This window comes from Acidobacteriota bacterium, from assembly GCA_016196065.1.
GTDB lineage: Bacteria > Acidobacteriota > Terriglobia > Terriglobales > Acidobacteriaceae > Acidiflorens.
This window is the reverse complement of the sequence record JACPYL010000018.1, coordinates 57672-115342: the sequence shown is the minus strand read 5'-3', so window position 1 is coordinate 115342 and position 57671 is coordinate 57672. Positions and strand designations below refer to the sequence as shown.

The 57671-nt window shown below is 57.5% G+C and carries 41 protein-coding genes (2 of these 41 cut by a window edge); 23 read left to right on the top strand and 18 right to left on the bottom strand.

Annotation, left to right across the window (positions count from 1 at the left end):
• Positions 1–740: the 5' end (the start) of a DUF4331 domain-containing protein gene (locus tag HY010_17115; protein ID MBI3477454.1), read on the bottom strand. Its footprint begins 754 nt before the window's first position; only the first 740 of its 1494 coding nucleotides appear in the window; its start codon is at positions 738–740; its stop codon lies off the left edge, out of view.
• A 262-nt stretch (positions 741–1002) separates the two neighbouring features.
• Here HY010_17115 and HY010_17110 point away from each other — a divergent pair, with 262 nt between their 5' ends.
• The 3 genes from HY010_17110 to HY010_17100 are packed head-to-tail and all read left to right on the top strand — an operon-like array spanning position 1003 to position 4982.
• Positions 1003–1935 carry an ABC transporter ATP-binding protein gene (locus HY010_17110; GenBank protein MBI3477453.1) on the top strand — a complete coding sequence of 311 codons (933 nt, stop codon included), beginning with the start codon at positions 1003–1005 and terminating at the stop codon, positions 1933–1935.
• The gene (locus tag HY010_17105) at positions 1932–3227 is read left to right on the top strand and encodes an ABC-2 transporter permease (GenBank protein ID MBI3477452.1); all 1296 of its coding nucleotides are present in this window, start codon (positions 1932–1934) and stop codon (positions 3225–3227) included. The genes HY010_17110 and HY010_17105 overlap by 4 nt, the downstream gene beginning before the upstream one ends.
• 45 nt (positions 3228–3272) lie before the next feature.
• Positions 3273–4982 carry a trehalase gene (locus HY010_17100; GenBank protein MBI3477451.1) on the top strand — a complete coding sequence of 570 codons (1710 nt, stop codon included), beginning with the start codon at positions 3273–3275 and terminating at the stop codon, positions 4980–4982.
• A 23-nt stretch (positions 4983–5005) separates the two neighbouring features.
• On the opposite strand, the gene HY010_17095 is transcribed toward HY010_17100, so the two are convergent.
• From HY010_17095 to HY010_17080, 4 genes are all read right to left on the bottom strand, one after another.
• Positions 5006–5914 carry a carbohydrate kinase gene (locus HY010_17095; GenBank protein MBI3477450.1) on the bottom strand — a complete coding sequence of 303 codons (909 nt, stop codon included), beginning with the start codon at positions 5912–5914 and terminating at the stop codon, positions 5006–5008.
• A gap of 98 nt (positions 5915–6012) precedes the next feature.
• Complete coding sequence (locus tag HY010_17090; GenBank protein ID MBI3477449.1) at positions 6013–7068, bottom strand: tetratricopeptide repeat protein; 1056 nt, start codon at positions 7066–7068, stop codon at positions 6013–6015.
• Positions 7069–7156: 88 nt separating this feature from the next.
• Positions 7157–10372: a TonB-dependent receptor gene (locus tag HY010_17085; protein ID MBI3477448.1), complete on the bottom strand. Its 3216-nt coding sequence runs from the start codon at positions 10370–10372 to the stop codon at positions 7157–7159.
• Positions 10373–10741, bottom strand: a complete 369-nt coding sequence (locus HY010_17080) for a carboxypeptidase regulatory-like domain-containing protein (protein ID MBI3477447.1) — start codon at positions 10739–10741, stop codon at positions 10373–10375.
• 494 nt (positions 10742–11235) lie between these two features.
• On the opposite strand from HY010_17080, the gene HY010_17075 reads away from it, so the two are divergent.
• Positions 11236–12495, top strand: a complete 1260-nt coding sequence (locus HY010_17075; protein MBI3477446.1) for a helix-turn-helix domain-containing protein — start codon at positions 11236–11238, stop codon at positions 12493–12495.
• Positions 12496–12559: 64 nt separating this feature from the next.
• Here HY010_17075 and HY010_17070 read toward each other — a convergent pair whose 3' ends face one another.
• Positions 12560–14323, bottom strand: a complete 1764-nt coding sequence (locus HY010_17070; GenBank protein MBI3477445.1) for a tetratricopeptide repeat protein — start codon at positions 14321–14323, stop codon at positions 12560–12562.
• A 130-nt stretch (positions 14324–14453) separates the two neighbouring features.
• On the opposite strand from HY010_17070, the gene HY010_17065 reads away from it, so the two are divergent.
• From HY010_17065 to HY010_17055, 3 genes are all read left to right on the top strand, one after another.
• Positions 14454–16709, top strand: coding sequence for a VCBS repeat-containing protein (locus HY010_17065; protein MBI3477444.1), 2256 nt, complete (start codon positions 14454–14456; stop codon positions 16707–16709).
• A 169-nt stretch (positions 16710–16878) separates the two neighbouring features.
• Positions 16879–19806: a protein kinase gene (locus tag HY010_17060; GenBank protein ID MBI3477443.1), complete on the top strand. Its 2928-nt coding sequence runs from the start codon at positions 16879–16881 to the stop codon at positions 19804–19806.
• Positions 19807–19860: 54 nt separating this feature from the next.
• A complete protein-coding gene (locus tag HY010_17055; protein MBI3477442.1) occupies positions 19861–21621 on the top strand; it encodes a CRTAC1 family protein in 1761 nt (586 codons plus the stop codon).
• Here HY010_17055 and HY010_17050 read toward each other — a convergent pair.
• Positions 21569–22213 carry a hypothetical protein gene (locus HY010_17050; GenBank protein MBI3477441.1) on the bottom strand — a complete coding sequence of 215 codons (645 nt, stop codon included), beginning with the start codon at positions 22211–22213 and terminating at the stop codon, positions 21569–21571. The two genes, HY010_17055 and HY010_17050, sit on opposite strands and share 53 nt — an antisense overlap.
• Before the next feature lie 195 nt (positions 22214–22408).
• Between HY010_17050 and HY010_17045 the strand changes: the two genes are divergently transcribed.
• The gene (locus tag HY010_17045) at positions 22409–24622 is read left to right on the top strand and encodes a PD40 domain-containing protein (protein ID MBI3477440.1); all 2214 of its coding nucleotides are present in this window, start codon (positions 22409–22411) and stop codon (positions 24620–24622) included.
• Between the two features lie 88 nt (positions 24623–24710).
• Here HY010_17045 and HY010_17040 read toward each other — a convergent pair whose 3' ends face one another.
• Entirely contained in the window at positions 24711–26528 is a 1818-nt protein-coding gene (locus HY010_17040; protein ID MBI3477439.1) for a CRTAC1 family protein, read from the bottom strand.
• Between the two features lie 115 nt (positions 26529–26643).
• On the opposite strand from HY010_17040, the gene HY010_17035 reads away from it, so the two are divergent.
• The 3 genes from HY010_17035 to HY010_17025 are packed head-to-tail and all read left to right on the top strand — an operon-like array spanning position 26644 to position 32307.
• Entirely contained in the window at positions 26644–29232 is a 2589-nt protein-coding gene (locus HY010_17035; protein ID MBI3477438.1) for a hypothetical protein, read from the top strand.
• A gap of 46 nt (positions 29233–29278) precedes the next feature.
• Entirely contained in the window at positions 29279–30964 is a 1686-nt protein-coding gene (locus tag HY010_17030) for an alpha-glucosidase (GenBank protein ID MBI3477437.1), read from the top strand.
• Positions 30965–30981: 17 nt separating this feature from the next.
• Positions 30982–32307: a sugar porter family MFS transporter gene (locus HY010_17025; GenBank protein MBI3477436.1), complete on the top strand. Its 1326-nt coding sequence runs from the start codon at positions 30982–30984 to the stop codon at positions 32305–32307.
• Between the two features lie 58 nt (positions 32308–32365).
• Here the strand turns inward: HY010_17025 and HY010_17020 are convergent, their stop codons facing one another.
• Positions 32366–33352 carry a family 43 glycosylhydrolase gene (locus HY010_17020; GenBank protein MBI3477435.1) on the bottom strand — a complete coding sequence of 329 codons (987 nt, stop codon included), beginning with the start codon at positions 33350–33352 and terminating at the stop codon, positions 32366–32368.
• Between the two features lie 136 nt (positions 33353–33488).
• Between HY010_17020 and HY010_17015 the strand changes: the two genes are divergently transcribed.
• Both HY010_17015 and HY010_17010 read left to right on the top strand, forming a co-directional pair.
• Positions 33489–34256 carry an SGNH/GDSL hydrolase family protein gene (locus tag HY010_17015; protein MBI3477434.1) on the top strand — a complete coding sequence of 256 codons (768 nt, stop codon included), beginning with the start codon at positions 33489–33491 and terminating at the stop codon, positions 34254–34256.
• Between the two features lie 222 nt (positions 34257–34478).
• Entirely contained in the window at positions 34479–36143 is a 1665-nt protein-coding gene (locus HY010_17010) for a sodium/solute symporter (GenBank protein ID MBI3477433.1), read from the top strand.
• Positions 36144–36267: 124 nt separating this feature from the next.
• Here the strand turns inward: HY010_17010 and HY010_17005 are convergent, their stop codons facing one another.
• The 7 genes from HY010_17005 to HY010_16975 all read right to left on the bottom strand — a co-directional run bounded on the left by HY010_17005 (position 36268) and on the right by HY010_16975 (position 44911).
• Positions 36268–36843: a dihydrofolate reductase family protein gene (locus tag HY010_17005; GenBank protein ID MBI3477432.1), complete on the bottom strand. Its 576-nt coding sequence runs from the start codon at positions 36841–36843 to the stop codon at positions 36268–36270.
• 298 nt (positions 36844–37141) lie between these two features.
• Positions 37142–37639 carry a hypothetical protein gene (locus tag HY010_17000; protein ID MBI3477431.1) on the bottom strand — a complete coding sequence of 166 codons (498 nt, stop codon included), beginning with the start codon at positions 37637–37639 and terminating at the stop codon, positions 37142–37144.
• A gap of 281 nt (positions 37640–37920) precedes the next feature.
• On the bottom strand, positions 37921–38445 hold the full coding sequence (locus HY010_16995; protein MBI3477430.1) for a hypothetical protein: 525 nt from the start codon (positions 38443–38445) through the stop codon (positions 37921–37923).
• Positions 38446–38618: 173 nt separating this feature from the next.
• The gene (locus HY010_16990; protein ID MBI3477429.1) at positions 38619–41036 is read right to left on the bottom strand and encodes a serine/threonine protein kinase; all 2418 of its coding nucleotides are present in this window, start codon (positions 41034–41036) and stop codon (positions 38619–38621) included.
• A 7-nt stretch (positions 41037–41043) separates the two neighbouring features.
• A complete protein-coding gene (locus tag HY010_16985; protein MBI3477428.1) occupies positions 41044–41610 on the bottom strand; it encodes a sigma-70 family RNA polymerase sigma factor in 567 nt (188 codons plus the stop codon).
• A 141-nt stretch (positions 41611–41751) separates the two neighbouring features.
• Positions 41752–43722, bottom strand: a complete 1971-nt coding sequence (locus HY010_16980; GenBank protein MBI3477427.1) for an Eco57I restriction-modification methylase domain-containing protein — start codon at positions 43720–43722, stop codon at positions 41752–41754.
• 190 nt (positions 43723–43912) lie between these two features.
• Positions 43913–44911 (bottom strand): hypothetical protein, encoded by a 999-nt coding sequence (locus HY010_16975; GenBank protein ID MBI3477426.1) that lies wholly within the window; start codon positions 44909–44911, stop codon positions 43913–43915.
• A 326-nt stretch (positions 44912–45237) separates the two neighbouring features.
• Between HY010_16975 and HY010_16970 the strand changes: the two genes are divergently transcribed.
• Positions 45238–45555 (top strand): hypothetical protein, encoded by a 318-nt coding sequence (locus HY010_16970; protein ID MBI3477425.1) that lies wholly within the window; start codon positions 45238–45240, stop codon positions 45553–45555.
• Positions 45556–45682: 127 nt separating this feature from the next.
• Here the strand turns inward: HY010_16970 and HY010_16965 are convergent, their stop codons facing one another.
• Entirely contained in the window at positions 45683–46921 is a 1239-nt protein-coding gene (locus HY010_16965) for a SpoIIE family protein phosphatase (protein MBI3477424.1), read from the bottom strand.
• Between the two features lie 272 nt (positions 46922–47193).
• On the opposite strand from HY010_16965, the gene HY010_16960 reads away from it, so the two are divergent.
• The 9 genes from HY010_16960 to HY010_16920 all read left to right on the top strand — a co-directional run bounded on the left by HY010_16960 (position 47194) and on the right by HY010_16920 (position 57589).
• The gene (locus tag HY010_16960; protein ID MBI3477423.1) at positions 47194–47580 is read left to right on the top strand and encodes a BlaI/MecI/CopY family transcriptional regulator; all 387 of its coding nucleotides are present in this window, start codon (positions 47194–47196) and stop codon (positions 47578–47580) included.
• The gene (locus HY010_16955; protein ID MBI3477422.1) at positions 47577–49421 is read left to right on the top strand and encodes a M48 family metalloprotease; all 1845 of its coding nucleotides are present in this window, start codon (positions 47577–47579) and stop codon (positions 49419–49421) included. Before HY010_16960 ends, HY010_16955 begins: the two co-directional genes overlap by 4 nt.
• Before the next feature lie 36 nt (positions 49422–49457).
• The gene (locus tag HY010_16950) at positions 49458–50408 is read left to right on the top strand and encodes a hypothetical protein (GenBank protein MBI3477421.1); all 951 of its coding nucleotides are present in this window, start codon (positions 49458–49460) and stop codon (positions 50406–50408) included.
• 170 nt (positions 50409–50578) lie between these two features.
• Positions 50579–52084 (top strand): aldehyde dehydrogenase family protein, encoded by a 1506-nt coding sequence (locus HY010_16945; protein MBI3477420.1) that lies wholly within the window; start codon positions 50579–50581, stop codon positions 52082–52084.
• A 134-nt stretch (positions 52085–52218) separates the two neighbouring features.
• Entirely contained in the window at positions 52219–52977 is a 759-nt protein-coding gene (locus tag HY010_16940; GenBank protein ID MBI3477419.1) for a hypothetical protein, read from the top strand.
• Between the two features lie 259 nt (positions 52978–53236).
• The gene (locus tag HY010_16935) at positions 53237–54169 is read left to right on the top strand and encodes a TIM barrel protein (GenBank protein ID MBI3477418.1); all 933 of its coding nucleotides are present in this window, start codon (positions 53237–53239) and stop codon (positions 54167–54169) included.
• A 36-nt stretch (positions 54170–54205) separates the two neighbouring features.
• Positions 54206–55243, top strand: coding sequence for a Gfo/Idh/MocA family oxidoreductase (locus tag HY010_16930; protein ID MBI3477417.1), 1038 nt, complete (start codon positions 54206–54208; stop codon positions 55241–55243).
• A gap of 122 nt (positions 55244–55365) precedes the next feature.
• Positions 55366–56418, top strand: a complete 1053-nt coding sequence (locus tag HY010_16925) for a transaldolase family protein (GenBank protein ID MBI3477416.1) — start codon at positions 55366–55368, stop codon at positions 56416–56418.
• Positions 56419–56479: 61 nt separating this feature from the next.
• Entirely contained in the window at positions 56480–57589 is a 1110-nt protein-coding gene (locus HY010_16920; protein MBI3477415.1) for a LacI family DNA-binding transcriptional regulator, read from the top strand.
• Between the two features lie 8 nt (positions 57590–57597).
• Here the strand turns inward: HY010_16920 and iolD are convergent, their stop codons facing one another.
• Positions 57598–57671, bottom strand: the 3' portion of a protein-coding gene (gene iolD, locus HY010_16915; GenBank protein MBI3477414.1) for a 3D-(3,5/4)-trihydroxycyclohexane-1,2-dione acylhydrolase (decyclizing). 1780 nt of this gene lie beyond the right edge of the window; the window shows 74 of its 1854 coding nt (coding positions 1781–1854); its start codon lies beyond the right edge, outside the window; the stop codon is at positions 57598–57600.

The window sequence follows — 57671 nt, the reverse complement described above, 5'->3', positions numbered from 1 at the left end:
TTGACGTTGAAGCCCGCAACCGCGTCGGGCGCATAGTTGTGCGTGTCATCGCCATCAACCTTCTTGCTCAGGATTCCGCCCACTCCCATACGGAAGTTCAGCGAGTCGAAAGCCGCGCCGAGATCGATATAGAAGGGATCGTCAACTGTGCCCGCGAATGTGCGCACGCCATTGCCGAGGTCATAAATTCCCTGATTGAAAAGGTCCTGATACTTCGGCATGGTGAGTGGTCCGACATTGGACGGAACTGCAAACAGCGTGTGGCCTCCCGTCAGATCGGTGGACACGCCGTTCTTCACCATCGTCACGGTGTAATTCTGGCGCAGGCTCAAGCCTTCCGAACCGGGGCCGTCCAGTGCCGTGATTTGCGGAATGCCTCCGATACCGCCTACGAATCCCGTGAATACGCCGGGCTGGCGGATCTCGGTGTTAAAGCGGAACTGAAAAGTGATGTCTTCTTCCCCGTCGAAGTTGTTGTCCACCTTGAATTCGTAGCGAACGTTGGGGTCGAACGGGAAGTAGTTGGGGCCGTTGGCCGGATCCAGCAGGCCATCGACGTTAAGGATCATCGTAACGCGATCCGGATGGTCGTAACTGACGAATGCGTACCAGTCAGTGACGTCTGCGCCGTGGTCAAGCGCGGAAATCGGCGCCTCGCGGTGGCTGGATGCAAACATGCTGGTTGGAACCAGCATGATCGCTACCAACGCAAGGGCTACCAGGGTCTTGAGATGCTTCATGGAAGTTTCCTCTAGGAATCAAGATTGGTGAACGTCGCCCATCGGACCGTCACGCGGTATTGCGCCGCAACATACGACCAGGCGTCGCTAACTGTCACAGGTACGCTCGCCTTCGAGATTCGGATTGGACTATCACGAAAATTTGTCGTTCTGAGATGAGTCCAAAGAAATTTCCGCGCGAAAGCAATCCATTCCCCTTGCGCTGGACGTACTTCACCAACACCCGCTCATCCGCCGATCTTCCGGTGTAAACTCCTAGGGCATGTTGGAAGTAAAAGCTCTCAAGAAAACTTACGGAAAGATCGTTGCCGTGGACGGCGTCAGTTTTCGTGCCGAAGCAGCGGAGACGATCGGCCTGCTCGGACCGAATGGCGCTGGCAAGACTACGACTGTTTCCATGATTGCGGGCCTCTTTCCGCCCGACTCCGGCGAAGTTCTGATTGATGGCAACCCTCTGCGCGGCGACACCGACCCCGTCAAGCGAAAGATCGGGCTGGTTCCGCAGAATATTGCGCTCTATGACGAGTTGTCCGCGCTCGACAACCTCAATTTTCTCGGTGCGTTGTACGATCTGCGCGGCGCGATGCTAAAACGTGGTATTGCGGACGCTCTTGAACTGGTAGGTCTGGCTGATCGAGCGAAAGACAAAGTCGGAACCTTCAGCGGAGGAATGAAGCGCCGTATCAATCTGGCTGCTGCACTTTTACACGATCCGCAGATTTTGCTGCTCGATGAACCGACGGTTGGGGTGGATCCGCAGAGCCGCAATGCTATCTTCGACAACCTCGAAACTCTCAAGAAGCGCGGCAAAACCCTGCTCTATACCACCCACTACATGGAGGAGGCCGAGCGCCTCTGCGATCGCATTATCATCATTGACCACGGGAAAGTGATCGCCAACGACACGCTGCATGGCCTTCATCGGATGTTGCCAGTGACAAACATACTCGCCGTCGAGTTGGAGAACGTGGACGGATTTAAGGTTGATGTCCTGCGCGCGTTACCCGAGGTCGAATCTGCCGAACTGCGCGATGGAGTTCTAAAAGTGGGGCTGCACGATCTTTCCTCCGGTGCGCCCGCCACGTTGCGTTGGCTCGCTGACAACGGGCACCGCTACCAGCACGTGATCAGTGAGCGGCCGGATCTTGAAACGGTATTCCTCACCCTCACTGGAAGGAGCCTGCGCGACTCATGATTCCATTTCTGGCTCTCGTTCGCAAAGACTTGCGATTGTTCTTCAACGATCGTCGCGCCGTAATTGTCGGGCTGCTCGTGCCGATCGTCTGTGGTTCGTTCTTTGGCTACCTGTTTGGAGGCCAAAGTAAAACCGAGACGGCTCGAACGCTGGTTCTGGTCGTTGATCAGGATAGTAGTGCGATCTCAAAGGGTGTGGTTGCTCAACTGTCTGCCGAAAAACACCTGGACGTGAAGCCGTCCGCCTACGACGAAGCTCGCGAGCGAGTACGCAAAGGAGACGCCAGGGCCGCGATCGTCATCCCGCCAGATTTTGGCGCCAAGGCTGGAACCGCATTGTTCGCAGGCGGCGAAAAGCCTGCGGTCTCTGTTCTCTTCGACCCTTCCCATGCGGTCGAGCTTGAGATGGTGAAGGGAATTTTGAGTGGCGCGGTGATGCAGGCAGTGAGCAAAGAAATGTTTTCCGGGCAAAGTGGCCGCGAGATGATGAAGAATTCGGTCGCTCAACTCGAGAAGAATGACAGCATGCCGCCAGCAGAAAAGAGGACGTTGACCGACATGCTGGGCAGTGTCGAAAAGTGGAGCGAGTTGCAAGGACAGGGGTCCGCCTCCACTTCTGGCCCGAGTGGCGGGTTGACGATGCCGTTTCAGACCCGCGAAGAAGCCATGACGTCCGGCATCGGAGTGGAGTACAACGGCTACGCGCATTCGTTTGGCGGAATGGGAATTCAGTTCATCCTCTTTATGGGCCTGGACGTCGGCATCCGATTGCTTCTGTTGCGCCAAAGCGGGCTGTGGCAGCGGCTTCGCGCCGCTCCATTGTCGCGCAGTGTTCTGCTCGGCAGTCGTGCTGTGAGCGCCGCATTGATTGCGGGCTTCATCCTGCTTACACTCTTCGCTTTTGCCAGGATCGTGTTTGGCGTTCACATTCAAGGCAGTCTTCTCGGATTCGCGGGAGTGTGTGCCGCTTTCTCGCTCATGACGGCCGCATTTGGTCTCATGGTGGCCGCGTTGGGTAAGACCGTCGAGGCCACTCGCGGCTACTCCGTGATGGCGACCTTGCTGATGGTGATGCTAGGCGGCGCATGGGTGCCAACCTTTGTGTTTCCGCAATGGTTGCAGAAAGCGACCGTGGTCATTCCGACTCGCTGGGCGATGGATGGCATCGATGGAATGACTTGGCGCGGTCTGGGCATCTCCGCCGCGTTCGGGCCGATTGCCGTTCTGCTTCTGTTCACGGCGCTGTTCGGAATCCTCGCCGTTGTTTCCTTCCGCTGGGAAACCGAAAACTGAACCAAACCGTGTGGGCAGGTTTATGATGTTGACTGTAAATCTGCCATGAAAAATCGATTCTTCTTGTGCCGAATTCGCCTTCTTTTTCTACTCGTCCTTTCCATCGCAGCATCAGCTCAGGAAGCCAAGTCCCCCGCCCTCGGCATTGCGCCGGTTCGTCAATACATCGCGGCCAATTGGGACAATCTCACGCGCTCCATGACCGACTGCGCATTTGTGGGCGATCCCAAGATGAAGGTGCATCCCGTGCTCTATCTCCCGGCGGGCATGGCGGTGCCCTCCGCGGTCGAGAAGTTGCATGCCGACTGCAACGTTGAGATTCAGCACCTCGCCAAGCCAATTCAGCAACTAGGCGAGATCGATACGAAGGCGATTCAGCCTCACGGCCTGCTTTATCTGCCCAATAAGTACGTCGTGCCTGGCGGACGATTCAACGAGATGTACGGCTGGGACAGCTACTTCATCGTGGTGGGTTTGCTGCGCGATGGGCGCATCGATCTCGCTCGCGGGATGGTGGAAAATTTCTTTTTTGAAATCGAAAACTACGGCTCAATCCTGAACGCCAATCGAACTTACTATCTCACGCGTTCTCAGCCCCCCTTTCTGAGTTCAATGGTGCTGGCCGTGTATGAAGCGGAAAAGCAGGCAGGTAAGAACGATACCGAGTGGCTCAAGCGCGCCTACCCGTTTCTGTTGCGAGACTACTCGATGTGGACGCGTAATCCGCACTTGGCTGGAACGACCGATCTGGCGCGCTATTACGATTTTGGCGACGGTCCGCCCGCCGAGGGCCTGCAGGACGAAGGCGGTTACTATCGCGATGTCGTGAGTTACTTCATGCTTCATCCCGATCAGGCTGACCACTATCTTGTCGAGCAAAAGCACGGGCAACCTGCCGAGGGAGAAGGGCAAAAATACTCCGTCAAAGCTTGCGACGTCCCGCTGACGATGGCCCGCCCGGAATGTGGAGCAGAACACATCGTTCGACTGAGCGCAGACTACTACAAGGGCGACCGCTCGATGCGCGAATCGGCGTTTGATATTTCCTTCCGCTTCGGCGCCTATGGCTCCGCCACGCATCATTACGCCCCGGTTTGCCTCAATAGCCTGCTCTACAAGACGGAAAAAGATATCGATCAGATCAGCGTCTTGATCGGCAAATTGCCCGATGCCAAGGTCTGGAGAACGCGAGCGGAGACGCGCCGCAGCCGCATGCAGCAGTATTTGTGGGACGCCGAACGCGGCTTCTTTTTTGACTACGATTTTGCAGGTGGAAAGAAATCGACGTACCGTTATCTCACCACCTATTATCCGTTGTGGGCGGGCCTCGCAACTCCCGAGCAAGCTGCTGCGGTCGCCAAGAATCTGTCGGCCTTCGAATTCCCCGGCGGGCTCGCGATGAGTCCCGAAAATACCGGCATGCAGTGGGACTATCCCTACGGGTGGGCGCCCGTTCAGTTGCTCGCGATCCAGGGATTGCGCCGCTACGGCTTCAACGCCGAGGCGGATCGTCTCTCCTATAAATTTCTCTCCACTGTAGTTGAGAACTTTCAGCGCGATGGGACGATCCGCGAAAAATATAATGTCGCAACTCGTTCCTCCGAAGCTCAGGTAGCGGCGGGATATCAAGCCAACGTTATCGGCTTCGGCTGGACCAACGCAGCGTTCCTCGAACTCCTGCATGCCCTGCCGAAAGCTGAGGTAGAAAAATTGGAGAAGGAAGCGTCCACTCCGAAGGGGGCGAGTCAGCAGTAGACGTTCTGAAGAGAGAACCAGGACTATCCGATCTGGGCCATCTCTTCGCGTATGCCGCCCTCTCCCGGTGTCGGCATGGCGCCCGTCTGGCTGGCGACCCACGCTCCAACCCGGTTCGCAGTTTCGTTCATCTCGGAAAGGGAAGCGCCGCGCATATATTCGTAGACCAACCCGGCGGTGAACGCGTCTCCAGCGCCAATGGCGTCCCCCATCTGAATCCGGTAGCCCGGATGCTCATGCAACGATTCCTGATTGATCAGCAAGCTGCCGTGGCAACCACGAGTGACGCAGACTACTTTCAGATGGTGTAGGTCCATCAGCGCATCCGCGGAAGTAATCTCATCGCGATGGTCGAGTCCGAACAGGTGCATGATTCGCGGCAGTTCCTCATGATTCAGCTTCACGATTTCTGCCATCTTCATCGAATCGGTTAGTACCTCCTCCGAAAAAAAATCCTGCCGCAGGTTGACGTCGAATATTCGAACCGCTTCTTCCCGCACGTGTGTTAGAAAGTGGCGAATCGTGGCGCGTGTGTTTGGGCCGCGTTGTGCCAGCGATCCAAAGCAGATCGCATCGGCCCGCGCTGCGAGTTCTTGCCATGCAGTCGTCCACTCCAGAAAATCCCAGGCAACGCCTTCTGCAATTTCGAACTTCGGTTGTCCTGCATGATCGACTCTGACTTGAACGGTTCCGGTTGGATGCACATGGTCAATCTGCAGGAAGTCCGTTGTCACGCCGAGGTTCGCCAGACGCTGCCTGGCTTCGCTGCCGAGCGCGTCATCTCCGATCCGGCTGGCAACAATCCCCTGATTGCCAAGCAGCGTCGAGATATAAGCAAAATTCGACGGCGCGCCGCCCAGCTGCTTTCCAGTGGGCAGCACGTCCCAGAGAATCTCACCCAGCCCGACGACTTGTTTGCGTTGGTTCGTCATCACGCAGCCACTCTCTTATTCCGATCTTTCATCCCGCTTCCAATCTGTCATCCCGAGCGCAGCGAGGGATCTGCAGTTCGCCCGTAGCGCCGCAATTCTCAATGTGCATCCTGTTTCGTCTGTAATTCCTGGGCAAACTTCAATTCCGTTTCTGCTTCGTCCTTCTTCCCCATGTCGCGATAGGTCTGTCCAAGCAGGTGATGTGTGATCGGATTATTCGGGTCCATGGTTGCCGCCCGCCGGAGCGCCCGCACCGCAAGTTCGTATTCACCTTTTTTCTCGAGAACTTTTCCCAACAGGATGTAAGGGCCCGTCGAAGTCGCATCCAGCCAGATCGAGCGCTGGAGCAGGCGTTCCGCGTCCTCGTATTTCTGCACTCGCGAATAGGCGTCAGCCAGTTTGTAATAGGTAGTCGGATTCGCTGGACTCAGGCTCAGTTCCTTTTGAAATTGTTCGATCGCTTCCGGCACGCGCGACTTGTAAAGATACAACTCTCCCAGCAACTGGTGCGCTCCCGGCAACTTTGGATCGAGCGTCGTCGCCTTCAGCGCGTACTCCTCCGCTACCGGATCGAATTCCTGCCGCAGCAGCATGCGTGCGGTAAACAGATATCCAGCCGCCGAGTCCGAAGGCACATCGAACATGCGCGCAAACGCAACGCGAGCTTTGGGGTAGTCCTTGGTCTGGATATAGCAGACGCCGAGAATGTAAGACGCGTCCACATTCGCGCGCGGCATCCAGGACTGCACCTTCTCCAGATAAGGAATTGCGTCAGCAGGACGCCCAGAGAGGTAGGAAGACAGACCCAGCAGTTGCATCGCCTCTTTGTCGGACGGATCCTCGCTCAGTGCCTTCTTCAGATATGTGGCGGCTTGAAGGTAGTCGGCCTTCTTGTAGTACGCCATGCCGATCTCGCGCGAGAGTCCCTTTGGTCGCGGTTGCGCCGATTCGAGCGCCAGGAGTTGTGAGATCGCTTCGTCGTACTGGCCGCGCCGGAGAAGTTCGTCAGCGGCCTGAAATCCCGATGGAGTACTCGCTTCCGAAGGAGGAGCGGCTGCAGGGAGGGCATCCTGGCCGCAAGCAGCAGCACTCAGGCTGAGGCTCAGCAGTAGTGTCGCGACGGTTTCCAGCAATTGGGGCATGGCTGCGGCCATGTGGAACATCAAAGCAGAAAAAGAATTATCGCGCTAGAAAAAGAGGGAGCCAGTTTGGCTCCCTCTCCGTTCCCTAGTGAAGCCTGGGTTAGAAGCTTATTTTTAGACCGACTTGCATCTGGCGCATGAAAGTGCCTTCCTGCAAGCTCGTAATGTATCCATTGTTGCCCACGCTCCCGGTGCCCGAGTCGATGCAATCGACGCAGCCGTTGGGGTAGCCGAGGACTGGGTGATTAAACACGTTGAAGAACTCGAACCGGAGTTGGGCTTTCACCGTCTCCGTGAACGAGAAGCTCTTGAACACCGACATGTCGGCCATGAACTCGCCAGGGCCAGTGAAGCTGTTGCGCTGAACGTTGCCGAACGTTCCCGAGTCTGGACGGAGGAACCCGCCAGCCGAGATGCCGTTCGCGTAAAGTGCCGGACAGAATGCGGGGCCGACACCGCAGAGCTCCTCACCAACTGGATTCGCGACTCCCGGGATTGCGTCGAAGTACTTCACTCGCCGATTGGCAGCATCGAAACTCCCTGCCCCCACGTGGACCGAGCCAGCCCTGCTGGGACGGCATGGGCCGGTATCTTGGTCGGCGCCGCAGTCCTGATAGCTCGGTGTCCAGGGCAGTCCACTGCCGATCGTCCAGGTGGAATTCCACTGCCATCCGCCAAGGAACATATCCGCAATTTTGCTGGAGTTGCCGCCAAACTTCTTGCCTTTGCCGAACGGCAGTTCATACAGCACGGTGGCAATGAATACGCTGTCGCGGTTGTAGTCGTCCCGGCCAAACACCACGTTTGGATCGGGTGCGTAGTTGTCGTTGTAGTTGTAGGCTCTGGAGTAAGTGTAGTGCGCCAGAACCTGCAACCCATTGGATATCCGCTTGTCGACTTTGATCTGGAGCGCGCGGTAGAAGTTGTTGGAGTCGTTCCCGGCGTAGCTCAGATCGCCCGAGCAGCACTGAAGCGGGGCGTCCGTGTTGGGATCGATGAAGTTAGCGTAGGTGAACTTGTTGTAGAACGGCCGACGCTGCGCCTGGGGAATGGTACCGAACCCGACAATGCTCGGCTGATTCACGTTGTAGCTCGGACCGTTGCCTACGAAGACGTGTGTTCCTTTGTTGGCGACGTACGCGACTTCCAAGCTAGTGGTGCGGTTCAACTGGCGCTGGACGGTGACGTTCCAGGCGTCAATCGTAGGCAGACGGACGTGATCGGGACGCACATGGGGTGTGACATCGTTATTCGGGCCACGCAGCGGAAGCAGGCCATCGCTCGGAACATCGGGGAATTGATTCGGAGAGGGGCCGGTCGTGAAGTTAAATGCCTCCGTGTAGCCGCCATCCGTGCTGTTGAGGTTTTGATTGGCGAGCACAGGCAGGTTCTGAGTGACAGTGTGCCCGAATAGAGACCCGAACACGCCAATGTCGAAGCTGCGCCCGTAACCCATGCGGATCACGGTCTTGGGGTTCCACTGATAGGCCACGCCAATGCGGGGCGCAAATGCCTTGCTTGCGTTACCGGTGTTGCCGTTCGAGGAGATCCCGCCGAAGCCAGCGACTCGAATCACACCTTCGGGAAGAACTGCGAAGCCGCCTGCACCCTTGCCGCTGACATGCTCCGGCGTGTACCACTCGTAGCGCAACCCATAGTTCAAGGTCAATTTGGGAGTTGCGCGCCATGTGTCTTGCGCATAAATGAAGTACCGGTTCTGAGACTCAATTGCTGTCAGTTCCGCTGGGGACCCAACGTAGCGGTTGAAGTTTTGCACAGATCCGAACAGGAACGATGCGAGATCCAATCCTCCGGTCGCGCCCGTATGGTTGACATCGACGCCTCCGTCCGATGTGAATGCCTTGGTGAAGTGCATCAGGCCAGTGCGATTGGCATCGGAGGGTACACGCAGGTTGGTAGCGTGGCGCAGGTCGACGCCAAATTTCATCTGGTGGTTGCCGCTGACCTTCGTCCAGTTATTTACGAACTGGTACTGCCGTTCGCGTTCGGTCAAAGGACAGTTGCAGCGTCCAATGTCCAGACCTTCGCCGAAGAGCGAGAGAGTGCGGTTGCCGGAATTGTCGTCGAGGAAGAATCCGGGCAATCCGCCCGTGGTTGGGTCGGAAGTGTTGAGGCCGGGCAGACCGAGCGCGTCGGCTGCCGCTACGCTGCCGTCGAACTTGGTGGAGTGCGGATTGTACTGGAACCAGCCGAACCGGAAGTCGGTCAGCAGTGTCGGGCTTACCGCGTAATCAAAACCAGTAGCCAGACTGCGGTTCTTGATCTCCGATTGGCCAGCCAGATTCAGATAGCCCAAGCCAGGGCCGCCGATCTGGTTGCCGAACACGGGGACGCCGCCGAGTTTGAAGTTGGCGAGACTGAACCGGCCAAACACCTGCAGCTTCGAGGTGGCTACGTAATCCCAGCGTGTGTTGAACGCGTTGTCGTTGAAGGATCCCGATCCGCCCTTCGTGAAGTTGTTTTGCTGATTGTGCGCGCCATTGCCTTCTGTATTCGGGGCGGGGAAGAGCGCCAGAATGCCCTCCGCAATGTGATTGCCGAGAGGATCGTAATCTGCTTTGGGAATGACGCTGTTTGGGTACAGTGTGCGGTTGAAAACAGCCGAGGCTGGATTATAGATCGCGGCGCCGTAGTCGCTGAGGTCGCAAACATCGCTGGTCGGGTTAAAGCACGTATCCCTCACCAACTGGGTTGGAACACTCCCCGTAAAGCTGGTGCCGGCAATGCGGCGTGTGCCCTGGTAATCACCAAAGAAGAACAACTTATCTTTAATAACAGCACCGCCAATGGAACCGCCGAACTGGTTCCAAATAGTCTTGGGCAGATCTCTCGTTCCTTGAAATGGATCGACGGCGCGGCCGGCGTTATCTCGATGGAACCAGAAAGCGCTGCCGTGATACTGGTTGCTGCCAGACTTGGTTTGGGTAGCGACGATGCCGGCGACCGCTTTGCCGAACTCGGCGTCGTAATTCTGCAACGTGATCTTGGCTTCCGTGACCGACTCGAGCGTCGGGTTCACGATGATGATGCCGAGAATCGGGTCCTGGTTGTCGGTGCCGTCAAGTTCGAATGCCGTGCCGCTGAAGTGCTGGCCGTTGACGAAAATCTGCTGGCCGCCTTGCGGGTTTTCCGTCGCGGCGTGGCTCCATCCGGTCAAGCGCTGTGTGCCGGGAGAGAGCAGCTCGAAGCTGGTGAAGTTGCGGTTTAGAATCGGAAGCTCAGTGACCGCCTTCTCGTTGAAGGTGGTAGCCACATCGGCTCGGTCCGTTTTGAGCTGGGGCGCTTCGCCGGTCACTTACACGGTTTCCGACGCGCCGCCGACCTGGAACTGCAAGGGGACGCTCGAACCGGCATCAGCCGATACGACCACGTCCTTCTGTTCGGTAATTTTGAAGCCTGCTGATTCGGCGCGGACGGTGTAGACGTCCGGGACCAAGTGGGTGACGGAGTAGTTGCCGTCCGCGTTCGTCGTGGTGGTGTCCGACGTGCCTTTGCGCTGGTTGATGACGGTCACCTTCGCATTAGCGACCGCCGCGCCCTGCGGATCTGTCACAGTACCTAGAATGTTTCCATATACTGCCTGCGCTTGCACCGCCGGTGTCAACGCGACGCCGATCACTAGCAACAAGGCTGTTGCAAAACACAATATCTGCTTTGTCTTCATCGATTTTCTCCCCACACACCCACACTGTGGAACGAACAATTCGGCTCGTTCTTCACCGTGCCCGATCCGCTAAGTTCGGGCAATTCGTCTAATCAAAAAACAGTATTGACATTCGTTGCACGTTGTCTGTTGCAGTCCGTCTTCCGAAGTCCGTTTACGTCTAGATCAATGAATCGCAAGGGCCGAGAAACGTGATCCCAGATTGCTCTATGGCATTTAGTAGTAATTAGCAGCGCCTGCTACAAGGAAACGGAGACTCCAAAAACCCGCGCCCAGCAGGTCCCACAGGTCGCTCGTGCGCACGGGAACAGCAGTCTTTGCCAATGGACCTTCGCCCGTATTTTTCAGGATCGATGGAGACAAAGAAACCCCTGCGCGGTGGTGAGGTTGACCCTTCGATGCAACATTTATAAGTTTCACTCGGTCTGATACGGTTACCGAGGACAACTGTAACGCTTGCAGTCAGCTACGGGGATTGTTACTCTCTATGTTAAATGGCTGTAACGGGTGCTCAGAAGGCAGAACGGACCCTTTACCTCTCGCACATCGCGAAGATTGAGAACAGCCATACCCTACACAATTCTGAATCCCTTCGAAAATTATTACGTTACCTCGCCGAACACGCACTCGATCATCCCGGGACGCCGCTCAAGGAATATCAGATCGCCACGGAAGTTTTTGGGCGTCCAGCCGCATTTGATCCGCAAGTCGATTCGACCATCCGAGTACAGGCCGGGCGACTGCGCCTGAAGTTGGCCGAGTACTACGCATCCGAAGGGCTCGAGGACACAGTTCTGGTGGAGATGCCGAAGGGGACGTACCTGGTCTCCTTCCATACGCGCGCCGGGGACTCGTCGAAAATCCATTTGCAGACCGCCCACGATGCAGTCGTCGAAGAAGAGGGTGCCCGCCGTTCGCGACGCTGGTCGATGGCAGTCGTTTGTTTGTCGGTCCTCTTGTTGGCGTCGCTCGCAACGATCGGGTGGCTGCTCAGCACTCGCAAAAAAACGGCCGACGTGATCACCGAGTCGGTGCCAGCCGAGTTTGCGACGTTTTGGAAACCGTTCATGTTGGCTCCCGAAGAACCGTGGGTAATTTTCAGCAACGGAGCTTTTGTGGGCCGCCCCGAGACGGGCATGCGCTATTTCAATGCCGCGCGCGATGCGGGCGCTCCCGTCATCCTCGATCACTACACGGGCGTGGGAGAAGTGTTGTCGGTACATGCCCTGGACCGCGTGTTTGAACAGTTGCATCGGCAGATCCGTGTGAAACGAGGCAGCCTGTTTTCACTGGACGACGCCAAGAACAACGATCTGATCTTCGTCGGCTCACCGGCCGAGAACCTGACGCTGCGAGACATTCCGGGCACACGGGAATTTGTTTTCCAGCGCGTTGATTCCGGCGCTCGCAAAGGCGACCTCGCCATCGCTAACCTGCATCCCCAGGCGGGAGAGCCACGCTTTTTGCTGGGAAGTCCCGCAGAGGCACCGCTGAACGAGGACTATGCTGTCATTGCCTTGACGAAGGGGTTGGATCCAACCCGATCGGTGCTGATTCTGGCCGGCACCACGACCATGGGCACGCAGGCCGCCGTGGAATTCGCCTGCGATCGGAATTCGGTGCGGGAGCTGCTGAAATGGCTGGGTGTTACCGAAACGAGCGGCCTTAAACCTTTCGAGGCGGTCTTACGCGTGAAGGTGACTCGCGGCGTGCCGGTCGAGACCAGTATTGTCGCCGTTCGTATTACCCGATAGTTCCTGATCTCGTTCCTCATCGCAAAATCAGAAATCATTGTGCGGCCTTGTTTCAAACTGCCGTTTATGGTGACGGCGGCTGCAGATGAGGGTCCAGTTCTGCGGCCTTCCGAAATTCAGCGTTCGCCTCTTCCGTCTTTCCCTGCGCCTTAAGAGCCATCGCCAGGTAATAGTGAGCGGGCGCGTAGGTGGCGGATTGGACGATGGCGGAGCGGAATTGAGAAACTGCAGCCTCGAAATCGCCCGCGTTCAGAAAGCGGCGCCCGGAATTGGTGGAGAAGGTGGCGGCTTGTAATGCATTGGCGCTCTTCGCCATTTCCGCGCCGAGTTTGCTTTCGGCAGCGGCTCCGGCGCTGTCGCCAAGCTGGCGCAGCACTCCCGCCAGGGTGGTATGCGCTCCCGCGAAGTCTGGCTGCAACCGAATCGCCTCCCGCAATGTGCTCGCGGCTTCAGACAGGTTCCCCTGTTGTTTCAGAACCGTGCCCATCGTGTAATACGCTTCCGCATAATCCGGACGAATCCCCGTTGCGGCCCGCAACTCCGCGATCGCCTGCGAAAATTCTCCTTGCTGCCAGAGTGTTACGCCGAGGGTGTAGTGAATGTCGGCTTGCTTTGGATCGAGTTGCGCTGCTTTCTGAAACTCCTCAACCGCGGCGGCCAGCGAATCTTTGAGTTTCAGCGCCAGTCCGAGGTTGTAGTGAAGAGTTGCATCGTCAGGTGTGCCCTGAAGCGCAGTTCGAAATTCCGCGATGGCGGCGTCAAAATCCGCACGATGTAGATACGCAATTCCCAAGTTGCCACGATACCCGGCGTCGTCCGGCTGTATGCGCAATGCCGCCTTGAATTCCTCAACTGCGCTGGGCGCGTCCCCAATCTGGATCAAGGCGAGTCCCAGATTGTTGTGGGCGTCTGCACTCGCGGGTTGGGACGCGACGACTTGGCGAAAAACGGCTACGGCGCCGGCTGCATCTCCTGTCCGTTGGAGAGCCAACCCGAGTTGAGATTGTGCATCCGCAAAACCGGGCTGGAGTTTCACCGCGGCCTGCAATTCGCGGAGTGCGCCTTGGGAGTCTCCTTTTTCGCCCAGGACACGCGCCAGGTAGTAATGGGCCTGCACGTTTTGCGGAGCGGCCACCACCGCGCTCTTGAGGAGTTGTTGAGCATCGCCCAGCGAGTGCTGCTTCCAACGCACTACGCCCAGATGAATCTTCGCCGCTACGAACTTTGGATCAAGGCGTAGCGCTTCGGCGAATTCCGACGCCGCGGCTTCCGGCTCGGAGTTGCGTGCCAGCAACGCCCCGTGGTCGTCGTGCAAGTCGGCTCGTTTCGGAGCGAGTTCCGTCGCTAATTTCAATTCTGCGAGCGCCGCGCTCAGGTCGGCATGGTGACTCAGCGCCCGGCCCAGGGTGCGCCGGGCTTCCGCGTCTCGGCCCGAAAGTTGGACGGCCTTGCGCGCTTCGCCGATAGCCTGTTCGTAGTCACCTTTCGCCGAGAATGCTTCGGAGAGGCTGATTCGCGCCGCAAGCAGCGTGGGCTTGATTGTCAAGGCCCGTTGGAATTGTGCAATCGCTTGGTCCGTCTTGCCCGAAAAAAGCAAACTCCGGCCGAGGGATTGGCGGCCTTCAGCAAAGTTAGGCGCAATCCGCACCAGTTTCTCGAAAATTTCCTGCGCGTGTGCGAGATCACCTTGCTGGAGGTAGCGAGCGCCCTCGCGGTAAAGCTGTTCGCGATCAAGCCCGGCAGCACTTTTTTGTGCCGTCGCGCTCAGCATCTCGAACAATAAAAACAGGGCCAGGAGACCGATCCGGGATGAAGAGAGGCGTCGCAATCGATGATCAGGAAAGTCAATGGGACTGGAATTCCTGCTTGAATCTTACTCCTCTTGATTCGAGCCTACGTGATTACGCCCTGCCCGTGCGAGCGATTTCGCAGCAGCGAACTGAGCAGAGATGTTTAGAATGGTGTCCCTCATGCGGCGGGAATTCCAGTTTGTTCTGACGGTCGTGGCGGCGCTGGTGGTCAATCCGCCGTTGGGCATGTTCGCGCAGGCCGCTCCGGCTTCCGGCACTAAGAAAATGGCCGCACTCCTGCAGAAAATCTATGCGGAGCAGGATTGGAAAGTCGACCCAAACAAAGCGGCGGAGCGCGCGAAGTACTACGAGTCTCTGCTCGCCGCTAACCCCAGCCTGCGCGACGAACTCAAGATTCGCAAAGCTCTGGCTGACAGCCAGCTCAAAGCTGGGAACAGCGCCGCGGCGGTGGAAGAACTGGAGCATATTCGAATCCTGTGTCGCGAACAGCAGATTCTCCTGACTCCCGATTTTGAAATACAAGTCCGCAACCTGCTCGCGATCGCTTACATGCGTCTGGGTGAGCAGGAAAACTGCGTGCACTACCACGGACAGGATTCCTGCATCTTTCCGATCAAGGGCGGAGGAGTCCATCGGGAGAAGCGCGGCATGGAAGGCGCGGTGCGTGAATTGACGGCGGCACTCGCAGCCGATCCCAACGACTTGAAATCGCGATGGCTGCTCAATATTGCGTATATGACAATCGGGCGCTATCCCGACGATGTGCCTGCCAAATGGCTGGTTCCGTCATCGACGTTTGATTCGGAATATGACATCGGCCGCTTCTATGACGTCGCTCCGCAAGCCGGCCTGCTCCTGAATAACCACTCCGGCGGGGTTCTGATGGAAGACTTCGATGGCGATGGTTTGCTTGACTTGATGGTGTCTTCCTCTGGGCCGCTGGACCAGTTGCGTTTCTTTCACAATAACGGCGATGGCTCATTCGCTGATCGTACCCAGCAAGCCGGACTTATTGGCGAGTTAGGTGGCTTGAACATGGTTGTAACGGACTACAACAACGACGGCCATCCGGATGTGCTGGTTTTACGCGGTGGATGGTGGGGACAAAACGGAAAATATCCCACGTCCCTGCTGCGCAATCACGGCGATGGAACGTTTGACGATGTCACGGAGGAAGCGGGCCTACTCTCCCTTCATCCTACCCAGGCCGCGGCCTGGGCCGACTACGACAATGATGGCTGGCTCGATTTGTATGTAGGCCACGAAGCGAACGTGGAAGAAAACCATCCCTCGCAGTTGTTCCACAACAATCGCGACGGAACATTCACCGAAGTTGCCGTCCCCAATGGGCTCGCCGACATGGGGTACGTAAAAGGTGTGGCGTGGGGCGACTTCAACAACGATGGCCGTCCCGACCTATACGTGTCTGTTAAGGGCAAGCCGAACCATCTTTTCAGAAACGATGGACCTTTCGACCCCAAGAGTCCGCTCCCCGACCGCTGGAAGTTTACCGATGTTACCGCGCAAGCGGGTGTGGCGGAGCCGCTCCACAGTTTTGCGACATGGTTCTTCGATTACGACAACGACGGCTGGCCCGATATTTTTGTCGCTGGCTTCTATGTGGAGGACTTCAACGACATCGCGGCATTTGAATTAGGACTTCCGTATCGCGCTGAAACACCGCGTCTTTACCACAACAATCACGATGGAACCTTCACGGATGTGACCAAACGCGTCAAACTCGACCGCGCGATTCTGGTTATGGGCTCCAGCTTCGGCGACCTCGACAACGATGGATGGCTCGATGTCTACCTCGGTACCGGAGATCCGAGTTACGAATCACTTCTTCCCAACCGGATGTTTCGCAACAACGAGGGCAAAGCTTTTCAGGATGTCACGACCTCCGGCGGCTTCGGCCATTTACAGAAAGGGCATAGCGTTGCCTTTGGCGATATCAACAACGATGGCGAAGAAGATATCTTCGAAGAAATGGGTGGAGCACTTCCAGGCGATACCTACAGCAGCGTTCTGTATTCCAACCCCGGACACGGGCATCACTGGGTTTCGCTGGAACTGGAAGGTGTCAAGACGAACCGCGCGGCCTTCGGGGCACGCATCCAGGTCACGCTGCAGAACGCGGAAGGCACGCGCAGGATTTACCGCACTCTCGGCTACGGGTCCAGTTTCGGTGGCAACCCGCTACGCCAGCACATCGGCTTGGGTAACGCCAAAAAGATCGCGGAGGTCGAAGTTTCCTGGCCTGCTTCAAAACTCGTGCAAAAGTTTCGGAACCTCGCCGCAGATCGCTCCTACCGGATTCGCGAAGGCGAGGACACCGCAGTTCCCCTAACCCGCAAACGCTTTGCGCTCCCGGTGTCCGCCGCGCCCGCAGCGCACCACTGAGGTTGTAGAGTACGTGGCTCCGCTTTCAAACTGCCGAACTGGCCACCTGCCGACAGGGAAGCCGGGCCTAACCTGCAGACCGGAGATAACTCTTCCCGGAGCCCTCCCTTTGACTTCCCCCGCGCCCCGCCCTACCATACCTCCACTTGAGGATTCCCCGCGCGACCGCATGATCGGCCAAACCATCTCTCATTACCGCATTGTGGAGAAGCTCGGCGGCGGGGGTATGGGTGTCGTCTACAAGGCCGAGGACACCATGCTTGGCCGCTTCGTCGCCCTCAAATTCCTGCCCGACGAAGTCGCCCGCGATCCGCAAACTCTCGAACGCTTCCGCCGTGAAGCCCGGGCCGCGTCGGCGCTGAATCATCCCAATATCTGTACGATCCACGAGATTGCCAACCACGAAGGCCGGTGGTTCATCGTCATGGAGTTTCTGGACGGCATGACCTTGAAGCACCACATCGCCGGCCGTCCGATGGACCTGGAAGTCTTGCTGCCGCTGGCGATCGAAATCGCAGACGCGCTCGATGCTGCTCATGCCGAAGGCATCGTTCACCGCGACATCAAGCCCGCGAACATTTTCACGACCAAGCGCGGCCATGCCAAGATTCTCGATTTCGGACTCGCTAAAGTTACAGGCAAGTCGAGCGACGCGAAAGACCCGGCCGCCGTCACCATGGCGCAGACTGCCGCCGTCAGCCTCGAGCATCTGACCAGCCCCGGTACCGCTCTGGGGACTGTCGCTTACATGTCTCCGGAACAGGCGCGGGGCAAGGACCTCGACCACCGTACCGATCTTTTTTCTTTCGGTGCCGTGCTCTATGAGATGGCGACCGGTGAAGTCCCGTTTCGTGGCGAAACGTCTGCGGTTATTTTTGAGGGCATTCTGAGTCGCTCGCCAGCTTCTCCGGTGCGGCTCAATCCCGAATTGCCGGTTGAGTTTGAACGCATCCTGAATCGGGCTTTGGAAAAGGATCGCACTCTGCGCTACCAGAGCGCTTCCGATATGCGCGCGGAGTTGCAGCGGCTCAAGCGCGACACAGAATCGGGACGTTCGGCCGTCATGCCTGCCGCTTCAGAATCAGTTGCGGCGATGCCTTCTCCTTCGTCGGGCCGCATCGCGGCCGCGCCGAGCAGCGTGTCCTCGCCCGCAGCCGCGAGTGGTGCCAATGCCACCCAGTCGTCTGCCTCTGGAATCGCGCCCGCCGCAAAAAGCCGCCGCTGGCTGTTCGTCGGTGCCGCTGTAGTTGTCGTCGCTCTCGCCGCCGGATTCTTCTACAGTCGCCGGGCCAGCGCTCTTACAGAAAAGGATTTCATTCTCCTCACCGATTTCACCAACACCACCGGCGACACGGTGTTCGACGGCACGCTCAAGCAGGCACTCGCGGTACAGTTGGAGCAGTCGCCGTTTCTCAACGTGTATCCGCAGGAGCGCGTGCGCGAAGCGCTGAAGTTTGCCGGACGCTCTCCCGACGATCGCGTCACCGTGCCCGTTGCACGGGATATTTGCCAGCGCGAGGGGATTAAAGCGGTTCTCGCCGGTTCCATCGGCTCGATGGGATCGAACTACGTCGTGAACCTGGAAGCCCTGAACTGCCGCACCGGCGACACCATCGCCCGCCAGCAATCGGAAGCGGCCAGCAAAGAAAAAGTTCTCCAGGCGCTCGGGACGGCGGCCAAGGAAATTCGCGGCCCGCTGGGCGAAACCGTGGTCTCGATCGAACATTTCAGTGCGCCCATCGACCAGGCCACCACATCTTCGCTGGAGGCTCTGAAAGCCTATGCGCTGGGCGATGACAAGCGCGCTCGCGAAGGTGACCTCGCAGCTCTTCCGTTCTACAAGCGCGCGGTGGAACTCGATCCCAATTTTGCGATGGCCTATGCCCGCATGGGAGCCGTGTATGGAAATATCGGTGATCTTCACCAATCCTCGGAAAATTCCCAGAAGGCATACGATCTCCGCGACCGAACCAGCGAACTGGAAAAGTTTTACATCACCGATCACTACTACAGCGACGTGACCGGGGAAGTGCCGAAGGCGATCGAAAATCTTGAACTGTGGATTCAGACCTACCCTCGCGACTGGGGCGCGCGCAACAACCTGGTGGGGGACTACTCGGTGCTCGGAGATTTTCCGAAGGCGCTGGCGCAGGCACTCGAGTGTCTGCGCCTTCAGCCCAACGACGTTCTGCCGTATCAGAATTTGGTCTCCGTGTATCTCCGCATGAACCGGCTGGAAGAAGCCAAGGCGATCTACCAGCAGGCGTTGGACAAGAAGCTGGAGGACGAGGTCCTGCACAACGGCCGCTTTGTGATCGCCTACCTGGAGGGCGATAACCAGGAGATGGATCGCCAGGCCACCTGGGCCTCCGGCAAGACGGAGGAATCCAACATGCTGCTGGCGGAGGCTCAGGTGGCGGCTTTGCGAGGCCAACTGAAGAAAGCACGCGAACTCTCACAAAAAGCCTTCGACTCCGCGAAAAAATTTGACCTCGCTTCGAACGAGGCTTTCGTCGCCGGGTGGCGCGGCATTATGGAAAATTGGATGGGGGATCCCGCGGCGGCGCGCTCCTGGTCCAATCAGGCGCTCGATTTGTCGCACAACGAGTTCGTGTGGACCGCCGCCGCGCTGGCGATGGCGGGCGATTCCTCACGCCCCGCGAAAGTCGTCGAAATACAAGGCAAAGAGCATCCGAAGGACACCAACATTCAGCAAAACTGGATCCCCCAGGTCCGAGCCGCACTTGAAATCAAGCGCGGCAACCCAAGCGCCGCCGTGGAGGCGTTGAAGCCGGCTGAAATCGTGGAAGCGAACGACCTCGGTCCCACGTTTTACCGCGGACTGGCGTACCTCGCGATGAAATCCGGGAAGCAGGCCGCCGCCGAATTCCAGAAGATCGAAGCCCGCAGGACAATCTTCCCGCTCGGTCCCTACCACTCACTTGGCCGCCTCCACCTGGCCCGGTCTCTCGCGCTTGCCGGCGACACGGCCGCAGCCCGCTCCACTTATCAGGACTTATTCGCTCTATGGAAAGACGCCGACCCCGACTTGCCGCTGCTCAAGCAAGCCAAAGACGAATACGCGCGCCTCCACTAGCCGTCCCGGCGCCTTGACCCCTCCCGCTTCGCACCCTAGTATTCCTTTTGGGTCATGAGTCTGCCGCGGGTTCATCAATTTCGTTTGCCTTGTCCGTGGCGGGCGCTCTCCGCAATCCTGATTGCCTTGTTTTGTGACGCCGCCATCGCTCAGACTCCATCCAAGCCTCCGCAAAACGCCATCGCCTACTTCGTCGACGTCACCCAGAAAGCCGGCTTGACCGAGCCCATTGTCTTCGGGGGCACGGACAAGAAGAAATACATCATCGAAACGACCGGCACCGGCGCGGCGATTTTTGACTATGACAATGACGGTTGGCCCGACATCTTTCTTGTGAATGGCACAACACTGGAAGGCTTTCCCGCAGGTAAAGGTCCGACCAGCCATCTCTATCGCAACAATCACGACGGCACGTTCAGCGACGTTACCGTGAAAGCCGGACTCACCGCGACCGGGTGGGGACAGGGCGTCTGCGCAGGCGACTACGACAACGATGGGTGGGAAGACCTCTACGTCACCTACTACGGGAAGAATCGGTTGTTTCACAATCAGAGCGGCGTGTTCAGCGAGGCCGCGGAGAAGGCTGGGGTCGCGGGATCCGGCAAGGACTGGGGCACCGGTTGCGCGTGGGTCGATTACGACCGCGATGGCCATCTCGATCTGATGATCGCCAACTACGTCGACTTCGACCTTGCCACGGCTCCTACTCCCGGCGAGCGTCCTTCGTGTCTCTGGAAGGGAGTGCCGGTGATGTGCGGTCCGCGCGGGCTCGCGGGCGCGAAGAATATCCTGTACCGCAACCGTGGCGATGGCACCTTCGAAGACGTGTCCACGAAGGCGCACATCGACAAGACCGATGGCCACTACGCCTTCAGCGTCTCGACCTTTGACTTCAACGACGACGGCTGGCCCGATATCTACGTCGCCTGCGACAGCACGCCCAGCATTCTCTATCGCAACAATCGCGACGGCACCTTCACCGACGTCGGCGTCGTGGCGGGCGCCGCGTTCAATGAAGATGGACGCGAGCAAGCCGGCATGGGCTCCACCATCGCCGACTACAACGGCGACGGCCGCCTCGACATTTTCAAAACCAATTTCTCCGACGACACTTCCACTCTCTATCGCAACAACGGCGATGGCACCTTCGACGACGTAACCTCAGCCGCCGGACTCGGCCTTTACACCAAGTACCTCGGGTGGGGAACAATGTTTCTCGACTTCGACAACGACGGCTGGCCCGATCTTCTCCTCGTAAACGGCCACGTATATCCCGAAGTCGATAAGAACAATCTCGGCAGCAACTACGAAGAGCCGCGCATTCTCTACCACAATCTCGGCAAGGGAACCTTCACCGACATCTCGTCCACCGCTGGACCTGCCATCACGGCAGTTTCATCCTCACGCGGTCTCGCGGTCGGCGACCTTTGGAACGACGGAAAAATATCGGCCGTTATCAGCAATATGAACGGTCGTCCCAGCCTGCTCGTAAATCAAGTTCACTCTGCGAACCACTGGATCGCCATTCGCACAGTCGGCACAAAATCCAACCGTGATGGCATCGGCGCCAAAATTATCGTCAAGGCAGGCACGCGCACCTTCGTCGATGAAGTGCGCAGCGGCTCAAGTTACATTTCGAATAGCGATATCCGTGTCCATTTTGGACTCGGTCCCACGACGAAAGTCGATTCGATTCAAATCCGCTGGCCCAGCGGGTTGACCGAACAATTCGGCGCCATGCCCGTCGATTCCATTCACACCGTCAAGGAAGGCTCGGGCGTGACGGTTCCATCCGAGCCCAAAAAGCCTTCGTAACCGCCGGCGAGAAGCCACTCATCCCGGCTCTTTGCGTTTCGTAGAACCCGCGAACCCGATCCCGAATCGTTTCTGATTGATGTTGGTCGAATTGCAGATTACCCATGGAAGCAAGCCTCAACTGGCGCTCGCCCCAATGAGACTGCATGATTCCCTGCATGGAATGCGAATTCATGCCCAGCAGAAGGTGGCCCAATTCGTGCGCCATCACGTGACCAAGGATTTGCGCAGTGTCTGCTGATGACGCCGCCTGAAAGCTCTTAATCCGGGAATAGAAAACATCGGCTTGTTGTCCGACCCCTTCACCGTCCACAAATGCAACCCCGAAGTCTTCTCCCGGCAAGTTCAGCGGGCGTGCAACGATGCGTACCGATAAGTGAGGCCCGGAAGTTCCATCACGGCAATCCCCTTGCGATCGTGACGACATTTGTCTGCAGTCGTTCCATTGGATCGCGATTCCGGCGCGCTGGTAGATTCGCCCTGCCACTTCTTCCCCGCGCTCAAGGGTCGCCTCAGGCACATGCGCGTCGTCATAAACAAATACAGATAGTTGAGAGACTTGCGCTACTGCCGCTTGACTCCGACTACACATAACACTACTCACAATTACGATCGCGATTCCCCGGAACATGGCCGATTCCTTCCCCACTTAGGCGAACTTTCGCCTCGAGGGTTGCGTACCTCAACAGTCGGCGGATAACTCTGCGGGAAAATTCCGGTAACCGGATAACTTGTCGGGCATCAAATATTTGCAGGAGTGGGTAACGCGATCATGGGCGGCGAAGCAATGCTAAGATCGGCCTCAAATGGGGATATGGCGGCGCTGGGCGGAAATCAACGGCTGCGATTCGGCACCTTCGAAGTGGACATGAAGGCTGGCGAACTCCGGCGCAACGGAAGCCGCGTGCGTCTCCAGGAGCAGCCCTTCCAGATTTTGACGATGTTGCTGGAGCGTCCGGGCGAAGTCGTATCGCGCGAAGAGTTACGCGGACGATTGTGGCCGGCCGACACTTTCGTCGATTTCGACCATAGCCTGAATGCCGCTGTCCGGCGCCTGCGCGATGCACTCGGTGACACAGCAGAAAATTCCCGCTTCGTGGAAACCGTGGCCCGCCGTGGATATCGCCTCCTTGTCCCAGTCGTCTTTCCAGGAAATGGAGCGAGCGCAATCTCCCCGGCCACCGAACTTTTGCAAGATCAGAACCGGAACCGCGCGCTCCCGCCGCGCGCCTGGTGGGCCGCGGGAATTCTGGCTGCTGTGGTTCTGGTTAGTGCAGGACTATTGGCGGGCTGGAGACTGGGCCGTACATCCCCGCCCGCGCCAACCGCAGCCAGTCGGCAATTGACCGCGAATCCCCTGAAGGCTCCCGTGAAGAGCGCCGCGCTCTCACCGGATGGAAAACTCCTCGCCTATGCCGACCAGACGGGACTCTACCTCAAGCAGGTTTCGACTGGAGAAACGCATCCGCTGGGCATGCCGGATCACGTCAATCTTTTCCCGGTGGGCTGGTTCCCGGATGGAAGCCACTTGCTCGCGGTGGCTGCAACCGGCCCAACAGACGCGCCCAGCATCTGGAGCGCTTCGATCCTGGGCGGAGCAGCACGCAAGTTGGCGGACGATGGCGACGCGGCGGCAGTTTCTCCCGACGGCTCACAGATCGCATTTCTGCGGGGCACGGCCTCCGCGCAGGATCTGTGGGTGATGCAATCGGACGGCAGCAATCCGCATCGCTTGCTGGAGGCGCGTGGGACGTTGATTGTTTCCCCAGTCTGGGCTCCGGACGGGCGGCACATCGCTTTTATTTGGGGCCAATATCATCCGGGAACCTATAGCGTGGACACGCGGATTGAAAGCTTGAACGTCGCGACGGGATTGCACGAGACGATTCTGCTGCGCGCGGGTCTCAACGAGGGTCTGGCATGGACGAGTACCGGGCGATTGATTTTCGCGGCCGCGGAAGCGCAACCCAATCCCGACGATTCCAACCTCTGGTACGTCAATCTCGACACGGTCAGCGCGAAACCCGTGGGCGCGCCCATTCGCATCAACCGGGAGACGGGCGAGACGCACAGTGTTTCGGTAAGCGCCGATGGAACGCGGCTGGCGTTTTTCCGCAGCAACTACCAGCCCGACGTCTATGTGGCTGATGTCGATCCGCGCGGGCTTAAAGTCTCCACGCCGCAAATTCTGACTCTCGATGAGCGTGAAGACTTCCCGTACAGCTGGACTCCGGACAGCCGCTCGGTGATTTTCATTTCCAATCGCGATGGACAGGAACGCATTTACCGCCAGGCTGCCGATCAGGCTTCGGCGGAACTATTGGTCGCGGGCTCGCTCGGACGCCTCCAGATTCCACGCCTGTCACCGGACCGAAAAAGCCTGCTGTATCTGGAAACGCCGAAACCCGGGGACGCCTCAAGCCGGATACGCATGTTGCGGGTTCCCGTGGAGGGAGGTCCATCGCAATTCGTGCTCGAGGGCGACGGTATCAACAATCACCAGTGCGCCTTCGCACCGTCTACGTTATGCATCTTCAGCGTGACCAGTGCCAATCAGATTCGGTTCTTCACGTTCGATCCGGTGTCGGGAAAGAGTCAGGAACTTACGGAGTGGAAGCGGGAGCACGCCGACTACTACAAATTCAACTGGAGCCTCTCGCCGGACGGGCGGACCCTCGCACTCGCCACGGGAACGCGCGACGAGCCGGAGATCACGCTGAAGTCGACCGTCGATGGCAAAGAGCGCAACCTTCCCTTGCAGTCTTGGGCAGGAGTTTCAAGCTTTGACTGGGCCAGCGACAGCCAAAGTCTCTGGGTTACGGCGTACACGTTTCCAAGTACGTCGTATCTCCTGAACGTCGATCTGCAAGGCCACGCTCGAACCGTGCTGGAAGATAAGGAAATGAAAATCGGTTGGGCTATTCCATCGCCTGATGGCCGGCGGCTGGCTTTGTGGAAGGGCAGTGGCGAGTCGAATGTCTGGATGATTGACGGCTACTAGGACGGTTGGGCGTTCCAGTATTCCTCTGTGGTTGTGATTCTGTCATCCCGAGCGAAGCGAGGGATCTGCATTTCTTGCCAGCGAACCGCTATTTGCCCGGGACCTTACTCGTTGCCGCCGTCGTCCGCACGATGCCTTCTCCTTCTTTCACGTGCAGCACCTGATTGGGCTTGACGTCCTTCATGGTGTCGACTTGTCCGCTCGGCCAGCGAATCTCGAGCACTTCAACTTTTTCTGCCTTGCCTAAACCGAAATGCACGCGCAGGTCGCTCTGCGAAAAATAGCCACCGCCGCTGCGCACTTCATCGATCTGCTGGTGCGGCTTTGCCTCGCCGGGAACCCGGGTAACGCATTTCACCCGCGCGCCAATCCCGCTGCGGTTGGATTTTGTACCGATCGTCTTCACTTTTATCCAGTTGTTGCCGGTCTGCGAATCACAGCGCACCAGCTGCGGGAAGTCGTTCACCGGATTGATCACCATGTCGATATCGCCGTCATTGTCGAAGTCGCCGAACGCGCAACCGCGAGACGCGATCGGTTCCGAGATCCCCGGTCCGGCGACGAGCGACACATCTTCAAACCGCCCGTTACGCAGGTTGCGATAGAGCAGTTTGCGTTGTGCGTAGGCCGCCTCGGTTTTCAGTTGTTCAACTTCGGGATACACATGGCCATTGCAGATCAGGATGTCGGGCCAGCCGTCGTTGTCGAAATCAAAAAATCCGCATCCCCATCCCAGGAACTGCGTGTGCGCGCCAAGTCCAGCCGTGAACGTAGTGTCTTCGAAGGTTGCGTCGCCAAGATTGTGATAGAGCGATGGAGTGTCGCCCGCGAAATTCGTCTTCACCATGTCCAGGTTGCCGTCGAGATCGTAATCAGCCGCGGAGATGCCCATGCCCGCTTGCGGCTTGCCGTCGGGGCTCAGGGCGCATCCGGCTTCGAGGGCGATATCCACGAACTTGCCGTTCTTCTTGTTCTGATAGAGGGCGCTGGCGGTGGAGTCGTTGGCGACGTAGATGTCGGGCCAGCCGTCGTTGTCGAGGTCGGCGGTGAGGACGCCGAGGCCGAACATGCCGTCCGTTTTAAGAATGCCGGTACTTACGGAAACGTCGGTGAACGTGCCGTCGCCGTTGTTGTGATAAAGAATGTTCTTTCCGCCATCCATTCCCGGCGGCCCGCACGCGACCATCACTCCTTTGTAGAGGCAAGGGCCGGACTCCGGCACCGGCGCCGTCTTCAGGTCCATGTCGATATAGTTCGCCACAAACAAGTCGAGTCGCCCGTCGCGATCGTAATCGACAAAGGCGCAGCCAGTGTTCCAGCGCTTGGCGTTGCCCGCCACGCCTGCCTTTTCGCTGACATCGGTGAAAGTGCCGTCTCCATTGTTGTGGTAGAGAACGTTCTTGCCGAAGTACGTGACGAACAAGTCGTCGTTCCCATCGTTGTCGTAATCCCCGACGCAGACACCCTGTCCCCAACCCGAGTGAGCCATGCCGGCTTTCAACGTGACGTCTGTAAAGGTGCCGTCACGATTGTTCTTGAATAAGTGCGATACCGGTTCCTGCCCGGCGGGGAAACCTTCCAGCCGCGTTCCGTTGACCACGAAGATGTCGAGCCACCCGTCGTTGTCGTAATCGTAAAAAGCGATTCCGCAGCCGGTAGTTTCGAGCAGATATTTATTTTTATGCTCGCCGCCGTAAATCGTCTTGGCATTCAGGCCGGAAGCGCGTCCAACTTCCACGAAACTCACACCCAGCGGCGTGCCTGCCTTGAGCGGTTCAACCGTCTGCGGGACGGCAGGAGCAACTTGCGACCACAAAGGCCGCGCCAGTCCCAAAACATTCTCCAGCGACAGGACAATCGCCGTCCTGCTCAGCGATTTCAAAAGTTCGCGGCGTGAAGAAGACAAGAAGGAGTACCTTAGGAATTGGCGTCTGCTGGACTGCGTCCTTGAATTCTTATATTTTGTGCCGGAAGACTTTGCAAGTTGGCACAGCTCCAGCCGCTGCGGTCAGATCATCAAAATGAATAATCCGCGCCGTTCTGCCCTGCGTTTCGTCGCTCCGGTCTTTTTCTTGTTGCTGCCCATCTTCTGCACTACATCCCTGGCAACGGCCGCCGAGCCGTCTCCCGCTTCGCCTGAACTATCGCGACCGGTGCGTACATGGGAATTTCTCCCGGTTGTCGGCATGCACGCTGGTCTATTCGGCAACGAAAGTGGGCAGATGGAAGCCTGGGTCTACCCCATGAAAGTCTTCCGCAATTTTCATCTCACGTTCCACGTGGAAGGGAAAGTATTGCCGGCGGAGAGCCTGGTGCGCACGCTCATCGTACGTCCCGAGTCCGCCACGCTGGTCTATGCGGGTGACAACTACTCCGTGCGCGAGACATTGTTTGTTCCCGTACACGAGCCTGGAGCTGTGATCCTTTTCGAAGTAGAAACCGAACAGCCTCTGGAGATCGAGGCAGGTTTCATCGGCGACTTTGCTCTGGAGTGGCCGGCAGCGGTGGGGGGAACTTTTTCCTACTGGGACGATGCGCAGCACGCCGTCGTATTTGGTGAAGAATCGAAAAAGTTCTCCGCGCTGGTTGGTTCACCGTCCGCAGAGACACCGCACTTGTCGTATTCGACGAATTTTTCTTCTTCGGAAGAAAATTCCTTCCGCCTCGGCGTGACCGGCAAAGGTCGAGCCAGCAAAGTCATCGTTGTTGCTGGATCGCTGGAAGGATTTGACAAAGCCAGGGAGAACTATCAGCGCTTGACGTCTTCCTATGCCGCACTGATGAGCGAATCCTCGCAATACTATCGCGATTATCTCAACCGCACGGTCAACCTGACTTTGCCGGATGCTCAACTCCAGCAAGCCTATGACTGGTCGCGCATCAGCACAGTGCAAGGCTTGGTTACGAACGCAACGCTGGGCACCGGACTGGTTGCCGGATACAAAACGTCGGGCACCAGCCAGCGTCCAGGGTTCGCGTGGTTTTTCGGGCGCGATTCCTTGTGGACTTCGTTCGCGCTCAATTCCATCGGAGACTTTGCGACCACTCGCACCGCCCTCGAATTCATTTCCAAATTCCAACGTGATGACGGCAAGATCCCCCACGAAATCTCGCAGGGCGCGAGTTTCGTCAACTGGTTCAAAGACTACCCTTACGGATTTGCGTCCGCCGATGCCACTCCGCTCTACATCATTGCGGCCAACGACTACGTCGTGCGCAGCGGTGACGTGGAGTTCGCGCGGCAGAAGTGGGACAGCCTGTGGAAGGCCTACCAGTTCCTGCGTTCCACCTACGACGAGCAGAATCTTCCGCGCAATTTCGGCATCGGCCACGGTTGGATTGAAGGCGGTCCACTTCTCCCCGTAAAGACGGAGTTCTATCAAAGCGGCCTCGGACTTGAGGCGTTGCGGTCGTTGGCGAACCTCGCGAAGCTTACGGGTAAGGATGACGTCGGCAAGGAACTGCAATCTGCTTTCGATCGCCAGAAGCCCGCGTTCAATCAAACTTTCTGGTCCGCTGACAAGAAAGCCTATGCCTTTGCGCTCGACCAGCAAAGCCGCCGCGTTGACGATCAATCCGTCCTGACGACGGTTCCCATGTGGTTCGGCGTCACGGATGCCGACAAATCCGAATCCACCCTGCATCGACTGGCCGACGCGGACCACCAGACCGATTGGGGCATGCGCATCATCTCCAACCAGCATCCTTTCTACAACGGTCAGGGATATCACTTCGGTTCCGTGTGGCCGCTCTTCACAGGATGGGCATCGGTCGGCGAATATCGCTACCATCAGGCGTTCTCGGGATATTCCAATCTTCGTTCGAACGCTCTGCTCGCGCTCGACGGATCGCTAGGCCACGTGGCGGAAGTGTTGTCCGGTGATTACTACCAACCGCTCTCCACGAATTCACCGCACCAGATCTGGTCGGCAGCGATGGTGGTCAGCCCCATCATGCGCGGCATGCTCGGCATCGACGTCGATACGCAAAGTCGCACTGTTACGTTTGCTCCTCATGTTCCCACTGACTGGAAAACATTCTCCGCGGACAATGTGCGAGTCGGTTCGACCACACTCTCGCTCACTTATCAAAAGACTCCGGGAGTGATGACGTTGGAGGTGAAGCGTACTGGCTCCGGCGATGTCACGCTCAACTTTTCGCCCGCGCTGAGCCTTCGCAGCGAAGTTGCCTCCGTCGAACTCAACGGCCACTCGCTTACTTTTCATGCCGATGCCAATGCGACCGACCAGCATGTCACGATGCGTATTCCGATCAGTCAGGCAACTACGACGGTCCGCATTCACTTGAAGAATGATTTCGGTGTGAGTATCGCAAATGTTTTGCCCGCACTCGGAAGCACAAGCCAGGGATTGCGCGTAATCTCAGAATCGTGGAATGCGAACCACACCCAGATGACACTCTCGCTCGCGGGATTGGCTGGCAAGCGATATGAACTTCTTGTCTGGAATCCTTCGCAGGTAACTTCTGTTCGTGGAGGAAAGCTCGAAGGTGTCCGCGAGAACGATGGAGTGTTGGCAGTCGAGTTTTCCGGGAATCCGGATTCCTATGTTCATCAGGACGTTGTCCTGGATTTTACGAAATCGAAGTGACCAAGAATCACCAGCTATTTTTGTGAGGAGTTTATATATGACATATATGACAAAGCGATTTTTCCATGTTCTCTTCCCGTTTTTGCTTGTCCTTTCCCTTTCAGTCACGGCCCAAAATAAGCCCGTAGACGCCGAAGGCCACAAGTGGTGGCAGCATGCTGTTTTTTACCAGGTTTACCCGCGCAGTTTTGCCGATAGCAACAACGATGGCATAGGCGATCTGAACGGTATCACCGGCAAGATGTCGTATCTGCACGATCTTGGAGTTGATGCGGTCTGGATCAGTCCGTTCTTTCCGTCGCCGCAAGTAGATTTCGGTTATGACGTTTCCGATTTCGAGAACATCGATCCGATGTACGGCACGCTAGCCGACTTCGATCGCATGGCGGACGAAGGGAAGAAGCAAGACATACGTCTGATTCTGGACTTCGTGGTCAATCACAGTTCCGATCAACACCCCTGGTTCATCGACTCGAAGTCGTCGCGCACCTCGGCGCATCGCGACTGGTTCATATGGCGTGACGGCAAGGGGCCCGGGCAGCCACCCACCAACTGGATTTCAGTTTTTGGCGGATCCGCCTGGAAGTTAGATCCGGCCACCAATCAGTACTACTACCATGCGTTTTACGCTGAGCAGCCTGATCTTAACTGGCGCAATCCAGACGTTGAGAAGGCGATGCTCGACACCACGCGTTGGTGGTACAAGCGCGGCGTCTCCGGATTTCGGCTGGATGCGGTCGACACTTTGTTTGAAGACCCGAAACTGACTGACAATCCGGTGCTGCCGGGTACCACGACGAAGGGTGATCCCGAGACCGAAGAAATCCACAACAAGAGACTTCCGGAAGTACATGACGTGCTGAAAAAACTGCGCGCGGTTGCGGATGAGTCCGATGCGGTCCTCGTTGGCGAAACGTGGACGTCGAATATCGACGAACTCAAGGAGTACTACGGCACGCACGACAACGAACTGCAAATGCCGATGGATTTCATGTTCACAACGCTGAACAAACTCTCTCCACCGGAATTCCGCCGTCAGATCGCTGCGGTGGACGGCGCTGGTGGATGGCCGGTTTACGTAATCAGCAATCACGACATGGTGCGCTCCTACAATCGTTACGGCGATGGCAAGAATAACGACGCGATTGCGAAGATGATGGGCGCGTTTTACCTCACGCTGCGTGGAACCCCGATCATGTACTACGGCGAAGAGTTGGGCATGGAGAACAACAATCCCAAGCGCAAAGAAGATGTGAAAGATCCGGTAGGCCGCATTGGATGGCCTAAGGAAATCGGCCGCGACGGCGAACGCACGCCCATGCAGTGGAACACCGAAACGAACGGCGGATTCAGCACAAAGGAGCCGTGGCTGCCGGTTCCGCCGAGCTACAAGACGCATAATGTCGCAACGGAATCGAAGGACGCAAATTCCGTACTCAGCATGTACAAGAAAGTTCTGGCGTTGCGACGCTCCAACCAGGCATTGGTCGAAGGATCCTACACAGCTCTGAACGAAAGCGACGCTAACGTGATGTCGTACCTGCGAAGCTACAAGGGTAAAGCCGTCTTGGTCGCGTTGAACATGTCGAGTTCGCCGAAGAAGGCGAGCTTCAACCTGGCGGACAAAGCGGCGAGCCTGAAGAGCCTGGTCGCGACGCCGAAGTCGTCGGCGAAAGGAATGGACGTGAGCCTGGAGCCGTACGGCGTGTTCATTGGCGAGATTGTCAGGTAGAATCGCAGCCTTCACCTATGAACTCACGCGTATTTTTTTGGTCGCTCACATCCGCTCTGGCCGGGTTCCTGTTCGGCTTTGACACCGTCGTCATCTCCGGCGCGGAGAAGACGATTCAATCGCTATGGGGATTGAGTCCCGCACTGCACGGCATCGCGATGGGATCCGCGCTGTACGGCACGGTGGTGGGTTCGCTGATCGGAGGCTGGCCCACGGACCGCTTCGGTCGCAAGGCCACGCTGCTCTGGATCGGCGTGCTGTACCTGGTCGGGGCGATCGGGTCGGCGGTCGCGAACGGACTCACGCCATTTATTTTGGCGCGGTTCATCGGCGGGCTGGGCATCGGCATTTCGACGGTGGCTGCGCCGCTCTACATTTCGGAAATTGCGCCTCCCCGGCTTCGCGGGCGGCTGGCCGGGATGTTCCAGTTCAACATTGTGTTCGGTATTCTGGTCGCGTTCGTCTCGAACGCGCTGCTTGCCGGCATTGGTGAAAACGCCTGGCGTTGGATGCTGGGCGTAGCCGCGTTTCCGTCGGTGCTCTATGCGGTCATGACGCTTGCGATCCCCGAGAGCCCGCGCTGGTTGCTGAGCCGCAAGGGAGACCGAACGGCGGGCATCGATGTGTTGCGCCGCATTCAGCCCGAAGCCTCTCAAGCCGAGATTGACGGGTTGGCCAACGAGATTAGTGCGGCGGTGAACGCCGAGGGAAAGACGGGCGGGTTCTGGACCAGCCGTCTGCGCAAGCCGATCCTGCTGGCCATTCTGATTGCTTTCTTCAACCAGCTGTCGGGGATCAACGCGATTCTGTACTTCGCGCCGCGAATTTTTGAACTTACCGGACTCGGAGCGAAGGCCGCATTGCTGCAGTCGATCGGCATCGGGCTCACGAACCTCGTGTTCACGTTCGTGGGACTGTGGCTCATCGACCGCCTGGGACGGCGCACGCTCTTATATATCGGTTCGTTCGGCTACATCACTTCTCTCGGTCTGGTTTCGTGGGCGTTCTTCACTACCCACTACAGCATTGTGCCGGCATGTATTTTCGGCTTCATCGCAGCGCATGCCATCGGGCAGGGTGCAGTCATCTGGGTGTTCATCGCGGAGATCTTTCCCAATCGCCATCGCGCCGAAGGCCAGGCACTGGGCAGTTTCACGCACTGGATCTTCGCTGCGTTGCTCACTACATTCTTCCCGAGAATGGTCTCAACCTTCCCGCCCGGCTATGTGTTCCTGTTTTTTGCGGGCATGATGGTGCTGCAACTGATCTGGGTGAAGACCATGGTTCCGGAAACCAAGAACGTTCCGCTCGAGCAGATCCAAAAGCAGCTCGGCATCGAATAATTGACTAGCGAAAAACCCGGCATCACCCGCGCGCGCATTCCGTTGAGGTCGTTCGTGGTTAGTGGGTGTTGAGCGTCGGCAGCTGTGGCGTCTTGCCGGTCAATGAGGATTCCGCTACGCCAACGTATTGGTCGGCACCGCCGTAATAGAACAAATACTGCGCGCCTTTGCGAGCCATCCCTTCCACGAAGACGACGTTCGGAACTTGTCCAACCTTTTCCCACGACTTCTCCGGCACAAGGACCGGCGATTCGGAGCGCCACAACAGGCGGGCGGGATTCTTCACGTCGAAGACAGCAATCCCGACCCGGTATACCAATTTTTCGTCCGCGCCGTTGTAGATCAGGACGATGCCGTCCTTCGTGATGATCGGCGGCGGACCCGGCTCGACCACGCGTGCATCGAAGCTGCCTGGCCGCCGCGGCACTACCGGCGTCATCGTCTCTTCCTGCCAGTGCACCAGGTCAGTCGAAGAGGCCAGACCCATTTCGTCGGTCTTTTCTCGAGTCGTCCCAAGGAAATACATCCAGTACTTGCCTTGAACTTTCTGTGTCAGGATCGCCCCCGACTTGGTCCAGCCGACGTTCCAATTTCCTTTGTACGCGGGCAGGATCACGCCTTTGCGATCCCAATGGATCAAGTCCTTCGAAGTCGCCAGGCACAGCTGAGCGTCTTCTTTGTTGTAGCCGGTGTAGGTGAGGTAATACACGCCGTTGATCGCAACCAGCCGAGGGTCTTCCACTCCACCATTTTTCTCATAGTCGGCTACTGGAGATAGCACCGGCTCATCGCGACGTGTGAAGTGAATTCCATCGGTGCTCTCCGCGTAGCCGAGGCGAGAGGTTCCCTGGGCGTCTTGGGCCCGGTAGAGCATGACAAACTTGCCGTTGTGAATGACCACGGCGGGATTGAACGTACCCGCCGATTCCCAGCTTTTTCCCTGCGGTGCAAGGATCGGATCGTCACTCACGCGGCGCCACGCGGGAAAGCCCCACTTACTATTGGCTTGAAGAATCGATGCGAGAGCGAGCACGCCGATCCACATGACAAGCGGCAAGCACCGCAATCGTCTCCTGGCGGATATCGTGACCGTCAAAATGGCATTCCTCTTCCGTCGATCTGAGGAGTCTACACCCCCGCTTGCGGAGCGAGTGTAGAGTATCTGCATGAAGATGCGAACCATGTTCCGTTTGCGAATCGCAGTGACGATCCTGCTGTCAGCTCTTTTTTCTAGTTTTTCTTTTGCGCAGGCGCCGCCGGACTCGAAGGCAGCGAAAAGCCTGGGAGAGTGGAGGCTTTCGAGGGCATCCATCTTGCTGAATGACTTTGGAGAACTCGCTCGCTATCGCGATGCCAATGCCGAGCTAAAGACGCCGGCAGCGGGCGAACGACGCGTGGTTTTTTTCGGCGACTCCATCACCGACATCTGGCCCATCGCCAAGTATTTTCCCGGCAAGCCGTACGTGAACCGCGGGATTGGCGGACAAACAACGCCGCAGATGCTGATCCGGTTCCGCGCCGATGTCATCAATCTCCAACCGGCGGCCGTCGTCGTTCTTGCCGGGACCAATGACATTGCAGGCAATACGGGGCCAATGTCGCTGGAGCAGGTTGAAGCGAACTACGCGTCTCTCGCGGAACTGGCTCGCGCCCACAATATTCGCGTGGTCTTTTCGTCGGTGCTCCCCGTGCACAACTACACGCCGCAATCGCAGGATCCATTTGCCCAGCGCTCGCCGGAGAAGATCCGCGAACTCAATCGTTGGTTGCACGAATATTGCGCCGCAAATGGATGTGTCTATCTCGACTACTTCAGCGCAATGGTCGATCCGGCTGGGTTATTGAAGAAGGAATTGGCGGCTGATGGCTTGCATCCCAACCCCGACGGCTACGCCATCATGGCACCGCTTGCCGAAGCGGCTATTCAGAAGGCGTTGAGTACGCCGTAAGATTGCCTCTGCCGCGGACTGCAGATCCCTCGCTTCGCTCGGGATGACAGTTTATTAACGACGGTGGTTCACAGGTCAATGGTGCCGGCTCGACGAAAACAAAAATTCAGATTCTGATGCCGTAATGCGCTGTGCGGGATTATTATGGCGGCGCGGCTTAACCACTCAAAAGAGAGGACGCCCCCGTTTGGCGGCTGGGGCTGGGCTGGACCCAAGCATCGGATGAACCCCATCGCGACCGTAACCCATCGCAATCTGGCAACTCTTGATTTAGTAATCATCGGCGTTTACTTCCTGCTTGTCTTTTGCATCGGCTTTTATTTCGCTCGCAAGGAACGCACTTCCACCGACTATTTTCTCGCCAGCCGCGATATCGGATGGTTCTTCATCGGCGCCTCGCTGTTCGTGTCGAACATTTCGACCGAACACTTCATCGGACTCTCGGGCACCGGCGCCTCATCTGGCTTGGCCGTCGGCCACTTCGAATGGTTGGCCTGCCTGATCCTGCTCATCCTCGGGTGGGTGTTCGTTCCGTTCTATTTGCGCTCCAACGTGTTCACGATGCCCGAATTCCTCGAGCGCCGTTTCAATCGCCAATGCGCGGTGTACCTGGCCGGCATTTCGATCATTGCCTACATCTTTACCAAGATTTCAGTGCAACTGTACGCCGCCAGCGTCGTTCTCGAACGCGTCGCGGGATGGTCGCTCTGGAAGACGGCGATCGTGCTCGTGATTGCCACCGGCGTGTATACGATCGCCGGCGGGCTCGCTGCTGTGATCTATACCGACACCGTTCAGACGCTGATCCTGATCGCCGGTGCCTGCGCACTGACTTTCATCGGACTGCACCGCGTCGGTGGACTCGAACATCTGCGCACGATGGTCCCGGCCAGCTATTTCCACATGATCAAGCCGGCGTCTGATCCTAATTTTCCATGGACAGGAATCTTTTTCGGCGCGCCGATTCTCGGCATCTGGTACTGGTGTACCGACCAGGTTATTGTGCAACGCGTACTCTCTGCGCGCGATGAAGGTCACGCTAAAGCAGGCACGATCTTCGCCGGCTTCCTGAAGATTCTGCCGGTATTCATGCTCGTGCTGCCGGGAATTATCGCCTTCGCACTGTATCCCGATCAGGTTGTGAAGCCTGACTTCGCTTATCCGACGCTGGTTCTGAACCTGTTGCCGACCGGTCTGGTTGGACTCGTCATGGCCGCGCTGCTCGCTGCCGTCATGGGAGCGATGAGTTCGGTGTTCAACTCAGCGTCCACACTGGTCACACTCGATTTCTACAAGAAGCTGCGTCCGCAGGCCTCGGAGAAGCAATTGGTGAACTTCGGACGCATCGCGACCGGCTTCATGGTTGTACTCGGGTTGCTCTGGGTGCCGTTCATTCACTTGATCAGCAGCCAGCTCTACATCTATCTGCAAAGCGTACAGGCCTACATCAGCCCGCCGATCGCGTCGTGCTTCGTGCTTGGAATTCTGTGGACTCGCCTGAACGGCGCGGGCGCGATCTCATCGCTGATGACCGGATTCGTGCTCGGAGCATTCCGTTTCGTTGCCGAATTGCTGGCGGCGCAGGGTGTTCAGTACACCGGAGTGGTGGCGTGGCTGGTCTCCATGAACTTCCTGCACTACGCGATTTTCATGTTCATCATCTGCTCGATCGTGTTGGTTGCGGTGAGCTTGATGACGCCGGCGCCGGATCGCCGCAAACTTGCCGGACTCACTTTTGCGACCGTCGACGACAAGATGGACACCATCCCGATGCACGGTATCGCGCGCAAACCCGCTCCGGAGACCGCGAGCGAGCGGATGATGAACATCGTGTTCAGCCTGGCGCTAGTGACGACGGTGGTGGGGCTGTGGATCTACTTCCGGTAGGAAGGTCTCCACGAGACGCTTTCCGGAACAACGAAACCCACACATCGCAAAGTGCGCGATGTGTGGGGCACCCCGCGTAGCGCCCTGGAAACAAGTTATTTAGACATGGGCAGGGGCCACCCGACTACCTTCTCGGCTCATACCGCATCGCCACCGCTCCCGAGCCGAACTCCAGCCGGCTCACGAGCTTCAAGTCGATCGGCTTCGATAGACCCGTGAACAGCGTCGGCCCGTGACCCGCCAGCCGGGGGTGCACGACAAATTCGTATTCATCGATCAATCCCAGCTCCGCCAACGCGAGCGGGAGCTTTACGCCTCCCAGGAACAGTCCCTTACCCGGCTGCTGCTTGAGCTGCTGAACGGACGTCTCTAGATCGCCGTGTGGCATGTCCCCGCGAATCAGCTCCGCGTTCCAATCGACCCGGTCAACAGTAAGGGTGCTCGATACGACGTACTTCTTTGCCGCGTCGATCGTCCGGGCGAAGGGTTCCATCCATTCCGGCCTCGCTCCTGTTTCTACATGCACCGGCGGCCGGAACGCTGCCTCCATCATTTCGTAAGTCACCCGGCCAAAGAGAAGGGCGTCGGCCCGATTGAGGTTCTCGACCGCGTGGCGATGCAAGTCTTCGTCCGGGATGATGGCTCGATGATCGCAGCATCCGTCCAAGGTGACGTTGATGGAATAGCGAAGAGGCCGCATTGCGGAAGAGTACCGCCGATGGGATTGATCGGCAACATTAGAGCCCTTAGCGGCTAGGAGCCAATGCGAAGGGTACCGGCCCAGGGGAGAGTATCGTAATCTCGACGCATTCCGGTGGTGGTCAAATCCACACATCGCAAAGTGCGCGATGCGTGGGGCACCCCGGCTGAAGGCGATGAAAGGCCGTCTCGAAGAGCTCAAGCGGCAGGGCATCGAGGCGATCAATGAGTGACGGCCGAGTGCCCCCTCGGGTTACGTGGAGCACCCGGCCCGGTACTACTCGACTGATCTAATCCGCCTATGGCTTGTAGACCTTGTACTGGAAGGTATAGTCGCCGCCCTGTGCGTTGAATTCTGTAAACACTACGGTCTGCACAGTGTGAGTTCCATGCGGCACGGTAATGGCGTGGGAGGAGGTCAAAGAAGTGAAGTGGCCGTTCGCAAGAGTGTCTCCGTTGAAGGGGCTATCACCCATAGTGCCGTCTACTCTGAGGATAATTGCTACCCGGCTAGCAGAGGAAGTGTTACCAATCTGGAACACCTGATCAGCGAGAATCAGGCAATTCCCCGTCCCCGGACAAACCACATTACTTGCGGCATCGATGTTGGTGAACCCCGAGCCGATCGCACCTGCGCTGCCTGCCGACACGTAAGTTCCCTTGAGCAGGTGTTTGGTCAGCCCAGTGGGCGACTGCGTGCCGGTTGGAGGAGTATCGGGGCCGACGGCATTGGCCTGCGCCCACAGAGCGGCGCTGCCGATTACGAGAATGCTGAGTGCGGAAAGAATTCGCTTCATGATTGTTCTCCTGGAAGATAGACCTCTACACAGTTCCTTGGGAAAGGGCGGAGGCGCGATAGCAATGGGGCGCCTCGATTTTGCAGTTTAACTGGCTCTCATCCCCTGGCAAGTGAGCGGGTGGCCAGCCTCCAGACCTCAATACCCACTTTATTTTCCGCTACCGCACTGTCTAGTCCCAGGACATGGCTTGCAAAGCGTCCCAACATATCCTGGGAGTAGACAAGAGTGCGCGATGTGTGGGTCATCCGGCCCATTGGCTTGGCTGCGTGAGACTCGTGCTACTTTCCGTTGTTGTATTGGGTGATGGTGAAAGACCAGTCATCCAGGAAGAACTTCACACCGGCCAGGCTGACTGCTCCTGCCACGGTGATGAAATGTTGCCCAGGCCCCAGCAGGATGCTACGTTTCATCGCGTGGCCCTCAAAATAGTCGTTGCCGTCGCCCACTCCATCGAAAGCGTAGCTGAGGCCGCTAGCAGGGCTCATTTCTATTCCGTCCGCCTCTATCCTCAGAGAACACCAATTTTGACCCGCCGGCCCCTGGCAGGAAGAGTCCGCGGCGAATGTGGCTTCCACCAGTTGCACCTTGGTGGCGGGAACGGTTATGGAAACCGTGGATAGGCCCACATACGTCGTCGAGTTAAATTCTCTGATGAGGCCATCTGTAACGATGGTGACTGCGGCCACTGCTTTCGCCCTGCGTGTATCCAGAGCGAAGGCTGAGAGCGATCCCGCCAGCATCACACAGGCCAGGGCCGCGACGAACATTGTTCTGCTTCGGTTTACTTTGGCAAATGCTTTCATGGTAGTTTCTCCTCGATTTTGGTTCGTGTTGGGCCCTGCCTCGCGGCTAGGGAGCCTGCCGGGGAATCTCCGGCCAACCTACTGGGCCTCAATTGGAAGAGCGCGAAGGGAGGAAAAAAGGGGACAGGGGGAAAAAAGAAAATCCGCGCCGGTAGGTTCTGGGTCGCAGGCGATCAGTTGGGCTGTGGAACGGCTACGGCGTTCTTTTTGGCACGCGCGACAAGGGCGGTGAAGCGAGGGTCTCCATGGAGTGACTTCAGATCCACGTCGGAGTCCATGTTCGCCGCTACGTACGGCAACAGCCCGTGCTTCACCGCATCCTCTAAGAGCGCCAGCGCCCGGTCGCGCTCATTCTGAATTGCTGCCAGACATGCCAGATTGTAGTAGGCAGTTCCAACGTGAGGATGGTTTCGTCCCAGGACCTGCTGCCGAGTGGAGAGAACCTGGCTATACAAGTCGGTGGCTTCCTGGTACCGGCCTTGACTGGCAACGGCGAAAGCCAATCTTTCTCTCAAGGTTATGGTGTCTATACTCGCCGGGCCCACGAGCCGGCTTTCAACAGGGAGTATCTGTCGATACAATTTCTCAGCTTCAGCGTATTGGCCTCGCACACCGAGAATCAATCCGAGATTCATCATCGCGTTCAGCGTGTCAATGTGCTCCAGCCCCCAAACGCGGAGCTCAATGGGGAGCGCTTCGCGCTGGAGTTTCTCCGCTTCGGGATAGAGAGCGTCGTTCCGTCCCAACAACATCGTGGAAACCAGGCTATTGGTCAGAAGCAGGGTCTCGGGGTGCTCCGGTCCGAGAACGCGGCGAGCAATCGCGAGCGCCTCGCGTTGTAACTTCTCTGCCTCGGCCACTCGACCTTGCAGTAAGAGGACGCTGCCAAGTCGGCTCATCGAACGTAAAGTTTCCGGATGTTCCGGCCCAAGAACCCGAGCGCGCATGGAAAGCGTTTCCCGCTGCAGCCTCTCCGCCTCCGCCAACCGGCCTAACCCCACTTGGATCCTGCCCAGCAGGTATTTGGATGTCAGCGCCGCAGGCGCGTCCGCGCCCAGAATCTTTTCCTGAAGGTCTGCGGCGCGCTGGACCAGAGGTTCCGCCTGAGCATACAGCCCCAGGTTGTCGTACACCTCTCCCATGACGTACATCATTTGTGCTTGTGCTTCAGGGTCCCTGGCCAACCCCGTCTCAATGTCCTTGGCCGCTTTGTCCAGAATTTCACGCGCCGTGATACTGTTCCCGCGAGCTTGAGACGGATCGGAGACCTTGAACATATTGGTCATGAATTCCGTGATCCGGCTGGCGCGATCCCGTTCGCGGAAAGCCCTGCGCGCCTGCACTGACACGCCAGCCAGCCCTGCGACCACCGCGAAAACGGCCATCGTGGCCAGCGCAACCACCGCGCGATTTCGTCTCACGAACTTGGCCGCGCGATACGCCATCGTATCCGGCCGCGCACGGATCGGTTCGTTTCGCAGGTAGCGCCCAAGATCGTCCGCCAGCGCCGTGACCGACGCATACCGCTCCTGCGGATTCTTTTTCAGCGACTTGAGGACGATTGTGTCGAGATCTCCGCGAAGTTGCCGGCGCAGTTTGTCGACAGTTGTGCCGCGAGAGGCAGCCTGAACCGCCCGATCCGCCGCCACCGCCTCCGAGGGACGCTGCGGTTCTTTCTCCGTAATTGCCTTCAGCAATTCGGCAGGGGAACGCGGTCCTGTACCCGCGGGGTGCTGCCCGCTTAAGAGGACATAAAGAAGAACGCCCAGCCCATAGACATCCGTTGCCGTAGTCACCGCGCCGCCCGTGATCTGCTCCGGCGCCGCATATTCGGGAGTGAGTGCCGACCCTCCTTCCCGCGTCAGCAGAGTCGCTGCTCCTTCCTGTCCTTCACCCTCCAACAACTTGGCGATACCGAAGTCCAGAAGCTTCACCTGGCCTTCTTTGTTCACCATTACGTTGGAAGGCTTGATGTCACGATGCACGATCAGATTGGAATGCGCATGCGCCACGGCGGCCACGACATCGAGGAAGAGACGAATCCGTGCGCGAACGTCGAGCGCTCGCTCGTCACAATAACGGTCGATCGGCTCGCCTTCCACGTAGTCGAGGATGAGGTAAGGCTGGCCGGTGGCAGTCACGCCTGCATCCAGCAACTCGGCGATGTTGGGATTGGCAAGCCGGGCAAGGATTGCGCCTTCTCGTTTGAATCGCTGCTCGCCGCCCTGCCCAATGAGACCTGCGCTCAAGAACTTCACGGCCGCTTTGCGCTGGAATCGCCCATCATTGCGTTCGGCAAGCCACACCGTGCCCATGCCGCCATGGCCAATGGCGGAGATCAGGCGGTAGGCGCCCACGGTCTGGCCAGCGAGTCCCGGGGTCTCCGGCGGGCGAACCGGACTGTTTTCCAGAAGCCCCTCGTCTTCGGCGGCGCGGTCGCGATCGAGGAGTTCCTGGACTTGGACCGCGAGGGCTAGGTTCTCCGCGCGCAACGACTCCAGCCAACGGACCCGCTCTTCCCCTGACAGGGTCAGTGCCTGATCCAGGTAGGGACCGAGGGCCTTCCATTGCTCCGGAGTCAGGGTTGACATAAGTTCCTCACGCCGGAATCTCGGTGCTTAGTTCCCGATGAAGATAGATGCGCGCCTTCCGCCATTGCCGCTTTACCGTGCGCTCCGATATCTTGTGCATCGCGGCAATCTCGCCGAAGGAAAAGCCGCAGAAAAACTTCATATCCACCAACTCCGCCAGTTCCGGGTCCACGACTGCCAACTTGTCCAGGGCTTCGCTGATCTCGGTCAGCTCGCGCTCGTCCGCGGAACTCTCGACCGGATCATTCGTCAGCGACGTCAGTTCAAACAGCCCGCCCCGCTTCTGGGCCTGCCGGTTCCGCACATGATCAATAATGAGCGTTCGCATGACTCGCGCCGCATAGCCCATAAAACGGGCACGGTCGGGAAACTCGGCGTCGCTACGCCCTGCCATGTCAAGGTAGGCTTCATGCAGCAGGGTTGTGACACCGATGGTGAGTCCGCGCCCGTCACGCGCCAGTTGCTGCTTCGCCAGACGGTGCAGTTCAGAGTAGAGGGTAGTGAACAGGGCTTCGGCTGCTGCCCCCTCTCCTTTTTCTGCCGCGTCGATAAGCGAGGCTAAAGTCGATTCCAAGCGGACACCTCTCCGGGGCCCCCGATGATAAGGGCATCAGGGTCTCCCAATTCGGGCGGGGAGTCAAGGACGGGAAGAGCCTAGTGTCGGTCAAAAAGAAGGGCGGGCGCCGGTAATGCGAGTGGCACCCGGTGATCAACTTCATCTGAAAAATTCTTGCTGATCGGTGATTGCATCAATCGCCAAGCTTGAAGGGACCTCTAAACGCACTTCCAACAGTTCTCGGGGTTCGATTTTGACTAGTCCCCCTGCGTGCACTCTCCCATACTCACGAAAGCCGACCTCAGCAGTTTGTTGGAGCATTGCGAACACGCGTGATGCGGCAGTTGGATCCCGCGATAGCATTTCCGCTAAGGACGGGCGAGGGTATAACAGTAGGTAGGTATTCGTGGCGATTGCCTGAGATCTGTTCCAGATGAAGCGAAGCGGCGGCTTGCCATGACTTCCTCGGCCCATGTAGGTGCATAGGAATATCGGTGGGTCTCGGTGTTCCTGTTTGTACCAAGGATTCCGGTCCGCGAGCAATCGGCGCTTCAAAAGCCCGAGATTTTTTGCGGTATTCAGGTATGCCATTAACCTGGGATACCGCTTTCGAATTGCAGTTTCGGGCAAGTCGCAGTCAATAACACATAGTTGAGGCGATACCTTCGGATACCCATCTGATTCAGCTTCGACAATATCTGTTCCGAGCGCCTTCACCTTCGGGAGCAAGGGCTTTAGCGAAAACCCGGGAATACCAAGCGACTTTGCGTGCTCCCTGGTCACGACAAAGAAGTCGTTCGCCCCAGTCGCTATACCTCTTCGAACGATAAAAAGATCCCCTATCCGGAACTGACCGCTTTCCTCTTTCTTGCGACGTAGTGGCACATTCCACGTCCGAGAACATCCGAGGTCCTTGACGGTAACGAACTCCTGGGTTTCAGGGGTCCTGAGATCTCCACCCGCAGTCATTAGGACAGTGTGCTCCGGTTTTGGCTTTCGATTTCGGAAGACGACGATAGCCGGCAATACTTCCACGTTCTCGAATTGAGGCGCAGTTTGTCCGTATACATGCACACGAAGAAGTTCTACCTTCTGCGTAAGGTATTGACGCACGGCAGAACCATAGATTGACCGCATGAATTCGCTCGGGATCAGCCATGCCGCAACTCCACCCTCGCTCATCCAATCGTGAGCCAAGAGCAAGAAATAAACGTACAGACCAGATCGGGCACTCACTCGAATGTCAGTCCGGATTGAAGCGCGCTCTAGCAGTCGACTTTTATACTTCCGAGGGATGGATTGGTGTCGTAGGTACGGCGGATTCGCCAAAACAAGGTTTCGTGGCGGTAAACGATCCATATGAAGATAATCCCCGTTCAGCACCTCCATACCTTTATCCGCCCACCGCCATTGCGCGGCGGCGACCTGCTCACGGTTAATATCCACTCCAATCGCGGAGGCTATTCTTTTAGGGGGAAGCAGTTGTAGGAGGGCCCCGTAGAACGCGCCGGTACCAACCGCCGGGTCGCCAAAATCAATTGGCTCATCATCATTCTCAATTTGGCTAACCGCATAACCGGCGATTTCACGAGCAAGCTCTGGCGGCGTCAAGTGGACCGCTGGAAGTCTCGGAATTGCCGAGTCGCTGACTGTGCCATTCTGAAACTTTTTCTTCCGTGGCGAGACCCGTTCATAGTGGCGCGTCTCGCGGAATAAGCTCTTAAGGATTGCCCTACACAACGCCAGACGTTCTCCGTCCTGGAGCCCCGCCATGTACGACCAAGACAAATCATGCCCCGTGATGGTCCAAAACAGTTGTTTAGTAACAGGGTCGTATACGGGCTCCGGCCTGGTGGCGCGCCGATTTGAGTTCTTGAGTTCCTTGACTGTTAGACCAACTTTGCCCGACAGCGGGACGCGGACACCCCATTTGAATCGCTGCAGTTCGCCGAGCAGGCTTTGGCCAAATGCTTTGGACGTACCGTCATAAATAGTGATGTGGAAATCACTGCCAGGAAAGTGGGGCTTGTGCTCAAGCCGCGCCAAATCGTCTGACTTGCACCTAATGAATACGGTCTGATTCCCCCCTCCGCCCGAGTAATCTAAACGGTTGGTTTTGAGCGCGAACATGCCGGGCTCGATCAAATCAATATGGGTAACCCGGATTAGGCCGTATTCATCGGGGACTCGGAGCCGTTCAAAATACCGGACAGTCACATGTGGCGTTGACGTCGAGGATGGCTCGCATACCTGCCTGAGGAGTTGCAGGTGGGGACTGACAATTCCGTCATCGATTGGTAGCAACGAAACGCGGGGCATGTTAGACAACCAGCGTCCTCAAAAGCCTGAGGCGCGAGTCCGAATCGTCAACAAGACGTAAGAGGCGGAACATCGAATCTCCGTATTCGTTAGCCCGTTTGAACATTTCTGTTCTCTTGGCCTTATCGGAAAAGTGACCTTCCAACTCCTCGGTCGGTAGTCCGGTCATTTTAAGAAACCACTCGTAGCTGTCCAATACCTCATCAACGATTGATTTTGCGGTTGGTACCCGCCCAACCACGGACTGCAGTCGTTCCCTCGGCGTCATCGCCGTAATTGCAATAACATCCTCCTCGGTTACTGGAGCTGCAAAACTTCCAAGGGCTGCAATGGACGCAAAACAGGTTGTCAAACGACTAAACTTAAGCTTGAAGTTTCTTACCTTTTGCTTGGTCTTCTTCAGCTCACCTTCCGCTCCACCGCCAACTTTCCGCTTGTGTTCGTAATTGAGAAGCAGCGTTTTCCAGAATCTACAGATATCGTTCATGAGGAATATGGGCTGAAATGTGAGCGGATGGTCGGGGAAATCTTTGAAATAGGAGCTTATGATCTCGCTTCTAATCGCCTTAAATGTCTGTTCTCCAAAAAGGCACTGGCTCTCGAGCAGAAACAACATGCGTGCCGTAAAATAATTCTCGTGGTCGTCGATCCTTCCGCCCAGATTGTCGAGAATCTTGTCAGTGTGCAGAATCTTGAGGTATTCACAGTCGTTGGAAAACTTTGGAAAGCTCATCTGGTCAGCGATTTCAATCACCTTGCCAAACAGGCGGAGTTCATTCGTGTGTGGCTCTGCTAAGTTTGTGCCATCACCACTCACAAGGAAGAAGATGTCGATATCCGAGAACTTGCTAGCCTCGAGACGCCCATAGGAACCCGCACCAAAAATCGTCAGCTCTCGGAAACCCTTGGTTTCCGGAAGCTTCTCAAGGCACTTTCGAAGCTCAGCTAGTCGGATTAACGAGTATTCAGCTCTAGAATCGTACAGGCTAGCCGTAACCATCAGCTCGACTCCCGGTCTTATTGAGAACTGTTTGAGAACTGTCCACGATACTCACAGGGGCAGATATGGTCAACTAGGCCTTAGCAATAAGCCCGCATAACTCTGAGGAACGCGGGAATCTGAAGAATCCCGAGTCGGCCCATCTACGAAAGGCAAATTCGGGGCAGACGGGGCTGACTCCCGTGGAGACGCAAATCGATGACAACCTGGGGCACCCGGCTTAAGACGGCGCTCCGCGTTGCTGTGGCGCGTCTGATAACTTTCCGGCCGTCATGAATCAGAAGTAAGATTGCTGTTTAAACGCTGCGCCTGTTGAAGGGTTTCCTATGACCGATGCCAGTTCTGGGAATCCGCTTATTTTCTTGGCGTTCATCGTGCTCACCGTCATCGCGGTTTTTGGAGGCAAGCCGGCGAAGTGGAAGCTTTACAACCTTCTCATCATTATCGGAGCGTGCGCTGTCGGGGTTGGGTTGGGCGCGCTGCCGCTGGCGTTTGGCGGGAATGAAGAGATTTCTGCACACCTTGCTGCCGCTTTTGTGCCGATCTTTGGCGCTGCGGGTGCCTACATCTGCATGCGGCGCAACTCGAAGCGGAATGCTGTCCCGACGCCTCGCGGGGAAGAGCCTCCGTTACCACGCGAGTGAGTCTACGACGACCACGAGGGCTGAAGCCCTCATCGATTTTCAGGCTTACGCGGCCCTGAAGGGCCGCTCTTCCATAGCGGTTCGACATTCCCGCTCTTCCACAACGGTTTCCTGCATTTCCGTTGTGTTACTCGCTGGCCTTGAACTTCGCGACGATTGCCGTTATGTCGTCTTGTTGTTCCTGAGATCCGAAGTGCCGAACGCCGTCCACGATTGCGGCCAGCAAGGCCTGGCACGACAATTCCCGATGTTGCTGCAGCGCTTCAATCAGTAGCCGCTCGCCAAATTCTTCTCCTTGATCGTTAGTGGCTTCGGTAACGCCGTCGGTGTAGAGCGCGAGCACGTCGCCTGGAAAGAGTTCTTGCTCCTGCATGCAGCAATCCCATTCCTCGAAGAGCCCCAGCAACATGCTGGTCGACCCCAGCTTCTCAATGCTGCCATCGCTTCGCAGCAAGAGGCCACACAGATGTCCGCAATTGGCGTAGCGCAGTCGCCGCGTCGCGTCGTCGTAGTCGGCAAACAGAAGCGAGGCGTAGGCGCTGTCATGGGTGTTCTCATAGAACAGGCGATTGACGGATCTTAGCAATGCTTCGGGCTGATCGAAGGCCAGCGCCGACTGGCTCCGGAGGCTGGCCTGCAGATTCGCCATCAGCAGAGCGGCGGCGATCCCCTTGCCGGAAACGTCGCCGATGATCAGCCCCAGCCGCTGCGTCCCGAGGTTCAGGAAATCGAAATAGTCCCCTCCGACCTGCCGCGCCTGCAGGCAAATGCCTGCGTACTCAACGGTCTTCAACTCCGGCTGAATCTGAGGAAACAACCGCGCCTGCACCTGCCGGGCGATTTCCAGTTCGTGGGCAACGCGGCGTTCGGCTTCGAGTTTTTCCGCCTGTTCTTTCCGCTGCAATTCCAGGCTTCGCCTTACCTCATCGAACCCTTCGAGTCCAAACGCATTCCCGTCTGGATCCTCGAACCGTGTATAGGTCCCGCCCCAACCCGGCGTCTCTGGCGCAAACAAAAATCGAACCCCGCGTTCACTCCATTCCTTGTACGTGGCGTGGACATCTTCTGTCATGAAGAGAACCCAGCGGTAGCCGCCAATCAGCTTGTATTCGGGACGGTCAGGCTTGGGCTCAACCAGCGCAAGATTGGCGCTGCCGTCGGGAGGTGCCACCTCAATCCAACGGACGCCGGTGGGAAGACACTGGTCCGTCACCAGTTCGAAACCCAGCAGGTCGACGTAGAACCGCTTACTCACTTCCAGATCGCGAACGAAAACTACGATGTCCTGGATGCTCAGGTACGGCACGTCGCGTCCCGGGCGTAGCACGGTCCGGTTCGCCCACGACAGGAAGGGATCGCTGGCCATCGGCGTGATTATAGTGCCGAACACCCAGAGGATGTTCGGGGGCGGAACTAATCGCGGGGCGCCCTCCGGCCCATGCCCCCTTGGCTCGCGGGGATAATGCCTTGCTACGGCGTCGAGCAGGACGAAGTGTAGGGGTCCTTCGACTCCACATGAGTTTCGCTTCGCGAAATTCATGCTCCGCTCAGGATGACAGCCGAGAAAAAGATGAGTTTGCGGTATCTACGAAGATTTTCGTTGACACTACGAATGCCTTCGTAGTATTGTCCCATCCCATGAAGCAACCCCCGCAAAAGCCTACCGCTTCGGAGCTGGAAATCCTGCGTGTGCTGTGGACGCGCGGTCCGTCCACCGTGCGCGAGGTTCACGATGCGCTTGGTGAGAAGAAAGATATTGGATACACCAGCGTCCTGAAATTTCTGCAAATAATGACGGCCAAAGGGACGGTTCGGCGAAACGAAACACAGCGTGCGCACGTCTATGAAGCATGCCTGCCCGCCGAGCAGACTAAGCGCCAACTGGCTAGCGATATGTTAGAGCGCGTTTTTGAAGGCTCCGCAAGCCAACTGATGCTGCATGCGCTCGCCGGCACCAAGACTTCGCGCGAAGAGATCGAGGAATTGCGCCGTCTGCTGAACGAACATGAAAGGAACCGCCGATGACCGTGACGAACTGGCTATCTCCTGAAGTGATGCGGCCCGCAGGATGGGCGCTGTTGCATTTCGTATGGCAGGGAACAGCGTTGGCGGCGCTGGCTGCAGTCGCAATGGCGCCCTTCCGCAAAGCTTCGGCGCGCTACCTGTTGGCGGTTGCAACTTTGTTGCTGATGTTCGCGGCTCCGGTCGCAACATTTTCCTACTACCGCAACGCAGATGCCGTTTCGACTTCGGCACCGGCGGCGCCAGCGGCCGTACTCTCGCCGGTTGCGGTGTGGAAGGCGCCTGCGCATGTCTCCGCAACGACCGGTTCGAATGCTCCTGACTTGTTCCCGATCGTCGTGCAACTGTGGCTGATTGGCGTCGCGATTTTCAGTATGCGAAGTGCTGGCGGATTCTTTCTGCTGGAACGGATGCGCCGGAGGCAGTCTGTCCCGGTGAGCACCGAGCTGAGCGAAATCTGTTCTGAATTGCAGAACCGTCTTGGACTGACGCGGGCGATTCGTTATGCGCAATGCCAGTGGCTCGACGCACCGGCTGTCATCGGATGGTTTCGTCCCATCGTATTTCTGCCGCTCACGGCGCTGACTGGGCTTTCCGACGCGCAACTGCAGGCTGTGATCGTTCATGAACTGGCGCATATCAAGCGGCTGGATTCGTTCGTCAACGCTTTCCAGGTAGTGGTTGAGACTTTGTTGTTCTATCACCCGGCGGTGTGGTGGTTGAATCGGCGCATTCGCTTGGAGCGCGAGAATTGCTGTGATGATGCTGCGATTGCGCTGTGCGGCAACGCTCTGGAGTATGCCCGCGCCCTCACGATGATGGAAGAGTGGCGAGTCGCTCCGGCGCTCGCGATGGCTGCGAACCGCGGTCCGCTATCGGCGCGCATCATGCGCTTGCTCGGGATCGGCAATCTGCGTTCTGGAATTCGTGGCATCGGACTGACTTCGAGCGCGTTATGCCTGACGGTCGCGCTGCTGGCGGGGAATGCCATTTTTGGCATCGGCATCGCTCGCAAGGTGAGCGCACAAGCCGTACCGGCTGCTCCGCAGCCGCCAAAAGCGGTTACAGCTCCGAAAGCCCCGGCCAAGGCGTCGCGCGTCTCGACGCCAGAAGTTCCCGAAACTCCCGAAACGCCGGAATCAGCCGGTTCCTACATCGACTCAATCAAGGCAGCCGGATTGGGCGATGTGGACGTCGATGAACTGGTTGCGATGAAAATTCAAGGTGTCACGGCGCCTTACATACGCGAAATTCAAGCGGAGGGCCTGCATCCGGATGTCGACGATCTTATCGCCATGAAGGTCCAGGGAGTGACGCCCGAATATATTCGCGGACTGCGCGCCACTGGTGTGACCGCGCCGGTTGACGAAATCATTGCCATGAAAGTGCAAGGCATCGATGGGGAATATATCCGGGCCATGCAAGCGGCGGGATTCAAGCCAGACGCCGACGAAATCATCGCGATGAAAGTGCAGAGTGTCACTCCGGAATATGTGAATGCGCTCAAGGCGGAGGGGATCGAGGCCGGTGGCGACGAGATTATCGGCATGAAGGTGCAGGGTGTGACGGCCGAGTATGTCCGTGAAATACGCGCCCTGGGCTTGAAGCCGAACGCCGACGAAATCATCGCCATGCGCGTGCAAGGCATAACGCCGGAATACATCAAGGCGTTGCAGGCGGCGGGATTCAAGTTCGACGTCGATGAACTGATTGACGCGAAAGTGCAGGGCGTGACGCCCGAGTTCATCGAGCGGGCCCGCAAGCATGGCTTCCAGAACCTGACCATGGAAAAACTGATTCAACTCCGGCAACTCGGCGTGCTGGATAAAGCGGGCGAGATCTAGCAACAAGTTCTGAAAGCGCATTTCAGGAGATCGATCATGAGAGTGTGGCGAGCGCTGGCATTTCTGGTATTCGGTTTGTGTCTTGTCTTCGGCGTGGTTGCAAAGAGCGCCAAAGGCTCGAATAGTCCGCGGACCGGCGATTGGACGATCCACAAGTCTGACCAGACCGGCAAGGTCGAGTTCTCGTTGATCGAGCATCATCACGGCGGAAATTCGAATCACGAATCAGACTGGCCGTCGAGCACGTTCCAGGGCGTAGATTTCTCGAAAGCCGGGCGCCAGGATGTGCACTTCGTCGTGACACGCGACGCCGGCAAGATCGATTGCGAAGGCTATCTCAAGGATGGCGAAGGTGCCGGCAACTTCCACTTCGAGCCGAATCCCGATTACGCCCGGCAGATGCAGTCGGTCGGATTTTCGGTGGACGAGGAACAGCAATACAGCATGGCAGTGCAGGACGTCAGCCTCGACTTTGCGCGGCAGATGAAAGAGGAACATCTCTCCGATCTGGACAGCGACAAACTCGTCGCGTTCCGGATTTTCAATGTGAATAAGGAATTTATCGAAGCTCTACGCGCGGCTGGGACCAGCGCCACCGATAGCGACAAACTGGTGGCGTTCCGCATTCACGGCGTGTCGCCGGAAATGGTGCGCACGCTGCGTCAGGCCGGTTACTCTCCTGACGAAGACACGCTGATCGCCATGCGAATCCATGGCGCGACTCCGGAGTGGGTCCAGGAATTGAAGAAGTGCGGCTACGATCACGTGGACCTTGAAGAACTCATTGCATTCCGCATTCATGGCGTGTCGCCCGAGTTCATCGGCAAGCTACAAGGGCTCGGCTATAAGCATCCCGAGCCGGATCAATTGATCGCCATGCGCATCCACAACGTCACGCCGGAGTACATCGCCGGGATGAAGTCACGCGGTATGCAGAACCTCAGCATCGACGATCTGGTGAGCATGCGTATTCACGGCATCGACTGAGGTTCCGTGACGGTGCAATAAAGGGGGCAAGGCGAGACGGCCTTTAGCTCCTGGTCCCGGCCGATTCCCCGGTTCACCCGATTGCCTTCCATCCGCCCCGGGATTACCATCTCTAGGATTTGTTTCCTGCCAAAACACATTTGTGGGATTGTGCTTTCTAAGGAGGTTCTATGGGTGCCGTAATTTCTCCAGTTCAGATTGATTCGGGCGTTGCCGAGTTCATCGATAAACCGCGCAAGATGCTGATTGATGGCAAGTGGGTGACGGCCATCTCGGGCAAGACTTTTGCTACCTATAACCCCGCGACCGGCGAAATTTTGGCCCACGTCGCGGAGGGCGACAAAGGCGATGTCGACGCGGCCGTGAAAGCCGCGCGGAAGGCGTTTGAGAGTGGTCCGTGGCCGCGCATGAGCGCAACCCAGCGCGGCAAGCTGATCTGGAAGCTGGGCGATCTGATCGAAGCGAACGTGGAAAAGTTCGCAATGCTGGAAACACTCGATAACGGCAAGCCCCTCACGGTCGCTCGCGCCGCGGACGTTCCCCTAGCCGCCGATCTCTTCCGCTACATGGCAGGATGGGCGAACAAACTGGAAGGAACTACGATTCCACTCTCCGTTCCTTATACGCCGAAGGCGAAGTATCTCGCTTACACGTTGCGGGAGCCGGTCGGTGTGGTGGCGCAGATCATTCCGTGGAATTTCCCGTTACTCATGGCGGCGTGGAAGTTGGGCCCGGCGTTGGCAGCAGGGAACACCGTGATCCTGAAGCCGGCGGAGCAAACACCGCTCACGGCGCTGCTTCTCGGCGAACTGATCATGGAAGCTGGGTTCCCGGACGGCGTGGTCAACATCGTCCCCGGATTTGGCGAAACTGCGGGAGCGGCTCTGGCTGCGCATCCGGACGTAGACAAAGTTGCGTTCACCGGGTCGACCGAAGTTGGCAAACTGATTGTGTATGCTGCGACCGGCAACCTGAAAAAAGTCACGCTCGAACTGGGAGGGAAGTCGCCGAACGTGGTGTTCAAGGATGCGGACCTCGACGCCGCTATCGGTGGCGCAGCGAGCGCGATCTTCTTCAACCAGGGACAAACCTGCTGCGCCGGATCGCGTCTATTTGTCGAACGGTCCGCGTTTGATCAGGTCGTAGAAGGAGTGTCCGCGCAGGCGAAGAAGATCAAGGTCGGGCCTGGCATGGATCCCGAGACCAGCATGGGACCGCTGGTTTCCGACGAGCAACTTCGGCGCGTGTGTGACTACCTCGACATCGGCATGGCCGAAGGCGCTCGTGCTGTGACTGGCGGCAAGAAGTTCGGCGATAAAGGATACTTCGTCGAACCGACCGTATTAGTCGATACCAAGGACGATATGCGGATTGTGCAGGAAGAAATCTTCGGACCGGTGGTGGTCGCAACGCCGTTCGATGATCCTGAAGAACTCGCTATCCGGGCCAACAACAGCGTGTACGGCTTAGCCGCAGGTATCTGGACGCGCGATCTATCCAAAGCGCACCGGACTGCAGCGGTGCTGCGTGCCGGCACCGTTTGGATAAACTGCTTCAATATTTTCGACGCTGGTCTGCCCTTCGGAGGCTATAAACAGTCCGGATGGGGCCGCGAAATGGGTAAGGACGTGCTCGATCTCTATACCCAAACCAAGGCGGTGTGTACACGGATTTAGCGCGAGAAATGTTCCAAGGCGGCCATGGTGGCCGCCTTTTTTATTTACGATATTTTTACAAAGTAGATGTGGGTATGCACCTATCATCGACAGTTTGACTTCTGATTCCATTCTTGAAAGTGGGGAAAAGCCTTATGGTCGGTAGACGCACGCTGGGCTGCTTCTTTTGCCTGTTTCTCGTTGCTTCCGCATTCTCGCAGCTGGCGCCTCAGGCCACAATTCTGCGCTATCAGTTTAATAAGGGTCCGAACGGCGCTCCGGTGACGGTGGCCACCGATAGTGGTCCTTTTCACCTGGATGGAACGGTGCACGGAGCTTTGACTTACAGTTCGAACGTCACCAAAGGCGGCGGGAAGTTTTCCTTGAACGCCTCGCCCGACGTTGACTACGTCGTTCTGGCGCAGACGGCGGGGAATGCGCCGCTCCTCAATCAGGTGCAGAGCTTCACCCTATCGGCGTTAGCCATGCCGACCGGTGGAACTACGCTGGATGCCTTCGGCGATCTTGTAGCCGGCAAAATGATTACGAATGGCAGCGGCGCCTGCCTGGTGACGTACTCGATTACCTATTCGTTGCCGCTTCAGAAATTTGTCGGAGGAGTGTGCGGCGCCGACGGGAGCATACAGTTCGTCACTTCGCTCGACACCTTTCCGATCAACAACTGGTACAAGCTCGTTCTCAAATACAGCACCATCGGTACGGTCACCAACATCAAGTTGATGGTGAATGGCAAGGCCGAAGGAACACTGAAACTCCACTCTTTCGCGGGGCCCAAACTGGGGAACGCTGGATTCCAAGTCGGAGCTTCGAATTTTGTCTGTGACACGTGCCAGTTCCGTCGGAATTTCATCGGGTTCATTGACGAGGTCAAGCTGACTGGGCAGGTTCAGTAAACCAGGCCTGTACTTCCGTTGGGTGAGGTCATCTGAGAAGGCAGAAGAATGCATTCTTGGATACGCTAAACGTTTAGAATATTAGTCGCTCCAAGCGTAAGAAGGCGGAGGGCTTAGCATTTCTCCGGGCAAGTCTTGAACGCGGCGAACCCACATTTGGAAACGCCTGACGCGGGAAACGTCCTTGACAATCAGGCTCTTCCGAGGTTATAAGCCAATTAATAATCGTTTAGAATATGATCTCACCAAGGAAGACGGCATGAGCGAAGTCACAGAACGGTTCCTGTTCGCGTCGGCACCTGACAGTTGGGGTGTGTTGGACTATTCCGGACCCTCGTGGGAGCAGTCCTACGAAAAGATGCTCGACGAGATGGTGGCAGCCGGTTACCGGGGGACGGAACTCGGACCGTATGGCTTTTTCCCGACCGATCCCAATGTACTTCGGCCGCAACTCGCCAAGCGAGGTCTCTCCTTGCTTGGCTCCTTTGTGCCCGTCCGGATGGATGAAGCACGTTCGGCCACGGTGATTGAGAGGATCCGGAAGGTCGGTCAATTGCTCGCAGACCTGAAAGCGCCGTTCCTGGTACTGGCGGACGATCAATCGGTTGGGCGGAATAGTTTCTCGGGGCGGACTTACGACAAAGATTGCCCGTCCTTGAGCGCTGAACAGTGGCGGAATGTAGGAACTCTGGTTGCCGATGCGGAGAAAGTTGCCAACGACTTCGGCCTGGATCTCGTTTTCCATCCCCACGTCGCAACCTACGTGGAAACGCCCGAGGAATGTGAAAGATTTTTTGACGCGAGTTCCCATACCAACGTCGGGCTGTGCCTGGATACGGGGCATTGCCTGTATGGACAAGGCGATCCGATCAAGGAAGCAGCAAAATATAGGAACAAACTGCGCTTCGTTCACATCAAGGATTGCAACGGGAAGGTGTTGGAAGAAGCGCGCGCCAGGAAATGGACCTTCGAAGAAGCCATTGAACACAAGGTCTTCACGATTATCGGACAGGGGGACATTGATTTCCCCGAGTTCTTCCAGACGCTCGTCAAGACAGGTTATTCAGGTTGGTCGGTGGTGGAGCAGGATGTAAAGTTTGGCGATCCCACGATTCGGCCGGCGGAGAGTGTGGCCGAGAGCCTGAAATATTTGCGGGGCGTTGTCGGCAAACTTGAAGCCGTCACGAAATAATCCAACTCCAGCGCGAGCTGAGGGGCAGGCAAGAGAATGCAAAAAGGAAAGCTGGGAGTCGCAGTGCTTGGCGTCGGGGAGATGGGGCAGCGGCATGCCGAGAATCTTCGGCGGCTCGTGCCCAGAGCCCGGCTGGTGGCCGTGGCGGACGTCTCTGGCGAGCGCGCACGCAAGGTCGCGGCGGATCTCGAAATCGAAGATTCCTACGACAGCCTGGAAGCGATGCTGGAATGCAAGGGCGTCGACGCTGTCGTGATCGCAACTCCCGACAAATTTCACGCCGCAAGCGTCAAGGCAGCCGCTGCGGCCGGCAAAGACATCCTTTGTGAGAAGCCCCTTGGATTGACCCTCGCCGAGGCACACGACTTGTTAGCGGCGGTGGACAAGGCGGGCGTCCGTCTCCAGGTTGGCTTTATGCGCCGCTACGATCCGGGTTATGCCGCGGCCATGAAGCGCATCGAGGCGGGTGAAATCGGAGTTCCGGTGGTATTCAAGTCGATCGGGCGAGACAAGGATGGCGCACCGCTGGTGGCCTATCAGTCGGGGATCAATGGAATGTTGTTTTACGCGAACACCATTCACGACTTTGACCTGGCGAGATGGCTAATGCAGGACGAGGTTTCCGAAGTTCACGCCTTTACAACCGTCGCCATTCGCCCTGAACTCGCGCAGTTTGGAGACGTGGTTGCCAGCGTAGTGAATCTTAAGTATGGGCGCGGCGCGATCGGAAACATCGAGTCCAACGCGCAGGCCCTCTATGGCTACGACGTACGCACAGAAATCGTCGGATCGAAAGGTTCCATCATGGTGGGAAGTCTGCTGGGTACGCCTGCAACGGTGTTGACCCGCAGCGGGAGTATGCAAATGACAACGGATCACTACCTCACATCTTTTTCAGAAGCCTATCGAGCGGAGATGCTGGATTTTGTCGACTGCATCCTGGGGGATAGCGAACCTCGCGTTACCGGCAAGGATGGCCTGCAAGCTCTGGCGATTGCCGTGGCGGCCGAGAAGTCACACCGCAACGGAAAGACGGCGGCCGTGACGGACGAGCGTCTTGCTGAAGCATCGTGACGCGGCGTAGTGGCCCCTGCGAAAAACTGTTCCGCAGTCTCACCGATTGTGCTCGATCCATGTCTTCGGAGGAATGAGTGAGTCACGCTGCCGCGTCGCGTTACAAGAGCCCTCTCCACGAAATGACGGAGTCCACGTCCACGTGTTTGTGGAACGATTCCGCATCCGTGCAGGAACTCTCGTATTCGATCGAGCACGGAGCGGTTGGAGCGACCTGCAATCCTGTGATTGTCCTCGGTGTCTTGAAGAAGGAAATCAAGGCGTGGAAGGGTCGAATTCAAGAACTGATTGAGACACGTCCGGCGGCGACCGAGCATGAGATCGCCTGGCAGTTGGTTCGCGATGTTTCCATTCAAGCGGCTGCCCTGCTGGAGCCGATCTTCGACAAACAGCGGGGAACAAATGGCCGGCTCTCGATTCAGACCGACCCCCGTCTGTTTCGGGACAGCGATGCACTCGTGAAGCAGGCGGTGGAGTTCAGCCGTCTTGCGCCTAACATGATCGTGAAGATTCCGGTTTCGCAAGCGGGAATCCCCGCGATCGAAGAGGCAACGTATCAAGGTATTAGCATCAACGCGACCGTGTGCTTCACCCTCCCGCAATGTGTCGCCGTGGCCGAGGCCGTCGAGCGGGGACTGAAGCGCCGCGAAGCGGAAGGGAAAAGCATCGCGACCATGGGGCCCGTGTGCACGATCATGGTCGGCCGACTGGACGACTGGCTCAGGGTCTTGGTGGAAAAAGACAACGTTGCCATTGATCCCGGCTACATGGAATGGGCGGGTGTAGCGGTATTCAAGAAGACGTATCAACTATTTCAGGAACGTGGTTACCGGCTCCGGCTCCTCTCAGCTGCATTTCGCAATCCCATGCATTGGAGCGAATTCATCGGCGGCGACGTGGTGATTTCGCCGCCCTATGCATGGCAGGTACGGTTGAATGCGAGCGATATCGAGGTGCGATCCCGTATCAACGACCCTGTCCCTGCGAAGGTGGTCGAGCAACTGTTGGAGAAGTTCCCAGATTTCTGCCGCTCTTATAACGAAGGGGGCTTGGCGCCAACGGAGTTTGACTCCTTTGGCCCGAACCGGCGAACTCTTCGGCAATTCATCACCGCCTGTCACGATCTCGACGGGGTGGTGCGCGACTTCATGGTTCCAAATCCTGACGCAATCTAGCTAAAAAGCAGGACGAAACGTTTTGAACCCCGTGGTAGTCCTGTTATCTTGATGTCGACGTATGGCTCCTTCGAAAAAGACTGCCCCGAAGAACCCTGCCAAAGCCGCTAGCATATCGGATGTTGCGCGCGAGTCTGGTGTATCGATCTTCACCGTGTCGGCGGTCGTCAACAACAAGAGTCATGTTCGGAAGATTCTTCGCGAGCGAGTTGAGGATGCGATACGAAAACTCAACTACCGTCCCAATCTCATTGCGCGCAGCCTGATCAAACAGAAGACGCAGACGATTGGCATGATCGTGCCCGACATCGCGAATCCCTTCTTCCCGATGGTAGTTCGCGGCGCGGAAGACGCAGCCCTCAAGCAGGGCTACAACCTGCTTCTGTGCAACAGTGATGACAGCCTGGCTAAGGAAGAAAGCGCGATCGAATTGCTTCTGTCGAAGCGGGTGGACGGAATCTTACTGACCAAAGCGGCGGGGGATTTTAGTCCGGCTCTGCGGCAGATGATTAAAGAGGTCAACATTCCGTTTGTTCTCGTCATGCGCACTTATCCAACGCTCACCAGGGACGCGGTGATCAGCGATGACTATCGCGGCGCCTACGAAGCGGTGTGTCATCTCGCGCGCGCTGGGCGGCGCCGGATTGGCCTCATCAGCGGTCCTTTGCGAATCAGTAATGCGAAAGAGCGCTGGCGCGGATTTCGAGATGCGTTGGAAAAGAACCAGCTGCCCTTTGATCCTGCATTAGTGGTCGAGGGCGACTATCGCATCGAGTCTGGTTTCCGCGCGGGCCATTCGTTGCTCTCGCACCGTCCGGACGGAATCTATGTCGCCAATCACCTGATGACGATCGGATTGCTGAAAGCAGCAGACGAAATGGGTCTACGGTGTCCAGAAGATTTCGGGCTGGTGAGTTTCGACGACTATCCGTGGCTCGGAGTGTTTCGCCCCCGCTTGACCACGGTGGAGTTGCCGAAACATCAGTTGGGGAGTGAGGCGACGGAACTTTTGATCCAGCGAATCAGCGGCGACCAGAGCAAGCCCGTGGTGAAAAAATTACTGCCCGAACTACGCATACGGGAGTCTTGCGGATTCGCCCAGTTTGTTGCCAGCGGACAACATGCAAACCTTCCCGATTCCGTGAACACTCCGGTCGTGGGACGCAAATAGCGCTGCTTCTATAGGAAGTGGCGTTCCTTTTTGCGCGCGTCCTCATATTTCTTTCGGGCAGCTTTGACGGACTCCTGCTCGG

What these genes read in the sequence shown, in the direction of transcription:
- HY010_17110 (MBI3477453.1), top strand. Translation starts at nt 1,003, where the DNA reads ATGTTGGAAGTAAAAGCTCTCAAGAAAACTTACGGAAAGATCGTTGCC.
- HY010_17105 (MBI3477452.1), top strand. Translation starts at nt 1,932, where the DNA reads ATGATTCCATTTCTGGCTCTCGTTCGCAAAGACTTGCGATTGTTCTTC.
- HY010_17100 (MBI3477451.1), top strand. Translation starts at nt 3,273, where the DNA reads ATGAAAAATCGATTCTTCTTGTGCCGAATTCGCCTTCTTTTTCTACTC.
- HY010_17095 (MBI3477450.1), bottom strand. Translation starts at nt 5,914, where the DNA reads ATGACGAACCAACGCAAACAAGTCGTCGGGCTGGGTGAGATTCTCTGG.
- HY010_17090 (MBI3477449.1), bottom strand. Translation starts at nt 7,068, where the DNA reads ATGGCCGCAGCCATGCCCCAATTGCTGGAAACCGTCGCGACACTACTG.
- HY010_17080 (MBI3477447.1), bottom strand. Translation starts at nt 10,741, where the DNA reads ATGAAGACAAAGCAGATATTGTGTTTTGCAACAGCCTTGTTGCTAGTG.
- HY010_17075 (MBI3477446.1), top strand. Translation starts at nt 11,236, where the DNA reads ATGGCTGTAACGGGTGCTCAGAAGGCAGAACGGACCCTTTACCTCTCG.
- HY010_17065 (MBI3477444.1), top strand. Translation starts at nt 14,454, where the DNA reads ATGGTGTCCCTCATGCGGCGGGAATTCCAGTTTGTTCTGACGGTCGTG.
- HY010_17060 (MBI3477443.1), top strand. Translation starts at nt 16,879, where the DNA reads ATGATCGGCCAAACCATCTCTCATTACCGCATTGTGGAGAAGCTCGGC.
- HY010_17055 (MBI3477442.1), top strand. Translation starts at nt 19,861, where the DNA reads ATGAGTCTGCCGCGGGTTCATCAATTTCGTTTGCCTTGTCCGTGGCGG.
- HY010_17050 (MBI3477441.1), bottom strand. Translation starts at nt 22,213, where the DNA reads ATGTGTAGTCGGAGTCAAGCGGCAGTAGCGCAAGTCTCTCAACTATCT.
- HY010_17045 (MBI3477440.1), top strand. Translation starts at nt 22,409, where the DNA reads ATGCTAAGATCGGCCTCAAATGGGGATATGGCGGCGCTGGGCGGAAAT.
- HY010_17035 (MBI3477438.1), top strand. Translation starts at nt 26,644, where the DNA reads ATGAATAATCCGCGCCGTTCTGCCCTGCGTTTCGTCGCTCCGGTCTTT.
- HY010_17030 (MBI3477437.1), top strand. Translation starts at nt 29,279, where the DNA reads ATGACAAAGCGATTTTTCCATGTTCTCTTCCCGTTTTTGCTTGTCCTT.
- HY010_17025 (MBI3477436.1), top strand. Translation starts at nt 30,982, where the DNA reads ATGAACTCACGCGTATTTTTTTGGTCGCTCACATCCGCTCTGGCCGGG.
- HY010_17020 (MBI3477435.1), bottom strand. Translation starts at nt 33,352, where the DNA reads ATGTGGATCGGCGTGCTCGCTCTCGCATCGATTCTTCAAGCCAATAGT.
- HY010_17015 (MBI3477434.1), top strand. Translation starts at nt 33,489, where the DNA reads ATGTTCCGTTTGCGAATCGCAGTGACGATCCTGCTGTCAGCTCTTTTT.
- HY010_17010 (MBI3477433.1), top strand. Translation starts at nt 34,479, where the DNA reads ATGAACCCCATCGCGACCGTAACCCATCGCAATCTGGCAACTCTTGAT.
- HY010_17005 (MBI3477432.1), bottom strand. Translation starts at nt 36,843, where the DNA reads ATGCGGCCTCTTCGCTATTCCATCAACGTCACCTTGGACGGATGCTGC.
- HY010_17000 (MBI3477431.1), bottom strand. Translation starts at nt 37,639, where the DNA reads ATGAAGCGAATTCTTTCCGCACTCAGCATTCTCGTAATCGGCAGCGCC.
- HY010_16995 (MBI3477430.1), bottom strand. Translation starts at nt 38,445, where the DNA reads ATGAAAGCATTTGCCAAAGTAAACCGAAGCAGAACAATGTTCGTCGCG.
- HY010_16990 (MBI3477429.1), bottom strand. Translation starts at nt 41,036, where the DNA reads ATGTCAACCCTGACTCCGGAGCAATGGAAGGCCCTCGGTCCCTACCTG.
- HY010_16980 (MBI3477427.1), bottom strand. Translation starts at nt 43,722, where the DNA reads ATGTTCGCGCTCAAAACCAACCGTTTAGATTACTCGGGCGGAGGGGGG.
- HY010_16975 (MBI3477426.1), bottom strand. Translation starts at nt 44,911, where the DNA reads ATGGTTACGGCTAGCCTGTACGATTCTAGAGCTGAATACTCGTTAATC.
- HY010_16970 (MBI3477425.1), top strand. Translation starts at nt 45,238, where the DNA reads ATGACCGATGCCAGTTCTGGGAATCCGCTTATTTTCTTGGCGTTCATC.
- HY010_16965 (MBI3477424.1), bottom strand. Translation starts at nt 46,921, where the DNA reads ATGGCCAGCGATCCCTTCCTGTCGTGGGCGAACCGGACCGTGCTACGC.
- HY010_16960 (MBI3477423.1), top strand. Translation starts at nt 47,194, where the DNA reads ATGAAGCAACCCCCGCAAAAGCCTACCGCTTCGGAGCTGGAAATCCTG.
- HY010_16955 (MBI3477422.1), top strand. Translation starts at nt 47,577, where the DNA reads ATGACCGTGACGAACTGGCTATCTCCTGAAGTGATGCGGCCCGCAGGA.
- HY010_16950 (MBI3477421.1), top strand. Translation starts at nt 49,458, where the DNA reads ATGAGAGTGTGGCGAGCGCTGGCATTTCTGGTATTCGGTTTGTGTCTT.
- HY010_16945 (MBI3477420.1), top strand. Translation starts at nt 50,579, where the DNA reads ATGGGTGCCGTAATTTCTCCAGTTCAGATTGATTCGGGCGTTGCCGAG.
- HY010_16940 (MBI3477419.1), top strand. Translation starts at nt 52,219, where the DNA reads ATGGTCGGTAGACGCACGCTGGGCTGCTTCTTTTGCCTGTTTCTCGTT.
- HY010_16935 (MBI3477418.1), top strand. Translation starts at nt 53,237, where the DNA reads ATGAGCGAAGTCACAGAACGGTTCCTGTTCGCGTCGGCACCTGACAGT.
- HY010_16930 (MBI3477417.1), top strand. Translation starts at nt 54,206, where the DNA reads ATGCAAAAAGGAAAGCTGGGAGTCGCAGTGCTTGGCGTCGGGGAGATG.
- HY010_16925 (MBI3477416.1), top strand. Translation starts at nt 55,366, where the DNA reads ATGACGGAGTCCACGTCCACGTGTTTGTGGAACGATTCCGCATCCGTG.
- HY010_16920 (MBI3477415.1), top strand. Translation starts at nt 56,480, where the DNA reads ATGGCTCCTTCGAAAAAGACTGCCCCGAAGAACCCTGCCAAAGCCGCT.